Here is a 57,671-nt window from a genome sequence, read left to right as displayed (position 1 = left end):
TATTATTATGTTGAGAATAGTTAAAACTTATTGCATGAATTTCATAATTCATTTTTTCTATCATTGCTAGTACTGTGGCTGAATCTGCACCGCCACTAACTAAAGCTACTGCCTTCTGCATAAAAATCTCCCATGATTAATCTCAATTTGTTATAAAGAAAAATGCACTCTTGAAGCGATTCTACGAGTGCATTTTAACTTTTTTCATTATTCGATATGTGATTTTAATTATTAAAATCACATATCGAATGGAATGTTATATTTTAACAATCAGACACTGAACCACTTCAAACCTGATTGTTTCTATATCACGGAAGTTCGATGTAATACCATTTCCCATTATTAACTACGCTATTTAGCTCTACAGTGTAGTACTAATGTCAAAACGATGTCATCCCAGCGAAAGCTGGGATCTAATAATGTTTAATAGTCTTTTAGGCTATTTTTTTAGATTCCCGCCTACGCGGGAATGACAGCTTTGGGTAGTAACTACAACTGTAGTATTAGCGTAGTTAATAATGGGAAATGGTATAACTTGTTACATCGAATTCAGGTTATTTTACGCCCCAATTTTCTTGTTATACCCACAGGTAAGATTAATTTTTAGCACATCCTGCCACACCTTATCCCAATTTTTGGTATGAGTAATATTAGGGAAAATCTTTTGCTGTATACAATCTGAAGAACTAGCTTTTATATAGCCCTGCATAATTTTACTCGGTACTATTGCATCCTTAGCTCCCGAAAGATGTAATTGCGGAATATTGCTAATTTTTATGGCATAATCTATGGGGTTTAATGACTCCTTTAACGCATATATCCCATGATGTTTACTGAAATTCTCAATATCAAGATTACCTGCTATAGTTATTATATCTTTAATATGCTTATTTCTTGCTGCAACCAAAACAGCAACTCCACCACCTCCGGAAAAACCAACCAAACTAGCTGGTTTACCATTACTTATACTATTTATTACTATGTTTGTTGATTCTATAACCTCCTTGGCAAGTCTTTTATCTGTCCAATAGATTTGACTGCAATTGGGGTTAAGTTCTACTGGCGTATATTGGCACGGACGAGCTATATAAACTATATTAGGTCTAGTATCAAGAGCTGCAAGCTTAAGCAACATAATCTTGGAAGGGGTTGGATTGCTAGAAACTGCGTAACGTCCTATACTAATGCTACCATCACCCTCAATATAAAATACGTAAGGGCTATCTTTATCTGAAACACGTTGGTAAGTTGTAATAACAAAATCGCCAGCCTTAACTAGTTTTTTCTCAAAGTTGTTTATTGAGGCTACTTTATCTGCCTCCTCAATCCTACTATCTATAGATGAAACACATGCAGAAAACAACAGGGATATAGAAAGTAGAACAATTTTAAAAAGGTATTTCATCATCTAGATCACTATGGTCAAAGTTACTATTACCAACTGTGCTTTTTGGTACAATAGAATCTAGGGAGTTAGTCCCACTACCTTTAGAGTCTAACAATATAAATTGTGAATTAAAATTTTGTAATACTATTTCTGTTGTATATTTTTCTTGTCCAAGGTTATCCACCCATTTTCTAGTTTGTAAATTACCTTCTAAATAAACTTTAGTGCCTTTCTTGGCATAATTCTTTACAACAGACACCAAACCTTCATTAAATACTACTATTCTATGCCATTCGGTTTTTTCTTTCTTCTCTCCAGTAGCACGGTCTTTCCAAGTCTCAGAAGTAGCAATACTGAAACTTGCTATCTCTTTACCATCAGCCGTGTGCCTAATTTCTGGATCACGCCCTAAATTACCTATTAATACTGCCTTATTTAAACTACCAGCCACAGATCATTACCTATTTAAAAATTACTATTGCAATAGTAATTCAAAACAACCTATAATGCTACAAGTTTTTTGAAAGTTCCTTAAAAAATTATAACAAATTATGATACAAGAATATATTAAAGTTCGTGGTGCTAAGGAGCATAATTTAAAAAATGTAAATGTTGATATTCCAAGAAATAAGTTTGTAGTAATTACAGGGCTTAGTGGTTCTGGAAAATCTTCACTAGCTTTTGATACTATTTATGCAGAAGGACAACGTAGATATGTTGAAAGTTTATCTTCATATGCTAGGCAATTCTTACACCTTCAGGATAAACCTGATGTTGAATCGGTCTCTGGTTTGTCACCTGCAATAGCTATTGATCAAAAAACCACATCTAAAAATCCTCGTTCTACAGTGGGTACTATAACTGAAATTTATGATTATTTAAGATTATTATATGCAAGGGTAGGAGTACCCTACTCTCCAGCAACAGGTCTACCAATCAAGAATCAGACCATCTCAGAGATGATAGATGCCATTCATAATTTTCCTAAGGGTACTAAATTATACATATTAGCTCCAATTATCAGAGGACAAAAAGGTGAATTCAGACGTGAAATGCTTGATCTTAAAAAACAGGGTTTTGGGCGATTATTCATTAACAATGAAATTTATGAAATCGATAATCTTCCAAAATTTGATAAGAATAAAAAACATAATATTGAAGTAATTGTTGATAGGATTTCTCTAGAAGAGGATTTAGGTAACAGGCTTGCAGATAGTTTGGAAATCTCTCTTAAGTTGGCAGATGGTATAGTATATGTTGAAATTGTTGACCTACCAAACGGATTAGAAACCAACCTTACTAAAGGTCAGAGAGTCATTTTCTCAGAAAAATATTCTTGTCCAGTTTCTGGTTTCCAAATTACTGAAATAGAACCAAGAATTTTTTCCTTTAATAGCCCATTTGGTGCTTGTCCTAAATGTGAGGGTATCGGCACAGAATTGTGTCTTGATAAAGAATTAATTATTCCAGATAGCAGAGTTAGCATTAAAGATGGAGCTATAGCACCTTGGGGAAAAATATCCTCAAAATTTTTTTTAGAAACATTAAAAGCTTTAGCAAGTCATTACGAGTTTTCATTAGACACTCCTTTTGCAGAACTACCAAATACTGTACAGCAAGTATTATTCCATGGATCAGGTGACGATGTTATAAAATTTCAGTATCATGATGGTTCTAAATCTCAGGTGGTACAGCAACCTTTTGCTGGAATAATACCTAGCTTACAAGAAAAGGAGCGTAAGGCTGATTCTTCTGTAGTAAAAGAAGAATTATTAAAATACAAAGCAGAGTACAAATGCACATCTTGTGAAGGTTATAGACTAAAAATGGAGTCTCTTTGTATTAAAATCGCTGATATGCATATTGGACAAGTATCTACCATGAGTATTTTGCAACTACAGAAATGGTTTAATCAATTAGATAAACAGCTCAATAAAAAACAAATGACTATTGCCGAACGCATATTAAAGGAAATCAAGGAAAGATTACAATTTCTTATGAATGTTGGTCTTGATTATCTTGCTTTGTCTAGAGAATCAGGAACTCTGTCTGGTGGAGAAAGTCAGCGTATTCGCTTGGCATCGCAAATTGGTTCAGGGCTTAGTGGTGTGTTGTATGTACTTGATGAACCCTCAATTGGTTTACATCAACGTGATAATGCTAGATTAATAGAAACTCTAAAGAATCTTCGAGACCTTGGTAATACAGTGCTTGTTGTTGAGCATGATGAAGAGACAATGTACGAATCGGATCACATTATAGATGTCGGACCAGGTGCCGGTATTCACGGTGGACATATAATAGCACAAGGAACAATTGAGGAAATTAAACAATGTCCCAATAGTATAACGGGTAGCTATTTAAGCGGAAAACAATCTATTGAAGTGCCAACAAATACTAGAGTATCACCTGCGGGTAAGGTAATAGCATTAACTGGGGCTATTTCTAATAATTTACAGGATGTTAATATTACAATTCCTCTGAGCAGTTTTACAGCAATAACGGGGGTATCAGGTAGCGGTAAATCAAGTTTAATCATTCACACTTTATATAAAGCAGCTTTAAAATTTTTAGAACCCTCTTCAAAAAACTTTCCAGGAGAATATAAGTCAATTAAAGGTCTTGAATATATTGATAAGGTTATTGATATAAACCAATCACCAATAGGTCGCACACCAAGGTCAAATCCAGCAACTTATACTGGTGCGTTTACCCATATTAGAGACTGGTTTGCTGAACTACCCACTGCAAAAGCACGGGGTTATAAAGTTGGCAGGTTTTCATTCAATGTTAAAGGTGGAAGGTGTGAATTATGTCAAGGTGATGGTCTGATTAAAATAGAAATGCATTTTTTACCTGATATTTATGTAAAATGTGATGTTTGTAATGGAGACAGATATAATAGAGAAACCCTTGAAGTTAAATATAAGGATAAATCTATAGCTGACGTTCTTAGGATGACAGTTGAGGATGCAATGAGTTTCTTTGCTAAAGTACCACTAATTTACGAAAAGCTTGTTACTTTAAATGAGGTAGGACTTGGTTATATAAAAATTGGACAATCTGCTACCACTTTGTCTGGAGGTGAAGCTCAAAGGGTAAAGTTAGCTAAAGAGTTATCAAAACGCTCAACCGGTAAAACTTTATATATACTTGATGAACCAACAACAGGGCTGCACATAGATGATATTAATAAATTGCTTAAAGTGCTGCATAAGCTAGTTGATATGGGTAATACTGTTATAGTTATTGAGCATAATCTAGATGTTATCAAAACAGCGGATTATGTTATAGATGTTGGACCTGAAGGTGGAGATAAAGGCGGTAGAATAGTAGCTACCGGCACTTCAAAGGATATCGCTGCTTGTAGTGAGAGCTATACTGGACAATATTTAAAGCATTATCTGAACCAGTGTTAAGGTAGCTGCGATGAGCCGCCACATTTAATATAAAGTTCCTAAAAGAATATTATTGACACTTTTTGACATTTATTATTAAAATATACAGCTCATAATATTCGAGTATATTGTTCGTAAATAACCTCAGTTCGATATAAGAATTCTCAGTACATGACATAAAGGTTAACAAAAAATTAATAACCAAGAAAAAGTATATAATAGTACAAAATATATCATTAATTGAGCTATCACCAACTTAATAGTTAAATATTACTTAGTAATTTTCTATTTTTATATTATAATTATTACGTTTTGCAAGACATTAATTTTTTGTTAACCTTTATGTCGTGTACTGATATAAGAATTATTAATTCTTATATCGAACTGGCTTTGTTATAAGGAAAAATGCACTCTTGAAGCGGTTCTGTGAGTGCATTTTAACTTTTTTCATCATTCAATATGTGATTTTAATAATTAAAATCACATATTGAATGGAGTGTTATATTTTAACAATCAGGTGGGCAGCCGCTTCAAACCTGATTGTTTCTATATATAACACGAAAGTTCGATGTAACAAGTTAATACTAGACCCAGTATCATCTCTATTGTGGGTGATGTCACCCCTGCGTAGGCAGGGGTCTAAAGAAGTAACAAGGATTAAGTGCTTAAACATTTTTAGATCCCTGCCTTCGCAGGGACATCGAGCGTGCAGAGAATAATAATTATTCTTACATCGAACTGAGGTTAATTTATTGTCTCGTATTAACTGTCCAGAAAAATATAACCACATCACTACTATTGAGAAAAAACGTAAATTGATAAATTTAGTGTTTGGTAACCTAGAATTAAAAGACGGAAAGCTAGACTTTATGCTACGTTCACCGTTTGACGCATTCGTAAAATGCACTAAAATCGAAGAATGGTGGGCCCGGCAGGACTTGAACCTGCGACAACACCGTTATGAGCGGTGGGTTCTAACCAACTGAACTACAGGCCCTTTTATTGATAGTTAAGGTTTATATAATTATTAGCTTTCTAAGTCTAGTAAAATTTTTATAACACTTGAAAAAGTTTTAATTAATTTAGGACTTTTTGGGTCAATTTTTCTGATTATTTATTTTGTTTGCATAACTATAACAATATATTGCTTTAAAAAACATGACCCCCAACACCCAACTTGATATTATTAATTCCATTATTTTATATTTTTGGGCTAGTTCTAGATTTACAGCTCTCATATATCCAAAAAAATATTTTATTGAAAAGATGATGATTATCAATATAAGAGGTTGCCATGAGCCTGGAATAATTATTAAATTATTATTAACCTGTATAAGAGGTTTGTCAAAAAATCGCCAATTAATAATAGTTGAGATAATTAGTAATATACAAAATAATGTTAAGTTTTGTACATTATTAGAAAATCCTTTTATATAGAGTAACAAGAAAACAACAGGAGCAATAAATAACCTTGATGGTAATATAACTGTTTGCTTACTTGCTTTAATCCCTCTAAAAATTAAGTAACCAAATAATAAGTATACCCAAAATGGTGTAGCCTTCAAAAAATATATGATTTGCATTTTTGTCCCTTATAAATTCAAAAGGTTAACATATAGCTAACCCGATTAACCCCAATTCGGGATAAGAATTAACTAATTCTTATCCCGAATTCATACAATAAAAGAGGAGTCAATAATTTTTTTTGTGTAAGTTCATTTTTTATTTTCCAATAAATCATATTTAAAATCTCCACAAAGTATTTCAAATTGATTTAAAGCTAATGACCAATCTTTTATAGGCATAGTCCATTTTTTAGCCGCATTTTGTAAGGCTAAAAATATTATCTTTTGAATTGATTTATCATCTGGAAATACACCTTTATTTTTAATAATTTTCCTAATTTGACGATTTATAGACTCTATAGTATTCGTGGTATAAATCACCTTTCTAATCTCCTCAGGAAAGGCAAAAAATGGTATTATTCCTGACCAACTACGCTGCCAAATATCAGAAATTACTGGATATTTTTTATCCCATTTTACACTAAATTGTTGCAGTTTTAAACGAGCCATTTCTTCGTTATTTGCCGTGTAAATTTGTTTTAAATCTGATGTTACCTCTTTTAAATCCTTATATGACACGTACTTTACTGAATTGCGTACCATATGCACTATACATAGTTGTACTATAGTAGCAGGAAATATGCTACTGATAGCCTCAGGAAAGCCTTTTAAACCATCAACGCAAGCAACATAAATTTGTTCTACACCTCGATTCTTTAATTCAGTTACTACTTGCATCCAAAATTTAGAGCCTTCATTTTTTCCTATCCAAATGCCCAATAACTCCTTCTTGCCTTCTATATTAACCGCAATTGCCAAATATACAGCTTTATTTATTACTATATGATTGTCCCTAGATTTAACATATATGCAATCCAAATACAATATTGGGTATATCCTATCTAAACAGCGATTTTGCCACCTAGTTACCTCCTCTAGTACTCCATCTGTTATGGTTGATATTAAATCACTAGATACTTCAGTTTGATATATTTCTTCTAAGTGACCACGAATCTCACTGACTGTCATACCTCTACCATAAAGTGAAATTACCTTCTCATCAAATCCATTAAATCTCCTCAGCCCTTTTGGTATTAATTGTGGATTATACTCACCTTCCCGGTCTCTTGGTACTTCTAATGTCAACTTACGACCATCATCATCAATTACTGTCTTCTCATAGCTACCATTACGACGATTATTATCTACTTTTTCTACTTTACTATGTTTTGAGTGTAAGTTCATTTTTTATTTTCCAATAAATCATATTTCGCTATTGTTTTGTAGCATTGAAGCCCTAATACTCATAAGCTTTTCTCCTATAATTTTAATTAACATTTTAGCAATTATTTCGACTTAATATATTAGTCAATTTTTCGTGAAAATTGAGGAAAATCCCCAAAAAAACACTATGAAAATATTGTTTTTAAAATCATACTTTTAGTTGTACTATTATTATAATAGTCAACAAAAATAGGTTAATTTAAGTACTTAATTAATGTTAATGTTTCTATATAATTAATTATGTATATTAAATAACAATTTAGTTTATCTAGCCCCTGTGAACAAAATTTAAATTGTCTATATTTTGAGTATTTTTAAGCGAAAATTAATAAGATTTTTGCCATAATAGTTAATCCTATTTCAAAAAAATCTTATAATTTGCAGCTAAAAAGTTAAAATAGAGTAATTTAAATTTTGTTCAGAGCCTAGATATATGATACCAGTTCATTTCATCTTCCTAAAAATACAATAACCAAAACTACTCCACTGAAAGTTCAGAACAACAAAAATGTTAACCATCAAAAACTATAATAACAATTTTACTGCCTGTTATTAGATTAACATTATTCTGAAGAGCCTAAAAAATCCCCTTTACTCTGCGGAAAAATAATTGTATTTATGCAAGACGATACTACGTGGTGTAGTGTCAGCACCGAGGTTAGAAGACAATCGAACAAATTTCAATCTAACCTCAGTGTCTATTTTTCACAAAACAAAAAACAGGATTTTACTCTATGCCCTCCTATATTAAAAATCAATGAAAAATTACTTAATTTAAATAAAAAATACCAATAACATCATCAGTGCAAACGCTATTGAAACTAATAATATAATTAAGGTAGATATATGACAACTTTTGACTTAGATTTTACTCAAAAAGCTGTAAGTAAAATGATTCTTTCTAAAACTAAACCAGTTTTTTATAATGATACCAAAGAAAAGGGTCTGTTTCTTACTGTGAACAAAAGCAAGACTTTTTACTTACGTAAAACAGTAGAGAAGAAAGGTCGTTGTCTTGCAATTAGATTAGGTAAATTTCCTTATATGTCGGTAGCAGAGGCAAGAAATAAAGCTGCTGAACTAAAAAGCCAAATAGAAAAAGGTATTAACCCTCTTGAAAAATTAGCTATTACAAATAATCAAATAGATAATCAACCAATCGAACTAACAAATAATCAAATAGATGAGAAACTAACCAAATTAACCGTTAAAGAGTTCTTTTACAATAAATATATTGAAGAACACTGTAAACGTAAAAATCGAGGCTGGGAAAAGGATATTGCTAAAATGAAACTATATGGTGAAGATTATTATGACATGAAAATAACTACTGTAACAAGGGCTGATATTCAGAAAACGTTTAATGATATTAGCAATAATAAAGGTATATATAGTGCTAACGACTTTGTTAAGTTATTTAGTGCGATGTTCAATAGGGGTATTAAATGGGAAATGTTAGAGAAGAATCCAGCAAAGGGTATTGAAAAGAATCCGGAAAAGGTCAGAACACGATATATTGAAACCATAGAGGAATTGACAAAGCTCATTAGGACAGTTATTATAGAATGTACTAGTATACGTCAGTTTGGGATAAGATATAGATGAAATAGTAATAGATAAAAGGATTGTCAAAAAGGAGTGCCTGCAGTATTTATATTTTTAAACAAAAAAACAAACTACAGGCATGAAAAAAGATATCACAGAATTATATAGTTTTATAGATGATTTTTGTAAAATTTATTTGGAGTATGAACAGAGAAAGTTATTACCATCAAATAAGCAGAGAAATCGCTGTTGTAGCATGAGTTTAAGTGAAATGTTAACAATAATAATTATGTTTCATACATCCTATGCTAAGAATTTTAAATTTTTCTATAAAAGTTATATAGAGTGCATGCATAAGGATGATTTCCCTAAAGCCTTGAGTTATAATAGATTTGTTGAATTAATGGCACGATTATTCATACCGCTAAATATGTTGATTCATTTGTTGTTTGGTGAGGAAACAGGTATTTATTTTATTGACTCTACAACGATTAAAGCTTGTCACAATAAAAGGCGTTATAGCAATAAAGTTTTTAAAGGATTAGCCAAACATAGTAAATCCTCTATGGGGTATTTTTATGGTTTTAAATTACATGTAATAATCAATAATAAAGGGGAGTTTATGGCATTAAAAGTGACCAAAGGCAATGTAGATGATAGGATTCCAGTACCGGAGTTAACAAAAAGATTAACTGGAATTATAGCAGCTGATAAAGGTTATATTAAGCAAAATTTGTTCTTAAATTTATATGAAAGAGGCTTAAAAATGATTCATGGAATTAAGAAGAATATGGAAAATAAATTAATGGATTTGAAAGAAAAAATCTTACTTCGAAAGCGTAACTTAATTGAAACAGTTTTTGATTATCTAAAAAATAAAATGAACCTTGAACATACTAGACATAGATCACCAATAAATGCCTTTGTCCATATATTATCTACTCTTGTTGCTTATTCATTAAAGAAAAATAAACCTTCAACAAAATTTGATTTTAATCTACATGTTCTCAATATCCTTATCCCGAATTGACGTAGTATAGTTGCGGATTTTATCTTACTGCTACTATTTACTGGAGCTAGGAGAAGTAATGTTTTGTCTATGAAATGGCAGGATATTAATTTTGAAAACATGACATGGACTATACCAGCTAGGATTGCTAAAAACAATAAAACACAAAGAGTTCATTTAGTGGACTCTGCCCTAAACATATTGACAAAAAGAGAAAAAGAAAATAATAATAAATCAGTATGGGTATTTCCAAGTAGCTATAAAAATAGGAAGAGTGGTCACATAGCAGTCCCGCAGGAGGCTTGGCAGAAAATGTGTAAAGTGGCTGGTATTGAAGATTTAAGGTTTCATGACTTAAGAAGAACACACGGTAGTTGGATGCGTAAGGTTGGAGCAGATAGAGAGATAATAGGTGAGGCTTTAGGTCATAAGGATCAAAGATCAACAGAAGTATATGATATTATAGCGAAGGATCAAGTTAGAGAGTTTCAGAACAAAGCTACGATTCCATTCGAAAAAGTTCTGAAAGACCTAGAATTTTTTACAGAAAATGAAGTAACTCTGCCAAAGGAAACAAAAGAAATTACTAATAATATTGAACCTAATAATACTATTGAAGCACTACAAAGACAGATTGAAGCACAGCAAAGAATAATTGAAGAATTGGTGCAACAGATTAAGAAACTAAACATATCTTAAACACAGGCTTCAAATTTGTGTATGGTTAGCAATGTAGAACATCTTTTGGTAAGTTACCATCAATGGTTAGAAGAGAAAACAACATGGAAACAATTAAAAGATTGGGTGGAGATAACTACCCCTTATCTTGACTGCCATAATGACTACATCCAAATTTATTTAAAGCAACAAGGAGATAGTTATATTCTCACTGATGATGGTTGGACTATCGATGATTTAAGCCAATTTGGTAGATTGCCTGATTCTGCTAAATGGCAAAGATTTCTAGAAACGACTCTTAATGGTTTTGGTGTACATAAAAATAATAATGAAATGTTTGTTAAAACCAATAAGCAAAATTTTGCCTTAAATAAACATAATCTGATTCAAGCAATTCTAGCAGTTAATAATTTTTTAATAATAAATGATTAATTACTTTAAAAAAAATTTTTGCAAACGCCCCTATGCCTAAACACAAGAGTAATGCTGAGTATATGTTGAGTAATCAGCATAGCTATTTCAGCTTATTCATAGTTAGTAATGATAAGCTCTTTGGCGATTTCTTTCTGTACGTTTACTTTTTGTCCAGTTATGGTGTATTTAATGTCAACAGTATTGATGGTAAAATCTTGGTATATTTCTCTGATAAAATTGGTGTCACTATTGGAAATCATTAGTTTTACCCCTTTGCTAGTGAGTTCCTTGGCAAAATCTCTTAGCCTGACTTGTTCCTGTTCATTAAAGGGCAATCGAGTATAAAATTTCTCTCCAGCCTTATGATAAGGCGGGTCAAAATAGACAAAATCATTTTCCTGAGGTTCGATAAATGAGAAATCAGTGACGTAAATTACGGTATCACTTAGAAAGCTACTGCATTGTTTTAGTCTTTTCTTAAAATGAGAGATACCATAGTTGTGAGTAGAAAAGTGCAAGCCAAGCTTGCCCTTTTTGTTGATACAATAAATACCATTGAAACAATATTTATTTAAATAAAGAAACCGAGCAGTGATGTTAGTAGGGTCGTTGCTGTTATCATTGTTTAGTACACGGTAATAATATTCTTTTGAGTGCTGTGCTTTGTGTTGGGACAATAAATCATTTACTGCTATTGGATTCTTTTTTACCATATTATAGCTGGTAATTAATTCTAAATTAATATCAGATAGAAAACATTGTTTGAATCTATCTTTGATTTTAAAGAACAATGCCCCACCGCCAAGAAAAGGCTCGTAATAATTATTGAACGAGAGAGAAGTAGGAAGGCGGTCTATTAACTGATCGACAATTTTCCTCTTGCCGCCAACCCAATAGATGAATGGTTTGGGCTTAGTCGTGGTATTAGGCATAATTATAAATTGGTATTGCTTAGCTATGAAATAATCTTAACAATTGAACTAAATAGACAGTCTAAAAAATAAGTTGTCCATTGTATCATAAATACCACAAAACTACCACAAAAATTTGTCAGTATAATTAAATAAATTGAATAATTGGAAAGTAAAACAACATGTTGAGACTAAGCAAATAGTCTGCAATTTTGCCAAGTCAATTCTTGAAAAAAGAAGAGTATATATCAGCAACTAACTAAATTATGGCTTACTTATCAGCTCTTTAGCCAGCAACCATAATGACAATTTTAGCTAACTAGACTATACAGTTTTCTGAGCGGATGATTTTAGCTATTTTCGTCAGGTTTTCAAAATGCAATAATCCGTAAGTAAAACCAATGATTATAGGAATCATAATAAACCATATTCCCCAATTGCCAAAACATTCAACAAGGTAGACAAAACCAAAAGCACTGATAACATATATCATAGCACGAGATACAGAAAATGTCATGCTAGCATAGGTAAAACGTTTAAATATAGGAAAGCTTTTTAAACAAATAGGAGTAGTGGGGTTTAAGCATTGTTTCCATAAGACTATAAAAAATTGAATAAAAAATAACTGATAAGGAGAATTAACATTATTCAATAAATACGGACAAAATATCATAAAAATAGAAAATATTAACAGTACAATTTTCATGATTAATAATGGATATACTTTCAAACTTAAATAACATAATATTAATATGGTTAACAACTCTATTATACAAACAATAAAATTATGCTTAATAATTTCGGGTACTGTGTAACCAAAGCTAGTTTTTAAAATATTACCACAATGTATATAAATGAAATAAACACATACCGGTAAGGCACATTGTAGTAAAAAGAAAGCTATTACAGTTTTTTTATTAACTTTTTCTTGCCAAATAGGATCGTTTTTTAAAATATTTATATCGGTATTAGTTGTTTTAAAAACTCTTTTTATTCGACGTTTGGCATCGGCAAAGTCTGGGGCTTCTCTAAGTTTTTTTCTTGCAACAGAACCAACAAATGCAATTATTGCACCAATCCAAAATGCTATACGCCAATTAATACCATAACAAACAACAACTGAGGAAATTGCCAAAGCTCCTACTGTTCCTAGGACAGCACAAGCCCCTATCAATCCAACACTTGCATATTGTATAGGTGGGTGAAGCATCTCCGTTAAATAAAGTTCTGCCCCTACTATTTCGCCCATAGAAGACATACCTTGAACAGCCCGGCAGATAATCGCTATCCAAACCGCTACGATTCCTATTTGTTCGTAAGTAGGCAGATTAGCCATAACAACGCAAGCAGACGACATCATGAAAGTTGTGATGATAACTGTTGATTTACGCCCTATATTATCACCTATCCATCCAAATATTAAAGCTCCTAATGGTCTAAGTAGGTAAGTTGCACAAAAAGCACCTGCAGAATACAAAGCAGTAGTGTGTGGATCAGTTTTGGGAAAAAATAATTCATTAAGAAGCCCTGCCATATGAACATAAATCATCAAATCAAAATATTCAAGGAAAGTTCCTACTGACAGTAACCCCACAGCTTCTTTTTGTTCTTTGTTTAAACTTCTTTGTTCTTGAGGGTATCCTATCATTTTTCTTACCATCAATAGCTTGGGCATTAATGATAGCAAGAAAAAATAATATTAAAAGTGAAAAGAAATTTTTAGTTAACAATAACCTCAACTATTGATATAAGACATCGGTTTACCTATTGTGTCATCCTTGACCCTTTGGATGTCACCCCTGCGTAGGCAGGGGTCTAAAAATAGCATAGAAGGTATGTTATATAGTTTTAGACCCCTGCCTACGCAGGGGTTGTCCGCAATTGATGCTTAACAATATCACCGAATATTTAATAAAGATTAATAAAGCCTAAATAGTCTAGGGGATATCTCTTTGACATATTCACCATATATTTCAGGATAATCACCTTTGAACTTTGGTAGATCAAAGGTTTTGCGGGTAGCGTGTTTCCACGATACAAGAATATGATCACCTTTTTTTAGGTAAACATGGAATTGCATATAATTCATCACTTCTAACTTTAAGCTATCTTCCTTGCAGAGTAGCTGTTGATGTATCTCTTCCAACTGATTCAGCTCTTTTACTTTTTCAGCTATTGCGTCATTTGCTTCAATAATATTTTGGCTATCAACATTATTGCTAGAAATAGCGTAGTGTTTTCTTGCCTGCTCAACAGTTTGGGGCATAGTTTGGGACACAGTTTGCGGTATTACCTCAGGGGTAGTGGAAGTCTGTTTTATAGTATCATTTATTACGACTTCTTGAGGTCTATTTTTCTTTTTGCTTAAACTAACAACATTTTGATCTTGATATTGTTGTTGATTTCTTTCTATTTTGATCCTTGCGGCTTTCATTTTTTTATCCTTGTTATATGATTTAAACCGTCATTGCGAGCGAACGTACGTGAGCGTGGCAATCCATGAAGCTTGTCATATAGATTGCTTCGTTGACCTACGGTCTCCTCGCTAATAGACGGAGTAACACGACAAAATTACCTGTCATATCTAGTTTTGTAAAAATATTTCTCTCTCTAATAATCGTCTTCTAACTAAACCTTTAAGCTTGATACCTCTAGCATAAACCCATTTAGGAAATTCATCAGCGGCTGATAAATATTCACCTCGTAGCAGCTTCTGTCGTAAACTGGAAGCTTGAAATGCACCAGCTCCGCAGTTGAAGACAAATGATATCAAAGCCCCTTCTTGTGAGCAGTTTAATGGTACGCGACAATGTCGATAAATGGCATATTTAGCTTGTTCTATATCCTGCTCTAGCAAGTAATCAGCGTGTTCTCGCGATATACCATCAGACATTTGTTGTTGTTCGTACTTTTTTATGACATGCCCCCAGCCAATAGTTTTTAAACCAGCTGGGCAGTAATATGGTTGTAGTCTCAACCCTTCAAAGATTTTAATGATATATTCTGCTTTACTATTACTATCATTTGCAGCAAGTTTAATATTTGTATCCATTAACTTTACCATTACTACTGCCGTTGACATAGGTGTGGCTACTACCATTGCTATAGATGTAACCGTTATTGTTACCATAACCATTCACTCGGTATCTGCCAAAAGCCCGATGACCAAACCAAAAACCAATCACTGCACAAAATATACCTTGATCCTCACTGCTCCATATAGTGTCAACTGATGCACTAAATTTTATGAAGATAGCTAATTTTAATGCTACATAGAGCAGAAAGAATATATAAGTAATCATTGGTCTAACAGTGCTAGATAAAAAATCCACCCAATTATACTGCTCGTAAATGAAGAGTTGAAGGAAGAGAAGAAAGAAGCTAGAATATGATTATGGGAAATATTTTAATATCTGAACAAAGAATGGCACTGAAGTCACGTCATGGTAATGAACGAGATAGGAGAGTATGTGACCGAATTAAGGCAGTTTTGCTGTATGATAAAGGTTGGAGCTATGGAGAAATAGCAGAAGCATTGCTGTTAAGTGAAGAAGCTATAAGAAAGCATGTCAGAGATTATCAAAAATTTAATAAATTAGAGACAGCTAACGGTGGTAGTGCAAGTAAGCTAAGTGAGCTAGAAGAGAAAGAGTTAATAGAGCATTTAGAAATATGTAATTATGTTTATGCCAAAGATATCAGCAATTACATAGAAGAAAAATACGGTGTTAGCTATACAATAGCAGGAGTAACAAAGCTATTAAGGAGATTAGGCTTTGTATATAAAAAGCCAAAATCGTACCCGGCAAGCTTGATGTAGATAAGCAAGAACTATTTAAGCTAGAATATAGTTTGTTAAAAGGTAATCTCAAGGCTAAAGAAGCTATATATTTTATGGATAGCGTTCATCCTCAGTATCAAACAAAAGCCCGTTATGGTTGGATCAGAAAGAATCAAAATAAAACTTTACCAACATTTAGTGGCTGGAAAAGGAAGCATTTAATAGGAGCAATTAATTTATCTGATTTGCAATTAGTTAGCACAGATAATCCTAAAGTAAACGGTGATTATATAATCAATTTTCTACAAAAATTAGAAGCAGAAAATCCTAATAAAGAGAAGATATATGATAATGCCGGGTATCATAAGTCAAAGAAAGTAAAGGAGTATCTAGTAAATAGCAAAATAGAATTAGTATTTTTACCCTATAGCCCTAATCTTAATCCGATTGAACGATTATGGAAATTTATGCATAGAATTGTAACAAATAATAAATTTTACCATAATTTTGCTCAATTCTCAGAAGCTATAGATAGATTTTTTGGTAATATTGATAAATACAAAGGTAATTTGCTTACTCTTATAACTGACCAATTTCAGACTATAACTTTTAATCATTTTGCCAACTCTTCAGGTTAATTGAGTATATTACTGATGTTATTGGCTATTTGCATGCCAGCATATTGGTACAGATATTTACTCTCATCATTATCAGCCTTAATTTGGATTTCCTCAAGTCTAGCACTATGACCAGTCTTTAAAGCTTTTAATTGTAAATCAATTAATTTAAGTTCATGTTCTTTGTCCTTCTTATCCTTAAGGAAATGCAAAATCTTCGGTATAAAACTACTGAAAAATCCTATAAAGGCACTTAATATCGCTATCATATAAATCTCTAAAAGTTATTAAATATTAGACCTATTGGGCAGTAATAGTACCATAACTATTACCACCAATAGTCAGTTTCTTATTAACAAGATCAATAATAACCTCACCAGCAACATTGCTAATGTTAGCATAAGATTTCCAGCCTGATAGATTTGCTTTAACACCATCAAAAGACAAACTAGAGGTTGGTGCATTGACATTATATCTTACGGGATTTGATAAAACTATACTCCAAGTCTGAGAGGTCGCAACAGATTGTGCTTGAGTTTGTAAATTAGCGACTTGCGTAGTTAAACTACTAATCTGAGCTTGTTTTTGATTAACAACATTATCTCTTTCTCTTAGGCGTTGTTCTAAATCAGCTATTTCATTAAGCAAACTTTCTGTTTCATCTTCTGCCGCAATATCTGATAGGTGTAAACTAGTTAGCGAGGTTAGGCTTTGGCTTAAATCTTTACTGCTCTCAAGACTACTTAGTTTGTTAGAATGTAAATTGTAACGAACTATTGACCCATTTAGAGCAAGAATTGTAAAGAGAATTGACCCACCTAAAAAGAAATAGTAGCTGCTACATAAATTAATAATTTGTTAATAATGTGTAGGAGTGTTTAGGGAGTGTTTATCGTGGAATCAATTTCAAAGATACGTAAAATGTATCATGTTGATGGCAAGGCAATTAGAGCAATTGCCAAAGAGCTTAATATATCAAAAAATACTGTTAAAAAGGTTATACGCAGTAATGCGACCAAGTTTGAATTAGCTAAATATAGTAAAGCTAAGCCAGTTTTAGGTGAATATCTTGCGATGTTAAATCAGCTATTAGCAGAGAATATCAAAGAACCAGTTAGGCGTAGAATGACTGCCAAGAAATTACATCAGCAGCTGAAGATATCAGGTTATCAAGGTAGTTATGAATCTGTGAATCTAATAGTTAGAAGATTCCGAAGAGATCATGAAGCAAAAGGTAAGCAAGTTTTTATACCACTAAATTTTGAGCTAGGAGGAGCATTCCAGTTTGATTGGGGAGAGGAAGAAATATGTTTAAATGGGGAGGTTACTAGAGTTAAAGCAGCGAGAATAAAGCTATGCTATAGTCGTTATTCTTTGGTAGTGGTTTATCCTAATGAGCAGCTGGAAATGGTTATGGATGCCCATGATCAAGCTTTCAAGTTTTTTGCTGGTTGTTGTAAGAATGGTATTTATGACAATATGAAGACGGCTGTCAAAAAAATATTGATTGGCAAGGATCGTATCTTTAACGAGAAGTTTATCCAAATGGCCTTTCACCATTTATTTGAGCCACTTGCCTGTACTCCAGCATCGGGATGGGAGAAAGGACAGGTTGAGAAACAAGTAGGAGACACTAGACGTAACTTTTTTATTCCAATATTGAAAGGAGATAGTTATGAAGCTATTAACATTCAGCTAAGAGAGATGTCTATAGAGTGGGCTAAAACTAAAAGACATCCTGAATTTACAGAAAGAACGATTCTAGAAATATATGAGGAAGAGAAGGCATATTTAATAGGATATAGAGGGCAGTTTACGGGTTATAGATTACATCCAACGACCGTATCACCTTTGAGTTTAATACAATACGACACCAATATGTATAGTGTCCCATGTGAATATGTAGGACTTAGTGTACAGATTAAATCCTATGCTTGGCAGATAGTAATTTTACATGAAAGCAAGATTATTGCAGAGCATGTACGTAGTTTTAAACGCTATCAGAAGATTTATAATCCATGGCACTATATAGCAGCTCTAGAACGTAAACCCGGTGCTTTACGTAATGGTGGACCGTTCAAAGAGTTAATGAGTTTGTTGCCTGAGATATTTGGCAAATTACGAAATAAGTTAGAGACTTACAAGGATGGTGATAAACAATTTATAGATATCCTACTACTTGTTAATAAGTATGGATTAGAAAAGGTAACCAATGCTTGTAACCTAACAATTGTTGCTGGCGGCTGTAGCTCTAAATTAGTTGAGCAATATTTGTTACAACCAGCAATGAAACTAGATATCCAAGAGACTGAGTTTATTCAGCTAAAAAATCCTCCTGATGCTGATTGCAGTATCTATAGCAAGTTGCATTTAACAACGGAGGTAAATTAAATGAAAGATTTAATATCGTTATTAGACAAATTAGGTTTAGCAGGTATGAAGATGCTGTTATCTGAGTCAAGTAATTTAACAAATGATGCCCCTACTACTAGTGTGTATGATGTGTTAAAGAAACTGCTTGAAGCAGAGTGTGAATATAAAAAGTCACGTTCTCTGCATTATAGGTTGCAGTTAGCTAAGTTTCCAACCATAAAGTTACTATCAGATACATGCCAAGCTAAATTGGTTGAGAATATTGATATACAAAAAGTGATTGATAATCATCAGAATATCATGATCATAGGTGGTTCTGGTTCTGCAAAAACTCATCTAGCAATTGGTTTAGCTTTTACTGCGGTTGAAAAGGGTTACAGGGTGAGGTTCTACACTTTAAATGAATTAGCTAGCCAATTACTCAATGCTAGAACGCATAATTATGAAAGCAAATTCATCGATTCAGTTAAGAGATTCAATGTTATTGTGATAGATGAACTGGGCTATGTACCAATAAAAGCCGAGGCTAGATTCTTATTATTTGAGCTGTTTGCTAAATTATATGAACAGTCTTCGCTTATCATCACTACCCATTTGAGATTTGAAGAATGGGGTGATATGTTTGGTAATGCTAAGGCAACAAAAGTAATTATCGATAGATTAACACATCATTGTCAAATCATAGAAACTGGTAATAAAAGTTTTAGAGGAGGGAAAGATGTAAATTAGTAAAGAGCAATATTGTAATAAAAAAATCATCAACTGAGTATAGTTAAATATTATCTGAATCTGAATTTTAATAATGGTTAAAATCTGATCAAAAAACTATAATTCATTTTATTTTTTAGTATGGTTTGGTGGGTCAATAGTTCATTACAATAGTGGGTCAATAGTTCGTTACAATTTACATTAGAACTATTAACAGAGATGATGTATTTTAGCTTTCTAACATTATAAGTAATTCTGCTTATTAGGTTCTTCAGATTATCTCTACCAACACGGCTACCTAAGTTCCCTTACTATTACCCACAAAATAACAATGGTGAAAAAGAAGTAAAAATAATATACTGATTTGCAATTAAAATATTACATTGTAGAGGTATAGTATGAGTCAAGAAATAATAAATAATTATTTGACCGAGGAATTTAGTGGAGCTATTTTGGGTGATAAAAGGCTGACAAATAGGTTAATAAAGATAGCTGATAATTTTGCAAATATACCTGAAAGCTCAATTAATCAAGCATGTGGAAATTGGGCAGAAACAAAAGCAGCATATCGTTTTTTTAAAAACGATAATGTTAAGGAATCAAAAATATTAGAAGCCCATATTGCTAAAGCAGTAGAAAGAATCAAAGAGCATGATAAAGTTCTTGTTATACAAGATACTAGTTATATCACATATACTAGTCATAAAAAAACTACTGGATTGGGTGTGTTATCAAGAAAAGAGGGAAAGAATGTTAAAAATATTGAATGTAAAGGTCTGATAATGCATACTGCCTTTGCGGTTGCTACCAATGGATTAGCACTTGGGTTGTTGGATCAAAAGATTCACAATAGACCAGCAGTGCCTGAAGAAATACAACAGTTAAAAAAAACTAGTCATGGTAATGCGGTACATATTAAAGATAAAGAAAGTATGAAGTGGCTTAATGCATTACAGAACACTATTAATGCAACGAATAATAGTAATACCCAAATTATAACTGTTTGTGATAGAGAAGCTGATATATATGATTTTTTTGAATTGGCACAAGCTCAGAAATCTAAAGTTTTAGTTAGAGCTGCACAGGATAGAGAAATAAATAAAAAGTCAAAATATTCCAAAAAAGATAGACAATATTTGTGGAAGGTAGTATCGGGTTTCCAGTGTGCTGGAGAAATAGCAGTTAAAGATACTAGTCAAGAAAATAAAGCTAATAGGATTAGACATTTGGAAGTTAGATTTGGAAAATTTATAATGAATCCTCCTGTAAACAATGTAAGACATAAAACAGAAACATTGCCAAATTTACCAGTATATGCCATCAATGTTATTGAGCGTCGTCCCCCTAGTGGAACAACACCATTAGAATGGATGTTACTAACCAATATAGTTATCAATAATTTTGAAGAAGCTATAGAGAAAGTAAGATGGTATTGTTTAAGATGGAGAATTGAAATTTTTCATAAAATTTTAAAATCTGGATTTAGGGTTGAACAATGTAGACTTGCAACAGGAGAAAGATTAATAAAATACTTGACAATCATGAGCATAATTGCTTGGAGAATTTTTTTTATTACTTTAATTGGCAGAACTAATCCTAATCTACCATGTAGTGTAATATTAGCTGAAGAAGAATGGCGAGTTTTGTATGTAAAGATACACAAAGCAGCTCCCCCTAATAATACAATTCCTACAATAAAAAATGCTATAATATGGGTTGCTAAATTGGGTGGGTATTTAGCAAGAAAAAATGATCTAGAGCCTGGTCCTATTGTATTGTGGAGAGGATGGCAACGGTTATTTGATCTAGTTCAAGGTTATCAATTAGCTAACTCTAATATTTGTGGGTAATAGTAAGCCTAAGTTCCAAGGCAGGACGATATACTCGATGAAAATCAACAATTGCGTTGTTGTTGTCCAAGACCTACGGTGCTCACGTACTAATGTACGCTGTGCTCCTCGGCTTGGACACTCCTAGCACTTGTTGATTTTGATCTTCGTCTACCAACTCTTCATTTACGAGCAGTATATAATTACCCTTGTCCTCAGAACTCATGGCTACTTTAGTGAAAGGATGTTGCGTACCAAGATAAAAGCTTAGTGCTGCTTTAGAAAATTCTATAATTTCAGTGCCGCTCGCAGTTGTTATGTGCAGATCTGCTTTTTCTACCTGATTCGGTATGAAAATCTTATCGCCTAAGTAAAATTTAGCGATATCCGGTAAATGATCACTATTACTTCTGTAAACATTTTTCATGATTGTTCTAAGATTATCGATATCTTTTGACGTTTCAAATTTTACAACAATTTCTCTCATATAATCCCCTGTAGTATCTGTATTGTAGGGGAGTTATTATATAGTAAAATACATTGGATTAGGTGACAAAGAACATAGAAATAGCTTCAAATAATTTACTAGGGTGTGTCATCAATTAAGTTGACAGGAGCGTTTATTTGTTGTGTAATAGAGAAAAAATTAAGGATAAATTTTCTCTATGCGTCGATATGCTCTACGTGACGATCAATGGGATCGGATTAAAGATAAGCTACCTGGAAGGGAAGAGTCTGTTGGTGTAACAGCCAAGGATAATCGCCTATTTATAGAAGCAGTCTTGTATCGATATAGGGCTGGTATACTTTGGAGAGACCTACCTGAACGTTTTGGAGATTTTCGAGTGATTCACCTACGTCATTCAAGGTGGAGCAAGACAGGTGTGTGGAAAAAGGTTTTTGAGATGCTGGCTGAAGATGCTGATAACGAGTATGCCATGATTGATTCAACCATTGTTAGGGCTCATCAACATAGTGCCGGTGCTAAAAAAAAGAGTTAGATGATGACCAAGCAATTGGACGAGGTAAAGGGGGGCTGAGTACTAAAATCCATGCCACATGTGACGCTCTAGGGAATCCAACGGGATTCCATCTTACCCCGGGTCAAGCTCATGATTTGCAAGGATCTGATGTTTTGATGAATGAATTGACGAAAGCGGATGCTGTACTTGCTGATAAGGCTTATGATGCCGATGTACGTATGCGAGATAAGCTGAAAGATAAGGGATGTATAGCTGTGATTCCCCCAAAGAAGAATCGTGTGAATCCAGCTAAGTATGATAAGGACCTATATAAAGCTAGGCATTTGATTGAGAACTTTTTTGCAAAATTGAAGCAATATAGAGCTATTGCAACACGATATGACAAAACATCTCAGAACTTTTTGGGTGCTGTTTATATGGCTTCCATGGTAATTTGGCTCAATTGATGACACACCCTAGAGTCATCTTATATAATAACTCTTTTCCACATTGGGTAATTTCTTTTAATACTATCTCTAAATGTCCCCTTATTTTATTATCATACTTTTCCATATATTTTATATATTCCTCAATTGTCATATGACTATTATTTTGTAGGAAAATTGCACTATGACCGATCATGTAAGCAGGATATCCTTTTAAGTTGTCCACTAACTCTGATACAAATTTAGGTGATTGATTCTTCATAATCTTGTTGATTATTACAGTAGCATGCTCTTCCTTTAAATAAGGCACTGGGATTTTTGAAATTAAATATTTATCATCTTGTGAACAAATAATAACATGTCCACCATGATGCCAATCTATAATATCTTTAATTTTATCGTTCTCGTTAATATGGAGATTATCAAATATCAATAACCACTTACTTTGGTGTTTTAAATATTCCATTAAACTATTCTTAACATTTTTTGGATCTTCTGATATATAACACTCCTCTTTAAGACATATTTGTTTATTAATTTCTCTAGCAATTGTTATGAACTGCGGGATTAAATCCACAGCTACATCAAGAAACCCTATAATATTATATTTATGTTGATATTCTTTAACATATTTACGTACTAACTCACTCTTACCCATGCCGGTAATACCAGTAACACCTACTTTCTTATCATTTACTAATTTCTCTCTTAATTTGCTAATTTGCTCTTCATGATTAGTAAAATAATATACAGGTTTTTCTTTATTTATAATTATGGCATATACTGAATTACTAAGAGTAATTACTGTAACAAATAGTGTAACGATAAGCCTATTGATCATTTTGTTTCCTATTATTTCGCAATTTATCTAACTGTATTACTTTAGCTTGTTGAGCATTAATATCATTTTGCTTTGATATCACACTATCAATTTTTATTTCTATAATTGTTTGATCATCTTTTCTAATCACTGAATGATTTATTTGAAAATCTTTCAATAAAAGAAATATTTGACCTAAATTTAATATATATAGGTTTGCTGTATTATTAAATATTTTCTCAGAATATCTTATTGCTAAATTTTTATCTAACCGAAAACCGTTGCTAGAATACACTAGCATGTTTTCTTGAAAAATTATTTTTACATATCTTATATTCTCTGCATCCTTATTAAAATATAAGATATTAGATAATATACTAATGACTATCTGATTAAATATTTCCTGTTCAAAGGGAACTACAAGATGATCTACTGTATTTTCTATATTTAATATAATATTGGAATTATAACAAGCAGTATAACCCTTGAAGTAGTTCCTTATATCTAAAATTAGTGAATTTAGCTCTACCTTAAAACTATTTTCTTTTTTCTCTTTTAGAGATTCTATTGCTAAAGGAAAATATTCATTATTATGTTTTTGTTCTATATTATGGTTTAAATCTACTTTACCAAGGAAGTTTTTATACATAGAGTTTTTAGAATACTGATAACATTTTAATATAAATTCCTCATTTACTTTGTGAAATAATAAAATATCATTACTTCTCTGAACGTTTTCATGTAAATTTGACCGTAATCGTTCTAATAGTTCCTTAATTTTTTTGTCTCTATTAAATAAATTATCCCTCTAATAACTAAAATAAAGATGATACCACTACCTAACATAAACCATAACATTTGTCGGTTTATTTTTGTTATAGCTTGTTCTTCATAAAGTGAGTTGGGATTAATATTTAGTTCTATAGTGCATACTAAATTTTTGGTTACTAAGTATTTTCTTGTTATACTACTACTAGTTTCTATATTCCCATTATTGATAATGTGGTATTCATTAAACTTGATATTGTAAATAAAGTTTTGTTCTGAAATAACGTTTAGCATTTCTTGTAATGTTATATAGGTTAAATAACACGAGCTATAACGATTTGTAGATAAAGAAGCCTTAGGGAAAAGTATATTATCTTTTACATAGTCTTTAAGTTTTAATATCTTATTATCCGTGTTTTCTTGCTGATCATCATCAAAAACATATAAATGACTTATAATAAGCGATTTAATTAAATCATGTTGAGATTCCACACGTATTAAGTTTTGATATTTATGTTCATACCAAAGATATTTATAAAACCTTACATTTGCAGCTAATACAATGATTACAATAGAAAATATGTAAAGTATACTTACTTTTATAACCTCTTTTTGTTCTTGTTGTTTCTTTAGGATTAACATTAATAACAACTATATAAAAAATAAACACTATCGTAGTGTAGCAAAAATCTAATCATTATTGCTACTAAAAATCTTTGACTATTAAGTTAAGTTTTTGAGTTTTTATCTAGACCTTCAATAGTTACTATGTCTTCTAACTGTAGTTTTCTACCCTGAGTTTGGTTTACAAGAATATTAAAGTAGAAATGGTTTTTTTCAAGATGTTTCTCTATTACTGCCCTATTTTTATTGGTTTTCCTTTCTTGCTTTTGGTATTTTTTTATCTTTAGTTGGAAACTATACTATAGTTAGACAATAAGCTAAATGCTGCTAGGCTACTGAGTACACTCATGTAAGAAATGGGAAGTAAATCGACCAATAGATACCTCGTGGCACACCAAAAGCCTATTACATCTACATGGTTAATATAGTTATTACACTATACAAATGTTACAATACAGGTGCTGGTTTATAACAATTCTTACCTCGATTTGGGTTCGGAAATCATCCTCTAGGGTGTGCCATTCTCCGATTTTAGTGCATTTTACGAATGCGTCAAACGGTGGACGTAGCATAAAGTCTAGCCTTCCGTCTTTTAATTCTAGGTTCGCAAATACTAAATTCATCAATTTACGTTTTCCTTCCGTAGTCGAACCTTTGAAGGTTTCTAACGCTCCGGAAGCCAGTTCTACTAGGTTAACCAAGCATTCTGAAAATTTATCATCAGCATAATCATGGTTTTCTATTTCTTTCACGATATCTTCACGTTTTTGTATTAATTTCTGACGTTTTTCTTCATGATCTTCCTTGCTAATATCACCGTCTAAAAATAAATCAGTTAGCTTTACATAAGCGTCAAGGGCAGGCTATAACAAATTTTAAAAATAAGCTACCATCTCCACAGTCAGATAGGATTAATTTATCAAAATAAATTTAAAACTAGGGAGAAAGCAAAACATGCCATATTTGAATATATAGCAGTATTTTATAATCGTATAAGGATGCATTCAACTAATGACTATCTATCACCTGTGCAATACGAGGAAATGCAAAAATGTGCCTAAAAAAACTGTCCGGAAAACTTATATCTAACACATCAAGACAGAATCAAGAAACAATTCACAGCTATTTAAGTCATGAGTACAAAATTGATTTTCCAACAGTTTTATTGAGGTTACTTTATCATGCAGCTCAGTACAGGACAAAGAGATTAAGGAGAGAAGAAAATAAGTAGATAACGCGTAGCCAAAGCTCTATTACTTAGGTTATTGAAGACTTAAGAGGCAAGAGAATGATTACAGCGTTATCACAATTAATAGGAGACTACTTTTTTAATAGTTTTGCAAGCATAAAATTAATAGAACAAATAATATTAGGATTATTGCAAGTGAGAGATGTAAATCTTACACAGCTTGCCTTAACGATAAAAGGAGATAAGCAAGAATCACGCTATAAGAAATTACAGAGATTTTTTGCCAAATGTGAATTATCATATACGTCCTTAGCCAAGTTACTGGTTAGGTTGGCTGGAATTGATGCTGAACAATGGTTACTAGTGCTGGATCGGACAAATTGGAAATTTGGTAAGCTTGACATCAATATTTTAGTATTATCTATTTGCCATAAAGGCATTGCTATACCAATTATGTGGGATATGTTGCCAAAAGCAGGAACTTCTAATAACGTTGAACGTCAGCAATTAATGGAAAGGTTTATTACTATATTTGGCATAGAGAAGATGTCAGCATTGCTTGGGGATCGGGAGTTTATAGGTGATTTATGGCTAAAGTTTTTAGCCGATAAAATGATACCATTTTATATTAGAATCAAAGCCAATCTTACCATTGGTAGAGCAGAAGATGAGTTAGTTACTGCTAATCATTTAATTAAGAAGTTACAGAATGGTGAATATATATAAAAAAAGATGGGAAATAGAAAGCCTTTTTGCTTGCCTTAAGACGCGGGGCTTCAATTTTGAAAATACCCATATAATACATTTAGATAGAATTAGTAAATTGCTTGGTTTACTTGCTATAGCATTTACTTTTGCTTATGTTGTGGGTCAATGGCAAAATTCTATCAAACCTATAAAGCTTAAAAAACATGGTAGAAAGTCTATATCCTTATTCAGGTATGGCTTAGATTACTTGCAGAGAATATTTTTGAATATTGCAGAAATGATGGAAAAATGGATGGAAGTTATAACAAAATTTATTAAGCCAATAATACCATCTTTACTCCGATTATCACCTTGTTAATCTCTTTGTCCTGTACTGAGCTTAAGCACCTTGCTATTAACATATTTAAGTTATAAAATATATCCGTTAAAAATTGTAAAAACCTTATTATGGATATTTTGTCTATTTGCTTTAGCTTGCCCTTATTTATTAAATAATGTTAATAGTTCATTTGATGTATTTTTAATTCAATTATTCACTATGTTATTTGTACCTACCGGTCCTAGCCTAGGACAGCCAATATATTATAAACATTTTCCTGTCTTTAAACGTTTTAGCTGTGCTAGTCTTATCTTTGCCATATCTCGTGCCTTAATGTATGTAGTTACCCCTTTTTCAATTGTTTACTTAACTGAGTATTGGCATCATTGGGGGATAATGATTATATTCGTTCCAGTTTGCATAGGTTTTGCATTTGGGATATTTCATTTTGAAAAGTTGGAGAAAGAGACTGGAAATTATCCACAAAAGCCTCGCGTAGAGGTATAGATAAATGTTGACAACATAATGTAATAATTTGTTTTGTTACTGTTGGTATTCTTAAATGCATAGCTAAAGTTAAAAAATGTATTACGGTTTCTTCTACTATCTTTTTAGCTTTTTCCAGTGATTTAGCTCCTAGAGTTTCTAAATTGTGAATTCTATCAAAAAGTTTAATCAGTGCTACATCATATTTTTTTTGTTGAAATAATAAATCTAGTGTTTCTGCCGAGCTAATCTTGCCACTAGGTTTAACCCTAGTCAAATCTTCTACTTGACTAGCCACTTGACTGCCAAAAATATAGGCAATCATGGGTTCGGTCAGTTTTGTATCTTCAATGGTATCGTGCAGTAATGCGGTAACAATCATGTCAGTCCTAAACAATCTTGGAATTTCTAGGGCTGTGTACTGGGCAACCATACAAGCCACTTCAATCGGATGGGAATAATACGGCTCGCCGGATTGTCTCATTTGACTGCCATGATATTTTTTAGCATAGTAGATGCCTTTTTTGACTTCATAAATGTTTATTGGTTGCTGTACTTTTGTATTTAGCAAAATTAATTCATTAAGTAACCTCTCAGCATATGTACAAAACTGGTATCTTGAATTATCCCAATAGTTATTAATATCTTCCATAAGAAATCATAATATTTTAATTATAAAGTTATTATAAACTAAAATTTTGACTATTTAAAGCATTTACTACTTTTTATTTTTAAAAGATGCAATATTTTCTAACCTATGTTGTATAAATTACAGCTTCTTCTCCATAAAATAATATCCAATATTCTACTCGCATGTGATGATACAGAGCCTAGTATTAACTTAGTTAACCTCAGTTCGATATAAGAATTATTAATTCTTATATCGAACTGGCTTTGTTATAAGGAAAAATGCACTCTTGAAGCAGCTGACGCGAGTGCATTTTAACTTTTTTCATCATTCAATATGTGATTTTAATAATTAAAATCACATATTGAATGGAGTGTTATATTTTAACAATCAGGTGGGCAGCCGCTTCAAACCTGATTGTTTCTATATATAACACGAAAGTTCGATGTAACAAGTTACATCGAATTCAGGTTAGTTACTATTTGAATTGAGGTTATTTAATAATATTCTTATTATTTCTTCTTCTAGATTTTTATATTTCAGTTTTGACCCTAAATAATTATTGCTAACTATAACAAAACTATAGGGTACATTATTTTTATCAAATACATAACCTATTAATGAAGATACTCCAAACATACTACCCGTTTTGGCAAAAATATTTATCCCTTGAAAACGCTTTTCCAAAGTGCCTGGTTCATTAGGTCTAGCTAGCATCAACTTAATAGTTTCAAAGTTTTTATCTTTATAAATGCTAGTTAAAAACTCATCAAAATGTGTTGGAGTAAGCAGATTATATCGAGATAAACCAGAGCCATCAACTATTACTGTATTATCTAAATTTACTGCAAAATTTTCATCTACATATTTTTTTAATAAAAGCCCTGCCTCTGCCCAATCAGTTACTTTGCATATAGTAGCAAATTTAGCAAGTAAGTAATCTGTAATATAATTATCAGACATTTTTAAAGCGTAGCTACCAATCTGATTGAATTTTTTTTCAATTTGGACAATTTCTTTAGCTAGTTTTGGTTTAGAACTATATAAAATTTTGCCTGTTATTTTAATATTATGTTTATTTAATAATTGTTGTAATGTTAATTTTATATGATTTAGATTATCATTAACTACTACGTCTGCAATAAAATTCTTGAGACCTTCATTTAATGTGCCATTTATTAGTAAATTATTATCTTTAATCACTATATTTAGTTTATTTTTATCACCATTTGGAATAGTTATAGCCTTGTTAACAATTTTGTAAGGTATTAACTCTTGATTATCTACATGTAGTTTATTCTTTACCAATTCACTTGTATGTAACTGTAACTTTATATAATTCTTATTAATATGTACTTGTGTAATTGGAGCGCCATAACTACGTTTAGAGTCTTCAAGCATTCCACTTTCTATAACCGCAGGAAGAGAAAACTGAGAATTTATAATATAAAAATTAGCAATAGTCTTATGGGATTTTTTTTAAGCATGCCTATCATACTATCAAGATCACTGGTGGAAAAATTAGGATCATTAATGTCTAAATAATAATCATCTTTATTTTGTAAAATCTTATTAATAAAAAGATAATCATTGCCAAAATATTGACTTAAAGTACCTATAGTAATGAATTTTAAAGCACTCGCGAAAGTATAATACCTATCAGCATTTTGCTCATAAATTACATCGCCTGTTAATAAATTTCTAATTTTTATTCCTATATTAATGTTAGAATCTATTTTTTGTATTTCTTGATTAATTGTCTCTTTATAATTATAGTCACAAGCATATGAAAAGTTATAAAATATTGAAAGCAAGAATAGTGAAATAATTTTTTGCATAATCTTAATTTATTTTTACTACTTTTCTAGCTAATCTGATTTAATTAGCTGCAAAAGTAAAGGTTTTTTATTAATAGACTATACTAACTCAGGTTATACTAAATCTAAAATGAGAATGTAATATATTGTCTGAATTAAAATTTGACGAAAAGCAGTTGCTTTTGCTCAGCAGAATTAAAGAGTTTGCTAAACAAATTGAAGATAAGTCGTTTTTTAGATTCTTTAATAGCAGTTTATTAGCAAAAAAAGCTATATATTTATATGGTAATGTAGGTAATGGCAAAACTGTATTAATGCAACATTTTTTCCAAATATTGCAAATTAGGAAATTAATGATACATTACCAAAACTTTATGCAATCGGTACATAAAGATATTTATCAGTTGCAAGATAAATCACAATCTAAAAATAATATTATCAAAAGAATTGCTGCAAATTATGCAAAGCAGGCGGAAGTAATATGCATAGATGAGTTTGAAATTAAAGACATAACTGATGCTATGATAATAGGGCCGCTGCTCCTTGAACTCATAAGACATAAGGTGTTTATCTTCATTACTAGTAATATTGAGCCAAAAAATTTGTATAAAGATGGTTTACAAAGAAATTCCTTTTTGCCAATAATTAAAGAGATTTATCAAAAGTTTGAAGTTATGCATTTGGATAGTGATCATGATTATCGATTAGATAAAATTATACACATGACTAATAGACGCATAATATACCCTATTAATGAAGATAATAAGCTTGAGATACAGAACCTTATTAGCAAGTTAAATAGTAATAACCGATTAGTTTCTAAGGATATCCTAGTTTTTGGACGTAAAATATCTTTTAAAATGGCTAGTGAAAAAATATTAGTGACAGATTTTGAGGAGCTATTTGTAAGAGAATTAGGTTATGTTGATTATGTAAATATTTGCCAAAAATTTTCTATCATAATAGTAGAAAATATTCGTATAATAGATTCTGATAACACAGACTTAGCAGTTAGGTTTATTAATTTTGTTGATAATGCTTATTTTTATAAGGTTGTATTATTCATGACATTGCAAGATGAACCTATAAAAATATATCAGAATGGTTTTCGCAAAGATGAATTTAACAGAACTATTTCAAGATTGTATGAGATGAATAGTGATAGCTACGTCAATTAAAAAGGGTAAATTTATTACGTTTGAGGGTGGGGAAGGGTGCGGAAAATCCACCCAAAGTAATATGTTATATCAGTATTTACTATCACAAAATATTCCCGTAGATTTAACACGTGAAGTAGGGGGAACTATTTCTGCTGAAAAAATGCGTGACATTTTAGTTAATCAAGATTTACTACCTATGTCAGAATTGCTGCAAATCATGGCAGCACGTTACGAACATGTCCATAAAAGGATTATTCCTAAACTAGATTGTGGGATCTCAGTTATTTGTGATAGGTTTGTAGACTCTACTGCTTGTTATCAGGGGCAAGATATAGGGATTGATTTAGTTTATGATCTTCATAAGTCTTTAATATCTGATGTGATGCCTGATATTACATTTTTTATTGATATAGATCCAAATATTGCCTTACCAAGGGCATTAGTGCGAGGGAATAATAACAAATTTGAAAGCAAGAATATTGAATTCCATCAAAAAGTCCATAACGGATTTCAATATATATCAGCTAAATTTCTAAATAGAATAGTAAAAATAAATGCTTCAACTCTTAGTGTACAAGAAATTCATGATATAATAGTTGCGATGCTCGTTACAAAGGTTTGGTGAATAAGATGGAAAATAAAATAGAAAAAATATGTGTTATTGGTTCTGGAGTAATGGGGCTAGCAATAGCTGCCTTGATAGCTAACTCCTCTCACCAAGTTGTTTTACTAGATGTAGTAAGCAACGACCCTAATGATAGGAATGCAATCCTTACGAAGGCTCTAGAAAATATAGAGAAACAACGACCACCTCCTTTATCGCATCCAAGTAAATTAGCGTTTATCACCATTGGTAATTTAGAAGATGATCTAAAGCGGATTACAGAATGTGATTTGATCATTGAAGTTATTATTGAAAAAATTGCAATAAAACATCAGCTATATGAGAAGATTCTACCCTACCTAAAAGAAGATGATATTTTAGCTTCTAATACTTCAACCCTACCTTTAAGGAAATTAAAAGAGCAAATGCCTGATTCTATAAAATCTACCATTAGGTCTAGATTTGTCATTAGTCATTTTTTTAATCCTCCAAGATACATGGAATTACTTGAACTTGTTGTAGATTCAGAGGTTAGCTCAGGGGTTATAGAGAGGATATCAGATTTTCTAACACGAGATTTAGGGAAAACTATTATTAAATGTCACGATACTCCAGGTTTTATAGCAAATCGAGTTGGTTGTTATCTACTTGAGCTGGTTGTTCGCAGCAGCATAGATGAAAATTTAAGTCCAGTAATTATCGATAAAATTTTTACTGATTTATGTAAATTACCAAGTACAGGAATCTTTGGCTTATATGATTTAATAGGTCACGACGTAATGAGATTAATTTCTACATCACTAGTTAATTCCCTACCGAATCATGATGATTATCACCAAGTTTACTCAGCATCTTCTATCCTTGATAAGATGATAGAGAATAACTTGATTGGTCGTAAAGCTTTAGGAGGTTTTTACCGCATATCAAAGATAAATGGCATAAAAACTAAAGAAGTCATAGATTTTACAACTTTAACTTATACAGCATTTGAAGATCCCAAGATTGAATATAGTTCTATTGATCAGTTGTTAAATAGCAACTCTCGCTATGGTAAATTTTTTCATAACATCCTAGTGAAGTTTTACTTATATATAATATCTTTAATTCCATCGATTACTGACAATATTTACGATATAGATACAGCTATGAGGCTTGGTTATAGTTGGAAGATTGGTCCTTTTGAGTTGTTAATTAATCACATAGGAGGAGGATTTGAGTGGCTTAAAAAACAAGCAATGCTCATGAATTTAACATTACCGGAATATATCGCTAATAATTCCTATGAAACTATTGAACTGAGTCAGTTTCATTTGACTAGAGTCAGATTAGAAGAAAGTAAGATTTTATTGAAGAATGACTCGGTCCAACTAATTCTGTATAAAAATAGGTTAGTTTTTACTATTAATACTAAAATGAATTGCCTCAATGAAAATGTTTTTAAACTTTTGTTAGAATCTGTTGATATTGCAGAAAATGAGAAGCAAACACTATATATTATGCCATTAACCAATAATTTTTCAGCTGGTGCTGACTTAAAATTCATTGCTTCCTGTATAAAAAATCAAGATTTTGCTAAATTAGAATATTTCTTAAAACTTGGTCAAAAAACCATGATAAGGTTAAAATACTCGCATATTAATATTGTTAGCTGTGCTTTAGGTGCTGCGTTAGGTGGGGGCTGTGAAATATTGTTACATTCTGATTTTATTGTAGCTAATCAGGAATTAAATGCTGGCCTTGTTGAGGCATCGGTTGGCTTAGTTCCAAGTTGGGGAGGCATTAAGGAAATGTTTTATCGTGCAAGTAGCGATAAAAGTAAGCTGGTAAAAAATTTAAGAAATATCCTATTGCACAATAAATCAAGTTCTGCTGATTATTTTATAGCTGATTATGATATTACTAACGTGCAAGTAAATATGAATAAACATTTAATACTGCAAGAGGCTTTTGCCTTGGATTTGCCAGAAAAAATACAGAAAGTAAGCAAGCAAGTTATTTTATCTAAAGTTACTTTAGCTGAAGAATTAGATATACTCGATGAAAATCAACAATTGCGTTGTTGTTGTCCAAGACCTGCGGTGCTCACGTACTAATGTACGCTGTGCTCCTCGGCTTGGACACTCCTAGCACTTGTTGATTTTGATCTTCGTCTACCAACTCTTCATTTACGAGCAGTATATATACTCAAATGATTTGGAGAATGGGAGCAACAAACAAGGGGTAAGCGAATGCAAGCAGTACAATAAGATACGTGAGTACGCGAATTTCCCGATAGTATTTGCAGAAAGCAATTCTTCAAAGCAGAAGAGTATCTCTGAGTATGATAATCTTCAAGGATGGCTATTGTCAAAGTTTCAAGATATCATTTCCATGCAACAAATTGATGAGCAAAAATTATTGCAATTTGAACGAGAGATATTTTTAGAACTTGCCAAAAACCCCAGAAAGATTTTTGGTTTTTAGAACAAAGTTTACTATAACACACTAACCTATCCAATGAATTTCAAGAATTATCTCTGCTAGCAGGTGGCGAGCTAGCAAAATTCTCAATAAACTTAACATCCTCACAAATTTTTTTATTAAAAACACTTTACACATCACAACATCTATTATACTATATAAAATATACAGCTCTAAAATTAAAGGGGATTCCTATACAAGGTAGTTAACCTCAAGTATTGATGTAAGACATCGGTTTAATAGCCTAGGGTGTCACCTACAACTGTTGAAAGTTAGAAGAGGAAGGGGTTTTAAATAGGGTAACGTCATTGCGAGGAAGACCGTAGGTCGACGAAGCAATCCAAAAAAGTAACCATAAGTGGATTGCTTCGTCGGCTTACGCCTTCTCGCAATGACAGCGGTTATAAGCCGACAACTTTTAAACTGTCATTATGACTTCTAAAACCGCTTCCTCTTCTAACTTTCGACAGCTGTGGGGTGTCACCCCTGCGTAGGTAGGGGTCTAAAAAAATATCATAGAAGGTATGTTAACCTCAGTTCGATATAAGAATTAATAATTCTTATATCGAACTGGCTTTGTTATAAGGAAAAATGCACTCTTGAAGCGGCTGACGCGAGTGCATTTTAACTTTTTTCATCATTCAATATGTGATTTTAATAATTAAAATCACATATTGAATGGAGTGTTATATAGTTTTTATATCCCAGCTTTCGCTGGGATGACATAATGGCGGTGACATCACCCCTAATGGCGATGATTATTACATCAAACTGAGGTTAGTTATAATGTACCCATAAATTAGACCAAGAAAATGTTATATCCAAGAATAGTAGGATAAAATAACAATAATAAAAAAGATAAAATTTTATTACAGCAAAGAGAAAGTATAAAGACATTAGAGCTAAAAGTGGCATACTCGATGAAAATCAACAATTGCGTTGTTGTTGTCCAAGACCTGCGGTGCTCACGTACTAATGTACGCTGTGCTCCTCGGCTTGGACACTCCTAGCACTTGTTGATTTTGATCTTCGTCTACCAACTCTTCATTTACGAGCAGTACATTACAAGTAATAAACAATCAAAAAAGTATACTTGAATACCTCACAATCTTACGAAGCCAATTCGTAGGAGCATTCGAATATAGAGCTTATCTCGTGGAAGGCAACAAAAGGAGGAATGAAATGATTCAACTATTAGTAATTTCTTCAATTATTTTAATCATTATTGAAATGCTATTGATAGTAACTTGTATTAAGTGGTTATATAGTATTAGGCTGGCATGTACCAATATTTGGCTTATGAGTCAGGATTTCTCTAATAGTTTCATTACAGCCAAAGAAGAAGTAATTTTGTTACATAAAGAATTAAAAGAGTTAACCACTCTAACTACCAAGAAAGAACATCATATTTTGCACCTCAGTACAGGACAAAGAGATTAACAAGGTGATAATCGGAGTAAAGATGGTATTATTGGCTTAATAAATTTTGTTATAACTTCCATCCATTTTTCCATCATTTCTGCAATATTCAAAAATATTCTCTGCAAGTAATCTAAGCCATACCTGAATAAGGATATAGACTTTCTACCATGTTTTTTAAGCTTTATAGGTTTGATAGAATTTTGCCATTGACCCACAACATAAGCAAAAGTAAATGCTATAGCAAGTAAACCAAGCAATTTACTAATTCTATCTAAATGTATTATATGGGTATTTTCAAAATTGAAGCCCCGCGTCTTAAGGCAAGCAAAAAGGCTTTCTATTTCCCATCTTTTTTTATATATATTCACCATTCTGTAACTTCTTAATTAAATGATTAGCAGTAACTAACTCATCTTCTGCTCTACCAATGGTAAGATTGGCTTTGATTCTAATATAAAATGGTATCATTTTATCGGCTAAAAACTTTAGCCATAAATCACCTATAAACTCCCGATCCCCAAGCAATGCTGACATCTTCTCTATGCCAAATATAGTAATAAACCTTTCCATTAATTGCTGACGTTCAACGTTATTAGAAGTTCCTGCTTTTGGCAACATATCCCACATAATTGGTATAGCAATGCCTTTATGGCAAATAGATAATACTAAAATATTGATGTCAAGCTTACCAAATTTCCAATTTGTCCGATCCAGCACTAGTAACCATTGTTCAGCATCAATTCCAGCCAACCTAACCAGTAACTTGGCTAAGGACGTATATGATAATTCACATTTGGCAAAAAATCTCTGTAATTTCTTATAGCGTGATTCTTGCTTATCTCCTTTTATCGTTAAGGCAAGCTGTGTAAGATTTACATCTCTCACTTGCAATAATCCTAATATTATTTGTTCTATTAATTTTATGCTTGCAAAACTATTAAAAAAGTAGTCTCCTATTAATTGTGATAACGCTGTAATCATTCTCTTGCCTCTTAAGTCTTCAATAACCTAAGTAATAGAGCTTTGGCTACGCGTTATCTACTTATTTTCTTCTCTCCTTAATCTCTTTGTCCTGTACTGAGATTTTGCACATGACTGTTCATTTAAATGAAGTAGAAATGTGCGTAAAAATGTTACTTGATGAGTTTAGGGGAATTGTTCAGTTTAGCAAACCCAAAGAAAAGGCCAAATTACAGAAGATACTGGAAAAAATAGCCTTGTACAAATAAGATGAAGGGAATTATATTAAGATGCAGCTTACAGCAAATTATCTATGTCAAACTGAATCAGAGACTTTGAAGAGATATCAACAAAGGCGAGAAGATTTAGTACTAATACTTAACAATGAAAAGGAGAGATTACATCATAGCATTGATGGTATAGATAAAGATAGTATAGAAAAACACATTAAATTTTTACAAGATGAAATAGATGAGTTTGATGAAAAATTAGGTGAAGTAATAGGTGGGTTAGTAGAACTAGAAGAGAAAGTAAAGATATTAGAGACTGTACCTTTATTGGTAACTAACCTCAGTTCGATGTAAGAATAATTATTATTCTCTGCACGCTCGATGTCATCCCAGCGAAGGCAGGGATCTAAAAATGTTTAAGCACTTAATCCTTGCTACTTCTTTAGACCCCTGCCTACGCAGGGGTGACATCACCCACAATAGAGATGATACTGGGTCTAGTATTAACTTGTTATATCGAATTCAGGTTAACTAGTATACTCGAATGATTTGGAGAACGGGAACAACAACAAATACGGGGTGATCAAACGGAGTATAGCGAACTACCCAACCTGAAAATTGATTTTAATGATCCCATAAACAAGTCCAAATAACCTTGCCCTGATAAAAATTTATTCCTGATGTACATTAGCCATGTTATACCATTTCCCATTATTAACTACGATAATACTACAGTTGTAGTTACTACCCAAAGTTGTCATTCTTAGCAACGGCGGGAATCTAAAAAAATAGCCTAGAAGACTATTATACATTATTAGATCCCAGCTTTCGCTGGGATGACATCGTTTTGACATTAGTACTACACTGTAGTGCTAAATAGCGTAGTTAATAATGGGAAATGGTATGACAGGTGTTTCTGATCTACGCTGGACATATATTCAAATGATTTGAAGAATTGGATTTGAAAATGAATGGTGAGCATGCTAGGCGTACATATAGTATAGTTACGCATGCGAATCCATGATATTTTTAAAAAACAATTGTTCAAAGCAGAAGAGTATACTAAATTAGGACTCTACCTTTTCTATAGCGATGGTTGAATCTGGCATCTTAGTAATTTTTTCAATCTTTAAGCGGGCGGCTTGTAGTTTCTTTTCACAGTGATCTTTTAGTAAGACCCCTCTTTCAAAACTATTAATTGATGAATCTAAACTTTCTTCTCCCGTATCAATTTTTTTTACAATTTCTTTTAGTTCAGCTAAGGCGGCTTCAAAGCTCATATTTTCAATAGATTTTAAGTCTAGCATAATAATTTACCTCCTTACACGAATTTGGGATAAGAATTTGCCAATCCTGACCTTTAACTGGTCAGTTAGCGTATACAATTCGCCTTTCAAGTGTTGGCGTTGTGGTACGATGGAACTTCGCGTAGGAACAACGGTTTGACTACGCTCCGCTTACTCGCCTTACTATTACCCACAAATATTAGAGTTAGCTAATTGATAACCTTGAACTAGATCAAATAACCGTTGCCATCCTCTCCACAATACAATAGGACCAGGCTCTAGATCATTTTTTCTTGCTAAATACCCACCCAATTTAGCAACCCATATTATAGCATTTTTTATTGTAGGAATTGTATTATTAGGGGGAGCTGCTTTGTGTATCTTTACATACAAAACTCGCCATTCTTCTTCAGCTAATATTACACTACATGGTAGATTAGGATTAGTTCTGCCAATTAAAGTAATAAAAAAAATTCTCCAAGCAATTATGCTCATGATTGTCAAGTATTTTATTAATCTTTCTCCTGTTGCAAGTCTACATTGTTCAACCCTAAATCCAGATTTTAAAATTTTATGAAAAATTTCAATTCTCCATCTTAAACAATACCATCTTACTTTCTCTATAGCTTCTTCAAAATTATTGATAACTATATTGGTTAGTAACATCCATTCTAATGGTGTTGTTCCACTAGGGGGACGACGCTCAATAACATTGATGGCATATACTGGTAAATTTGGCAATGTTTCTGTTTTATGTCTTACATTGTTTACAGGAGGATTCATTATAAATTTTCCAAATCTAACTTCCAAATGTCTAATCCTATTAGCTTTATTTTCTTGACTAGTATCTTTAACTGCTATTTCTCCAGCACACTGGAAACCCCATACTACCTTCCACAAATATTGTCTATCTTTTTTGGAATATTTTGACTTTTTATTTATTTCTCTATCCTGTGCAGCTCTAACTAAAACTTTAGATTTCTGAGCTTGTGCCAATTCAAAAAAATCATATATATCAGCTTCTCTATCACAAACAGTTATAATTTGGGTATTACTATTATTCGTTGCATTAATAGTGTTCTGTAATGCATTAAGCCACTTCATACTTTCTTTATCTTTAATATGTACCGCATTACCATGACTAGTTTTTTTTAACTGTTGTATTTCTTCAGGCACTGCTGGTCTATTGTGAATCTTTTGATCCAACAACCCAAGTGCTAATCCATTGGTAGCAACCGCAAAGGCAGTATGCATTATCAGACCTTTACATTCAATATTTTTAACATTCTTTCCCTCTTTTCTTGATAACACACCCAATCCAGTAGTTTTTTTATGACTAGTATATGTGATATAACTAGTATCTTGTATAACAAGAACTTTATCATGCTCTTTGATTCTTTCTACTGCTTTAGCAATATGGGCTTCTAATATTTTTGATTCCTTAACATTATCGTTTTTAAAAAAACGATATGCTGCTTTTGTTTCTGCCCAATTTCCACATGCTTGATTAATTGAGCTTTCAGGTATATTTGCAAAATTATCAGCTATCTTTATTAACCTATTTGTCAGCCTTTTATCACCCAAAATAGCTCCACTAAATTCCTCGGTCAAATAATTATTTATTATTTCTTGACTCATACTATACCTCTACAATGTAATATTTTAATTGCAAATCAGTATATTATTTTTACTTCTTTTTCACCATTGTTATTTTGTGGGTAATAGTAAGGCTTACTCGCCACTCGTACGCCTAGCTAACTCTATTAGTTCCTAATATACTTTCTATCTAGCTCGTTATATAATCTATAAATTGCCATTTCTCGATCTTTAATCTTTTTACTAGCAATTTTTAGTAATCTTTCTGATGACTTTTCAGTTAACTGAATTGATGAATGTAGTTGTTCAGCAAGCTTCTTCAGTGATTCCTGAATTTCCATAAAAGATTTTTCTAATTGAGCTTTAATAGATATAGAAGAATTTTCAAGCTCATTAAGCTTTACGTACACTCGTTCTACCAGTTGATTGATTTTATCTTGCAGTAAACTTAATTGCTGTTTGCGTCCCTCTATTAGGTATTTACTAGTCTCATTTATTTTGGCTTGTATTCTGATTTTAGGAGTAATTTCTAAGTTCCAAGCTAGTCCAAGTTTGCTCATCACGTATATTATCCATTTATGGACATCAAAATGATACCATTTAGCACCATTACGATAATCTGATGGGAATGCATGGTGGAAATTATGCCAGTTTTCACCTAATAAGAATAAAGCCATCCACCAAATATCTCCAGCAGTACCTTTATAATATTGTTTACTACCAACGAAATGGCATAGAGAATTGACGCAAAAAGTTGCCTGTTGTTGCAATGCTCTTCCCATACCAATAAACAGGAAACCAGCATAGGCAGAATTGATAGTACCACCTATTAAGTAACCTATTAATGCTGGAAATACAATATTCATAAATGTAGCAATTTGCCAATAATATTTTAATTGCCATCTTAGCAATTTACTTTTACCAAGTTTAACCATAGTAATCCGGTCAATTGACTTGTAGCTTCCATCAATTATCATCCATCCAATATGTGACCATAGTAATCCCAAGATTTTATTGTCAAACTTTAGTGGGGTATGAGGATCTTGGTCTTTGTCAGTATGAGTATGGTGTTTGTGATGATTTGAAGCCCAAGACAAGGCTGGTCCTTGTAAAGTGGCGGCTGACATTATAACAAGAATAAACTCCACCGCTGTATTTGTTTTAAAGGCATGATGTGACCAAAGCCTATGCAAACCAACACCAACAGTAATATTAGAACCATAATAACCGGCTAACAGTAAACCTATTTCGAATATACCTATCTTGTGGCTAATGTGATATTTTATAACCAAAAATGCAAGTAAAATTGGGTATATGATAAGCACAAAAAAAGTAAGCCACGAAATTCTTTTTAGCATATATCTAATCTTTAAATAAATTAAATGTCCTTAACTCCATAGTTACAATATAACATATTGCAACATATTGCAATATTACATTTTACGTTTCCATAATTTGTTAAACATCCGTTGTCCGAAATAGAAACTAATAATACCGGCAAAAATAGCCTGATCGTCTATATTCCATAAAACATCAAGATATTCTACAAGGATCGCCGTACTCTGTATGGTTCTATATTGCATATATTTGACGTAGGCATACATAATAAAAAAACTATAGGCAAGGACAGGGCGAACTGAGCCATTCAATGCGTCAACCCAATTAACGCCTGATTTATATGTTGAATATAAAGTATTATTTTCAGCAATGTCTTTTGAAGCATCAAGCTCTGTCAGTAGCTTTGTATGTCCTAGTTTATTGATTTCAATTTGTCGATCTAAAAGATTAAGTTCATGTTTTTTATCATTTTGATCCTTTAGAATTTTTAAAATCTCCGGAATAATTGAGCTAATAAAGCCCGTTATTGAAGCAAGTAGTGTAATCATAAAATGCTCATTAAGTTTTACTATAATATAATTATAATAAAGTTTTTCTCTGCACTAATACTCGTCATCCACTTTTTTAAAGATTTTATTATTAATTCTTTGAATCACATATATACGTCAAATAAGTCACAATGGATAAAAATTTATAATTTGTTTGTCAACTGTTTAAAACCTTCTTGACTCTATAATTATAGTACAATATCCTAAAAATTCCATATAATCCCAAATTATCCCAATTATAACCAAAAATTAGTTATAACTTAATTATGGGATAATATTTAAGTAATTTTGCTGTCATCCCAGCTTCGGTGCGGGATCTAAAAGTAGCCTAAAAGGCTGTTAAGTATTATAACCCCTGCTTTTGCAGGGGTGACATTGAAGCTGCAGGGGTTGCTAAAGTTGATACCCCATGTGGTAATTATTGAAAGGTAAAGGGTAAATGAATATTTTTTTATCAAAATATATAAACAATCTTGATAAGAAAGGTCGGGTTTCGATACCTGCCAGCTATAGATTAGCTTTGTCTAGTCAGTCGTTTAATGGGATTATTGCCTATCCGTCTTTTAGAAATAAGTGCATTGAAGGCTGTAGTTTGAAGAGGCTTGAGGAGCTAAGTCAAATAATCCAAACCTTAGATCCCTATTCTGAGGAACGAGATGCTTTCGAAACGATCATTCTTGGTGAAGCTATCCAGCTTAGCTTTGATAGTGAGGGGAGGGTGATTCTACCTAAATCTTTAATAGATCACGCTGGTATATCAGATCAAGCTTGCTTTGTAGGGAAGGGATTGGTCTTTGAAATTTGGCAGCCACAAAATTTTGAAACGTATCTTTCTTCAGCTCGGCAAATTGCTCAAAGTAACCGTTTAACACTGAAAAACATTAAGGATGTAGTTGTATGATACAAGAGTTCGCATCGTCTCATACGCCGGTTATGTTGAATGAAGTTAAAGAAGTCTTATGTCCTAAAGAAGGAGGAAGTTATTTAGATTGCACTTTTGGTTTTGGTGGTTATAGCAGGATGATATTAGATTCTTGTAATTGTCAGTTAGTAGCAATTGATTGTGATCCAAATGTTAGAACTTACGCTAATCAATTGGTAAACGATTATCCTAGCAGAGTGAGCTTTATTCAGACAGGCTTTGCTGAAAGTTTTTCAAAATTAGGTTCGTTGAAATTTGATGGGATAGTTATGGATTTAGGGGTTTCTTCTATGCAACTTGATTCTGGAGATAGGGGGTTTTCATTTACCCATGATGGTCCACTTGATATGAGGATGAGCAGTACGGGATATAGTGCTGCCGATTTTATAAATGAGGCTGATGAACAAGAAATAGCAGATGTGATTTATAAATATGGAGATGAAACTTATTCTCGAAAAATCGCTAAAAAGATTATAGAACATAGGTTATTAGAGCCTATTACTAATACAGCAAAATTTGCCCATATTGTTCGTAGTAATATAGGTTTTAGAAAAGGTAAAATTGATTCCGCTACTAAGACTTTTCAAGCAATTCGTATTCATATCAATGATGAACTAGGTCAATTAGCAAGATTTTTAGATAATTGCAAGAATATTTTAGCACCAAATGGTCGGCTAGTAATTGTTTCATTTCATTCATTAGAAGACCGAATTGTTAAGAATTTTTTAAAAGCAAATTCTGCTAAGGTAGTCGCTAGGTCTAAATACAGTGTAAAGATTTCGCCTGAAGACAGTTCTAAAGAATGGCTTAAAATTCTTACAAAAAAACCATTATGTCCATCGCCTAAAGAAGTTGCACTTAATCCAAGAGCAAGGTCTGCAAAGTTGAGGGCTGGGCAGAAAATAGGTAATATATATGGTAGTTAGAGTATTTAGTTATATAGTTGTAAGTACTATAATTCTTTCTATTTATGGCTTATTTAGAGTCAAAGATAAGGTCATTAGTTTGCATTATCAGCTTGGGGAAGTTTCAAAACAACTAACTGATGAGCGAGACATGATTCACGTGTTAAAAGTCGAACAATCATACCTTACTTCCCCAGCTAGACTAAGAAAATTATCATCACTTTATTTACAATTAGATACTATTAAGGTTAAGCAAATGATTAGTGACCCTTTAGCACCTGATGAGAGTAAAAAATATGCAAAGGCTAATGAAGTAAGTGGTTCGTATTTTAGTAAAACCAACACTAAATGGCGTTATAAAACAATTGCTAATAATAAATATATACAAACTGTTTCAACTAAAAAAACAGAGTGTATTCGATGAAAATCAATATTAGTATGGTACTTACATGGCAAGAAAGATGTTATCCTGCTTCGGTGCGGTATCTAAAAAAATACCTTGAAAGACTATTCAGTATTATATATCCGCTACTTCCGCAGAATGACATACTAGTGAGCCATTAGCAGCAGTATGTAGATGGGTAACGATATATTTTTATTGGTATTTCTAAAAAATACTCTAACTAAGATGAAGAAAAATTTTGGTAGTATTATTTTATGGGATGTAGGTGCTAACAATACCAAAATCAGATTATTAATAGTCAGCTGTTGTTTTGCTATGTTTTTTTGTGGTTTATCATATCGCTTAATAATTGTTGCGACCAATGGCTATGTTAAGTCAGAATATCAAGTAAAAAATAGTGACTTTAGGAAAGAGATAGTAGATCGTAATGGTAACTTATTAGCAGTAAATTTGCCTTCCTCCTCATTGTTTGCCAATCCACAGAAAATAATTAATCCTTTGCAATGTTTAGAAAGATTATCCAAAATTTTGCCTGATATTGACAAAATGAAGTTACTTGCAGAGCTACAAAGTAACAAAAGTTTCGTATGGATCAAAAGGGATTTATTGCCAAAAGAGCAAGAGGCGATATCAAATTTGGGGATGCCAGGTTTTAGTTTTGAACAAGAACAAAAAAGAATCTATACTTTTTCCAATTTATTGTCACATATTATAGGATATGTGGGTAGGGATTTGGTTGGTCTTGCTGGATTAGAAAGAACCTATGATAAGTTTCTAACTAATTCTGACTTTATACAGCCGGATCAACTTAAAAAACCTCTTGAACTATCTATAGACGTAAGATTACAAAATATCCTAAATGAAGAAATAGATAGGACATTAAAGGAGTTTAGTGCAATAGGAGCGGTGGGAATAATTGTTAACCCTAATAATGGTGAGATTTTAGCTATTGTTAGTAAGCCGGATTTTAATCCACATTATCCAAGTAGAGCAAAACCAGAAGAACTGTTTAATATGGCAAGTCTTGGTATCTATGAGATGGGGTCTGTATTTAAAACTTTGACTATGGCCGTAGCTTTTGATACTGGTGCTATAGCAATAAACGATGCTTATGATATTAGCTATATGAAGGTAGGGGGATTTAATATAAAAGATTATCATCCAAGGCAAGGGTGGCACAGTGTTCCAGAAATTTTCTTGCATTCATCAAATATTGGTGTTAGCCAAATTATGCTTGAAGTTGGGAAGAATGATTTTAAAAACTATTTAAAGAAATTAGGTTTACTAGATCAGCTTAAAATTGAGTTACCAGAGAGAGGTACTCCTTTGTTTCCATCTGACAAGAGGTGGAGTGATCTTACTACTGCTGTCATGGCCTATGGTTATGGCATTTCAATTAGCCCTTTACACTTTATTCAAGCAGTATTACCAATAGTAAATGGAGGGATATTATATGATCTGACTCTAATCAAAAGGCACGATGAGCCTCTTGTTGGCACGCGTGTTTTTAGTGAGAAAACCTCTAAACAAATGAGTGAGTTATTTCGTTTGGTGGTAAAAGAAGGGACAGGACGTAGAGCCGATGTTAAAGGATATCTTGTCGGTGGTAAAACTGGTACTGCTGAAAAATTAACTTCAGATGGGCATGGCAAGAAAAAATATCTTAAGAATAGCAGAATGTCATCATTTTTAGGTTTATTACCAGCCATTGATCCCCAATATATTATTTTTATAATGTTTGATGAACCAAAAGGAACAAAAGAATCCTTTGGCTTTGCTACTGCTGGCTGGACTGCAGCTCCTACTGTTGGAAGAGTCCTTGAGCGAATGGTATCACTATATGGAATAGAACCAGTTGAAAAAGGGGAGGGGTTGTGATCTTTCTCCTACAGTATAGTGAAACCTATTGAATTAGGTGATACAAATTTTGTGTCATACCTGCGAAAGCAGGTATCTAGATTGCCGCCGTTGCTAAGAATGACAACTTACAATCGTTATGTTCTTTGTCACCATCCTATGGACTTAACTATAGTATCAGCTATCCAAACCATATTCCAACTGATAATATTTTTTCTTTGCTAAATATCTCTTGTCAGTGTGTACTTTATATATTAAGTTATTATACTTTATATATCAAATTACATTGAGGAATTATGAAAAATATTATCTTTTTAATTTTAACAATAATGCTATCATCTTGTGGTAGTACATCAAGTATACGTAACGCACAACCATCAGAGAGTCGGGTGGATTTTAGTAGTTATGATTACATAATTATTAATGATTTTGAGGATGGTACTAGCAAATCTTCTGATGATCCACATGTTATATCAGAAGGTAAGAGATTTGCCGATATGATAGCAAGTTCAATTAAATCTAAAAAATTATTCGACAAAGTTCAACGGAATGTTGACTCTACAGATAGGGCTATACTTATTGATGGGAAAATAACTAAGTATTCTGAGGGTAATGCTGTTATGCGTACACTAATTGGTTTTGGTGCTGGTAGCTCTCGCTTTGACGCAAAAATTAATATAAAAGATAATGAGACAAAAAAATTGTTAGGTATACTGCTCGTAAATGAAGAGTTGGTAGACGAAGATCAAAATCAACAAGTGCTAGGAGTGTCCAAGCCGAGGAGCACAGCGTACATTAGTACGTGAGCACCGCAGGTCTTGGACAACAACAACGCAATTGTTGATTTTCATCGAGTATAGCATAGATGCTAATAAAATGAGTTGGGCACTAGGAGGGGTAATCGCTGGTTCTCAAGATGTTAAATCACATATGAATTCTGTTGCTTCTCAAATCGCCTGTGAGTGTGAGACTGCTAAGAAAAAGAAGAAATAGGACAAAAAAGGGTAGTCTAGGATTCATCCTAGGCTACTTGACCTTTTGTACTTCTTGTGTTTCCTTAGTTTCCTTCAAATTCAAAAGTTATTTTAACAATTTGTGTAGTTAGTTGAAGATATGCGTATTTAGCCAATTATCTCCCACCTTGGTTTCAACAATAAGTGGAATGGCTAATTTAGGTACGTTCTCCATAGTGGTTTTGATTAGGTGAGTGGCTACTTCTATTTCATCAATAGGAGACTCAAAAAGTAACTCATCATGGATTTGTAGAATTAGTTTGGTTCTTAATTGCAATTTCCGTATCTTACGGTCAAGATCAATCATTGCCACTTTTATGATGTCTGCACTAGTTCCTTGAATTGGAGCGTTGATTGCTGCCCTTTCGGCAAATTGCTGTAGGGAGTGTTTCTTATCATGGATTAAGGGAATAAAACATTTCCGTCCGAATAGGTTTAGGACATAGCCATGTTCCTTGGCATAGTTTTTTATATATTCCATATATTTTTGAATTTCTGGGTATTCTTCAAAATATTTTTTTATGTATTCTGCTGCTTGTGAAGAGCTAATATTTAACTGTTTTGCCAGTCCAAAGCTACTGATACCATAAATAATACCAAAATTTATGGCTTTTGCTTTACGCCTATGTTCTGGTGTTAAATCTTTTTCGGTAATTTTAAATATATTACAAGCCGTTTTACTATGTATATCCTCACCATTAACAAAAGCTTGCTTTAAGGATGGTATATCTGCCATGCTACTTAAGATTCGGAGTTCAATTTGTGAATAGTCAGCTGAAATTAATTTATGCCCATATTCTGCAATAAAAGCTGTTCTGATTTTGTTGCCTTCTTTCGAGCGAATTGGCACATTCTGTAAGTTCGGATCTTGAGAACTAAGCCTACCAGTGCTAGTTGAAGTTTGTAAAAATGTGGTATGTACCCTATGAGTTATTGGATTTACTTGCAGAGGTAAGCTATCCGTATAAGTATTTTTTAATTTAGTTAAATGACGCCATTTTAATAATAAATCGGCAATAGCAAAACCACTCTCGCTAATTTTTTCAAGTATTTCTGCACTAGTAGAATAAGACTTAGCTTTTGATGACAATTTACCAAAGGGTAGTTGCATTTTCTCAAACAAAATTTCTCCCAGTTGCTTTGGCGAGGCAATGTTAAACTTTGTACCAGTAATGGTAAAAATTTCCTGCTCTAATTTAGTAATTTCATTACCAAATTCACTTGATAGCTGTTTAAGATACTGTGAATCGATTTTAATTCCAGCTTTCTCCATTTTATCTATTATATAACATAAAGGTAAATCAATTTCTTTGTATAGTGCTAAGGCATGATTATCCTTTAACTCTAACAATAGTTTTTGATAATCAGTACTAAAGCCAGTAATTATTTCCGCTATGGCTTCTAAATTATCCTTTTCCACCGAATCAAACAGGTCTTTTTGAGGTTTACCAGCAGATATTAGATATTGCATTAGTTCTAGATCTTCAATCGATGCTATTTCACTATCTACAAAGAATTTTAATAATGATTTTAGTTTATAAGTGATTTTCTTAATAGACTTATTTTTTAGTAATTTGAGAATATCAGGCATAAACCATTGATGCAGATAGTTTTGACGAAAATCATCAGAAAGTAAATCAGACATATTACTAGGGGTTCTAGCTACAAACTTAATGTTGTAGCACTTATCATCAATCGATAAAATTATAGAAGGATTTTGTCCTAGATGATCTGATAGATAAATACTGACGACCCCATGCTCTTCAGCTTTAATCATCACAGAATCAAGCTGTTGTTTAGAAGATATCTCCTGAACTATGATTTGCTTAATAGGCAAAGATTCATTGGTAATTTGTATTTGGAATAAATTTTCCACTCGTTTGTTTAGAGATTTAAAACCATATTCTGCTAGGAAGTCAGAGATTTGCCCAATATCAGGTGGTCTATATTGCAATAAACTAAAATCCAAGTCTATATCAACATTATAATCTAAACCAACTAGTTGCCAGGAAATTAATGCTATATCCTTTGAGGAGGTAATGATTTCCCTTTGACGATCGTTACTGATTTGATCGAGAGAATTTAAAAGTTCTGCTAACGAACCAAACTGTTTTATAAGTGTTGCAGCAGTTTTAGGACCAATGCTTGAAACACCTGGTATATTATCTGACTTATCACCGATCAAAGCCATTACTTCCCTGACCTTACTTGGTCCTACACCAAATTTCTCTATCACGTTATCTTCAGATATGTATTTTGCTTTTATTGGGTCATACATTTTAGTATGCGAATTAATTAATTGCATTAAATCTTTATCAGAAGAGATAATAATAGTATTTTCTTGTAATGCAGTTGCTTTATTGGCTAGAGTGGCAATTATATCATCTGCCTCACAACCAGCTTTCTCAATTATTGGGAAATTTAGGCTACTTGCTGCTAGACGAATAAGTGGTAATTGATCATTCAAATCCTTTGGTGTAGGCGGTCTATTTGCTTTATATTGCTCATAAATGTGGTGACGAAAATTCTTACCACCAGAGTCAAAAATAATGACAGCATGTTCTGGCTTAAAATCGTTCAATAGCTTTAACAACATGGAGGTAAAACCATACAATGCTCCAACAGCTAAGCCATTAGGAGAAGTTAATGGTGGCTGAACATGATATGCTCTGAAGACAAATCCATAACCATCAATTATTAATAAAGTATTTTTGTTAATTGTTTCGTTGGTCATTTTGTTATTAGGACAAATGGTTATGTTATGTAGTATACAACAATTATAATTTGCACTAAGCATTATTAGTAATATTTTAAAAATATTATTATTTAACTCACCTTACGCATAACCCCCATGGCAATTTAAAAATTGCAGAAAAGTACAAGAGTCATTGCGAGACCACGTAGTGGTCGTGGCAATCCACATTTATTAGATTGCTTCGTCGCTACTAAAGTAGCTCCTCGCAATGACGCCGGGCTGTTTTCTTCCTTATGACTTTTAAATGCCACGCGTAAGGTGAATTATTTAAGCTGAAACAGTCTTTTCCACAAGGTTATTGATTAATATTTGAGTTTTTGATCTTTTAGATAAATACCAAAAGCCGGTGATTCCGATAAGGCAACAAATTGGAATTATAGAAATTGCCATAATAAAATCAAAGCGACTATAAATAGGTACAGCTGATTCACTTAGTAGGTCATCCCAGTTGTAAGATATTAAATTACTCATAATTTTATGGAAAAAATGTCCAAATGACATATTAATGCAATTGACTATCGCAATAGCAAGTCCAGCAGATTTATCTGTAACAAGGTTACCTACAACAGTAAAAATTAGAACTTGATAACAACAAAAAATTCCTAATAAAAACATTAAAGAACTACTAGTAAAGAAACTTAATGAAGGACAATATAATAGAATACTAAAAATTGCTAGATGATTTTGATAAATTAGCAATAAGTGCAAGTATTGGACCACCAAAACACATACCTATATAAACGAATGAGGTAACCAAGTTACTTTCCATATCATTCATTTGATAAACTTGTTTGAAGAATGGAATAGCCCATACGTCAGCAAAACCTTCTAATGCTCCTACCATTAGACCACCACAAACTCCAATAAATAAAATAGTAGGGTTTAATAAGAGTTTCAATATTGAAGGCTCGGAATCGCTAGTATTAGAATTACTTCTTGTATCATCGGTTTTTACTAATAAAATCATTAGTCCAATGATAAATCCAACTAGAGCTAAACTATTAAAAGTTACGTCATAACCAAAATGTGTAAATAATAGCTTCATTGGAGTAATGCCAAATACTGCTCCAAGTAAGCCAAAGGTAAAAGAGAGTCCGAGCATTAAGGAATGATATTTAGCTGGGAAAGAGCTTCTAGTAATCTTAGCTACTGATAAAAAACCTACAGCAGAACCAGCTCCAATCATAAATCTACCAATGAGTAAGTAATTAAAATCAATGCTAGCAACAAAAGTTAGAGTACCAAGAGAGGTAACTAAGATAGATAAGAATGTGACAATCCTAAAATTAAATTTATCTAGCATTATGCCGATTGGTAATTGCATTCCTGCATAACCTAGATAATAATATCCAGCAAACGTGCCAAATGCTATGGTATCAATGGCAAATTTTTGTATAATTTCTTCTCTAAGAATTCCAGTTGAGAGTCTTAATATAAATTGAAAAGCAAAAAACAGGGTGGCAAGAGACCATAGCAAAAGTGGTTTTTTTAAGGATAAAGCTTTGTTCACAGGAAAATTTAGATTATAATTATGTTGTATTTTAAGGTAGCAAATTATAGTATTGGGTATATTTTGTCAAACCTATTATTTTTATAAACCAGTTTGAATTATGGACCAGTTTGAGGCATATTCGTTATTATTTATTGATAGTTTAGTAGGTAATTTAGTTGTAAGTTTAGATAGTGAATTAATCGTTCATTCTATGAGGATATTTGGTGTTTATAATAATTTAATAATACTTACTGTCGCCACCATTGCTTCATTATTTGCTACTAGTATAAATTATTTCTTTGGTTTGATCTTATTGAAAATTTTTTATTATTCTAAAAATGAACAGGTTCATACTAACCACCAATTATTTTCCCAATTCTTTTTAAAATATAACATATTTATACTTTGGTTTATGATAATACCGTTATGGGGCAAATTTATTCCTTTAATTGCCGGTTTTACTAAAACAAAATTTTTAAGAGTTTTAGCTATTAGTGGTGTTGTCAAGTTATGTTATTATATATATAATATTTGTATGATATAGCTAACCCGAGAAGGTTTTAGGTATATGTTAATCTTAGCTTAGCTAGAAGCGATGTCCCTGCACCTTCGGATGTCACCCCTGCGTAGGCAGGGGGCTAAGAAAATAGCATAGAAGACTATTAAATATTATTAGATCCCAGCTTTCGCTGGGATGACATCGTTTTTGGTTTTGTAAGTACATTACTTACGTTGGTTTTTTGATCCACGCGGGCAATGCCGTTGCTGAGAATGATATCAATTCTATCACCATTACTATGCCTTAAACCTTTTCGGGTTAGCTATATAATTAGAGAATTTAATGAACCTTTATAGAGTCAACCCGTCTTCATCGTTTTTGGATATAGTAGCTGATTTTATTCTAGATAATTTTGGTAAAGAATCTATTAGCAATCTTAAAATTATATTGCCAAGTGGCTTTGCTTGTTTAAATTTACAAAATATTTTGATTAAGAAGCAAAATATTGCGATTTTACCGAATATTATCCCTTTTTCCAATATTATGGCTGAAGGTGAGGAAATATTTAGTATTACATCAGAAAATCTAGAACCTATAACGTTAGAGCCTATAACGTTTTTGCAAGAGAGAATTATATTAGCAGAAATCATCCATAATTACCCTAAGCTACAATTCGGTATAACACAATCTTTACAGTTTTGTTCAACAATAGCTGAGTTATTTTATCAGCTAGCTTGTAATAATTTATCGATAGATTCTGTAAATGAAATAGAAAAAATGAATCCATCAAAACATTGGAATGTTATTTATGAATTTCTTAAATATACCCATCACCAATGGAAAAAGCAGATAGAATTGTTAGGATTGCTAGATCGTGTAAATTATCAAATAACTATGATGGAAGCAGAGATAGCAAGGTTGAAAAGAGCTGATACCAATTTAATAGTAGCGGGCATCATAGGTCACAATCTTATATCATGGAATTTCTTAAAGAATGTTGCTAATTCACCGTGTGGTTTTATAATTTTACCGCCTATTAGTAATAGATCTCTATTAGAATATGATAAGCCTGAAGAGGGTTATTTATATAGCCTAAAAAAATTACTGGCAATTCTAAATAAAGATTTATCAGATTTTCAGCCTTTAGGTAATGAGCAACAACATCATTCTATTCTAGATCAGATAATTTTTGAGGATAAAGATTTAACACTTGCTAAGCAGGGGCATTTAAACTGCGGCGTTATAACAACAAAGATGTCATTCGAGCTGCGGCGGGAATCTAAACAGATGTCATCCCTGTCTCCTTCAATGTCATCCCTGCGAAGGCAGGAATCTAAAGAAATAGACAAGAAGGGTGCTTTAGACATTTTAGATCCCCGCCTACGCGGGAATGACATTGAGGAAAGCAGGAATGACATTGAAGGAAGCAGGGATGACATTGAAGTAGACAGGGATGACATTGGTCTACTAAAATATTTTGAGCTTGAGGATATTTTTCAAGAAGCAGAACAAATAAGCCTGATCTGCAAACAGTATAGTGATAAGAAGATAGCTATTATTGTTAATAATCAAACAACCAAGAGTTGTTACTGTAATTTTTTGACCAAATATTCCTTAGAATTTCAAGATTTACTAGGTGATAATTTAACAAAAACGCTAGTTAGTTCTCTAATAATTTCTGTTAGTGAAATATTATGTAATGATTTTGATATAAAAAAGTTATTTTTACTATTAAAGAATCCTTTTATTAATTGTAAATTAGTACCAAAATTAGAGCTATTAATGAGCGGTAAGAACCGTTTTATACGGCAGCCTAGTCAGATGCTGTCTTTAGTAGAAAAAACCAATGATGATGCATTAATAAAGTGGTGTAAGAAACTAATAAACTTACTTTATACAAATAGTGGTAGTAGTTTTATTAAAATATTAAAATCCTCGATTAAGATTGCTGAAAAACTTTATCCAAATATTTGGTATGAACAGCCTGCTGCTGAACTATCAATTTTTCTATCTAGCTTAATAAAAAATAATTGTAATCTAACATTAAATAATAAAAAATGGTTTCCAGAGCTACTTAAATCTTTAATGTTTAGTTGTAAGTATTTTGCCCATAATAATTATTCTAAAAATATAATTATTGGTAAAGCTGAAGATTTAATGTTACTTAAATTTGACCTAGTAATTTTAGCCGACTTTAATCAAGGGAACTTAGCTTCGTCATCAGCTGTGAATCAGTGGATTAATGAGCAGACGCTTAAAAAATTACATATTGCTACTGGATCTACCATACATCAATATTATTTCTATTTATTTCTGCATAATGCTCAAGTGATAATTACTAGAGCAAAAAGACAAGGTAGTAAAGCTGGTTTGTTACCATCAAATTTATTATTAAAATTGCAATTTATTTTACAGAAAAGTTTGATTTCAGAAAATTATTTAACATATTTATCAGAAAGTGACTTAGTGGATGTACCAAATAATGTTAATATGGTTGAGTCAATTATAGCTAATCCGACTAGCATTAGTTCCAATTTACAGGATGATTTAAAAATCGTAGGGGAAGTAAACTCTAATCGTCATTGCGAGGAGATCGTAGAATCGACGAAGCAATCCAAGAAAACTTATACTAATCTAGATTGCTTCGTTGCTGCTAAAGCAGCTCCTCGCAATGACGCCAATTTACTTAGTTACGTCAGTAGTCCAATTTTTCCTGAAGTGATCTCAGTTACTGATATAGAAATGTTAATACGGAATCCTTATAGTTTCTATGCTAAGAAGATTTTGAATTTGAGAAGCAAGGATATGATAGGGCAGGAGCCTAAAATATCTGAATTTGGTAGTTTTGTTCATAAGGTCTTAGAACAATATTCTAAAAATTATGATAAGTTAGAAAATAACAAAGTTGGATTAATATTGGAGATTAGTAATAATATTTTACAGAATACTATTCTGCCAGCCTATACACAAAAAATTTGGCAAATAAAATTTATTCCTATTGCTGAGTCTTTTATTGAGTTTGATGAAAAACGCAGAAGTGATTCCCAATATATTTACTCAGAATGCAGAGGAGAAATTTCGTTAAATATTGGAGGGCAAGAATTAACAATAATTGGAGTTGCTGATAGAATTGAGGTAGATGAGCTTGGGGCAGCTGTCATTATCGATTATAAAACTGGTAGCTTACCGAGTAAAAAAGATGTAGAAGCCGGATTATCTCCGCAGCTAATCATTGAAGGCTTAATGTTACAGGAAGGTGGTTTTGCTATAAAAGTTCATAGCGTTAAACAGGTTACTTATGTAAAAATTGCTAGCTCGAAACCAATAATCCAAACTTTGGAAATAGACTTAACGAAAGAAGATTTAGATCGTCATAAACAGGGGATGATGCGATTACTAGAATATTATGTAACGAATAAAAACTTTCCATATGATATTGATTTACTAAAGTATGACGATTATGCACATTTGGCAAGGAGAGATTTATGAAGAAAATAGCCCGGCGTCATTGCGAGGAGCTACTTTAGTAGCGACGAAGCAATCTAATTAATGTGGATTGCCACGACCACTATGTGGTCTCGCAATGACGGGTTTTTAACTTTCAACAGTTGTGGCATAACACCCTAGGCTATTAAACCGATGTCTTACATCAATATTTGAGGTTATAATACTACTAATTGTCTATTTGTTCTTGAATTTATTAGTTTAAAGTGCTTATATAAAATTATTTTCAAAATTCACTATCCAAATCAGTGTATCATTATGTTAGAAGAAGATAGTTTTATTACTAATCTAGTAGAACAGGAATTTTCAGTTACTGAAATTTCTAGTAAGATCAAGGAGTTGCTAGAGAATAATTTTGGTTATATTAGAGTAAAGGGAGAAATCTCTGGTCTTAAAATAGCAACTTCTGGTCATGGTTACTTTAATCTTAAAGAAAATACAGCTATTCTAGCCTGTACTTGTTGGCGTCCTGTACTTACAAAAATTAAGTTTGTACCAATTGATGGTATGGAAGTGGTAGCTAGAGGTAAGCTCTCTGGGTATGCAGGAAATTCACGATATCAGCTATCGGTAGAAGTCCTCGAACCCGCAGGTCTTGGTGCTATCATGCAAATTCTCAAGGAGCGGCAAGAGAGATTAGCACAAGAAGGTATATTCAATAAACCAAAAAAGCCACTACCTTTTCTGCCTAATAAGATTGGGGTGGTTACATCAATGACTGGGGCGGTAATTAAGGACATTATACACCGTATTAATGACCGCTGTCCATCTCATATACTAATATGGCCAGTTACTGTTCAAGGCGAAAATGCTGCAAGTGAAATTGCTAGTGCTATTTCAGGATTTAATGAATTAGATAAAGATATAAAACCCGATGTTATAATTGTTGCAAGAGGAGGGGGGTCTATAGAAGATCTGTGGGCTTTCAATGAAGAGGTAGTAGTACGGAGCGTATTTAATTCAGCTATTCCTATTATTTCTGCAGTTGGACATGAAGTAGATAATACTTTAATCGATTTAGTAGCTGATAGGCGAGCTCCTACACCAACTGCCGCAGCTGAATTTGCTGTACCTGTGCTTTCTAATCTACATTATACAATCAGTTCGTATTATGATGCATTACGCAGTCGTATTAATCAGCTAGTTAAATACGAACAGCAAGCCGTTAACTCTAATACTGACATTTTTAGGAGTATAACTACTTATATAGACTATAATCAACAACTTCTTGATGAACTCAGTTTTAGATTAACAGATTCTTTGCCTAACTTACTCAGGTTTAAAGTGGCAAAACTTGACTCACTTAATATAGAAATATTAAATCCTCTAAAAATAGTTAATTATCAGTCGTTAGAATTAGTGCATCAATCTAATTATATGCTAAAATCTATTAGCACTAAGTTAAAAAATTATGAGCATCAATTAAATTTAAATAATTTGCTACTTACAAGTCTAGATTATAAAACTGTACTAAAACGTGGCTTTGCGGTAATTAAATCAGAAGATGGAGAATTTATAACATCAAAAGTTGTTGCAAGCAAAAAACAAGAATTTAATATTAAGTTCTTTGACGGTGATATTAATGTATGCTGCAAAAACTTGGAATAGACCTTAATTAGGAGAACTAATGCAAAATGCAAGTACTTAAAAGTATCATCCCGATTATTATTATTGTGCAGAACTTTTTTACTTTTGCTAATCCTGAGGGCAGTAGTAATCAACTATCTAATATTCAGGACAAATATTTTACTCAATGTACTGAAGAAGTGTCTGATAAAGATAATCTGCTTGTTGATTGGTATCCACTAGAACCCTACCAATTTAGTCATATAGCTAAAAATGGTCACTATTGTGTTACTGGCTTAGATATTGAATTAATCAATAGTATTAGTAGCAAAATTAGCATTGGCGTACAATATGCTGATTCTGTGTGGGAGCGAGCAATATCAAATATAGGGCAGGGTGAAAGTGATATGGTGGCAGGAGCTGCTTATACTGCTGAGCGAGCAGTCTTTGCCAATTTTTCTCTTCCATATCGATTTGAAGAAATTTCCTTATTTACTTTACGTTCAGCAAAAAAATATTTGAGTTTTAGTAACATAAATGAATTTTTAGCTCAGATACGTTTACTAAATTTCCGTCTTGGTATAACTAAAAAAGCTCTTTATGGTGATGTAAGAACGACTGACTACCTAAATCAAGTGAGTAATAACGATATTATCATTAAATATGGAAGTAACCTAGAGTTATTTAATGGGCTGCTACGTAATGAAATTGATGGGTTTCTTGCTGACAGAATTTCAGGGGTAGCTCTTTCATTAAACTATATTAAAAAAGATCAAATAGAGGAAATCCCTACTGGTATTAAAACCCCTGTACATTTAATGTTCAGTAAGAAAACTGTATCTCCTAACGTAGTCGCACGGTTTAACGATTCAATTGAAGAATTTG

Annotated in this window: 57 protein-coding genes, 1 tRNA gene and 2 pseudogenes (2 of these 60 cut by a window edge); 30 read left to right on the top strand and 30 right to left on the bottom strand. The window is 32.4% G+C overall.

Annotated elements, in window-relative coordinates:
- The 3 genes and pseudogenes from queC to ssb form a co-directional block, all read right to left on the bottom strand.
- Positions 1-121 (bottom strand): annotated as a pseudogene (gene queC, locus AAGD29_RS02885) (7-cyano-7-deazaguanine synthase QueC); its annotated part reaches 449 nt to the left of the window's first position; the annotation flags it as partial.
- Between the two features lie 438 nt (positions 122-559).
- On the bottom strand, positions 560-1,408 hold the full coding sequence (locus tag AAGD29_RS02880; protein WP_341758447.1) for an alpha/beta hydrolase: 849 nt from the start codon (positions 1,406-1,408) through the stop codon (positions 560-562).
- Positions 1,389-1,838, bottom strand: coding sequence for a single-stranded DNA-binding protein (gene ssb, locus AAGD29_RS02875; RefSeq protein WP_341753485.1), 450 nt, complete (start codon positions 1,836-1,838; stop codon positions 1,389-1,391). The genes AAGD29_RS02880 and ssb overlap by 20 nt, the downstream gene beginning before the upstream one ends.
- Before the next feature lie 100 nt (positions 1,839-1,938).
- Here ssb and uvrA point away from each other — a divergent pair, with 100 nt between their 5' ends.
- Positions 1,939-4,806 (top strand): excinuclease ABC subunit UvrA, encoded by a 2,868-nt coding sequence (gene uvrA / locus AAGD29_RS02870; protein ID WP_341758446.1) that lies wholly within the window; start codon positions 1,939-1,941, stop codon positions 4,804-4,806.
- An 899-nt stretch (positions 4,807-5,705) separates the two neighbouring features.
- On the opposite strand, the gene AAGD29_RS02865 is transcribed toward uvrA, so the two are convergent.
- The 3 genes from AAGD29_RS02865 to AAGD29_RS02855 all read right to left on the bottom strand — a co-directional run bounded on the left by AAGD29_RS02865 (position 5,706) and on the right by AAGD29_RS02855 (position 7,595).
- Positions 5,706-5,782: transfer RNA gene (locus AAGD29_RS02865), tRNA-Ile, on the bottom strand.
- 100 nt (positions 5,783-5,882) lie between these two features.
- Positions 5,883-6,368: a hypothetical protein gene (locus tag AAGD29_RS02860; RefSeq protein ID WP_341758445.1), complete on the bottom strand. Its 486-nt coding sequence runs from the start codon at positions 6,366-6,368 to the stop codon at positions 5,883-5,885.
- Between the two features lie 132 nt (positions 6,369-6,500).
- On the bottom strand, positions 6,501-7,595 hold the full coding sequence (locus AAGD29_RS02855) for an IS256 family transposase (protein WP_341758444.1): 1,095 nt from the start codon (positions 7,593-7,595) through the stop codon (positions 6,501-6,503).
- 885 nt (positions 7,596-8,480) lie between these two features.
- Between AAGD29_RS02855 and AAGD29_RS02850 the strand changes: the two genes are divergently transcribed.
- The 4 genes from AAGD29_RS02850 (at position 8,481) to AAGD29_RS02835 (ending at position 11,298) form a co-directional block, all read left to right on the top strand.
- Complete coding sequence (locus AAGD29_RS02850) at positions 8,481-9,239, top strand: Arm DNA-binding domain-containing protein (protein WP_341758443.1); 759 nt, start codon at positions 8,481-8,483, stop codon at positions 9,237-9,239.
- Positions 9,240-9,318: 79 nt separating this feature from the next.
- The gene (locus tag AAGD29_RS02845) at positions 9,319-10,209 is read left to right on the top strand and encodes an IS982 family transposase (protein WP_341757373.1); all 891 of its coding nucleotides are present in this window, start codon (positions 9,319-9,321) and stop codon (positions 10,207-10,209) included.
- 6 nt (positions 10,210-10,215) lie between these two features.
- Positions 10,216-10,887, top strand: a complete 672-nt coding sequence (locus AAGD29_RS02840; protein ID WP_410521185.1) for a site-specific integrase — start codon at positions 10,216-10,218, stop codon at positions 10,885-10,887.
- Between the two features lie 21 nt (positions 10,888-10,908).
- On the top strand, positions 10,909-11,298 hold the full coding sequence (locus AAGD29_RS02835) for a DUF1828 domain-containing protein (RefSeq protein WP_341758441.1): 390 nt from the start codon (positions 10,909-10,911) through the stop codon (positions 11,296-11,298).
- A gap of 92 nt (positions 11,299-11,390) precedes the next feature.
- On the opposite strand, the gene AAGD29_RS02830 is transcribed toward AAGD29_RS02835, so the two are convergent.
- The 5 genes from AAGD29_RS02830 to AAGD29_RS02810 form a co-directional block, all read right to left on the bottom strand.
- Positions 11,391-12,215: a Dam family site-specific DNA-(adenine-N6)-methyltransferase gene (locus AAGD29_RS02830; protein WP_341758739.1), complete on the bottom strand. Its 825-nt coding sequence runs from the start codon at positions 12,213-12,215 to the stop codon at positions 11,391-11,393.
- A 295-nt stretch (positions 12,216-12,510) separates the two neighbouring features.
- Positions 12,511-13,839: an MFS transporter gene (locus tag AAGD29_RS02825; protein ID WP_341758440.1), complete on the bottom strand. Its 1,329-nt coding sequence runs from the start codon at positions 13,837-13,839 to the stop codon at positions 12,511-12,513.
- Between the two features lie 270 nt (positions 13,840-14,109).
- On the bottom strand, positions 14,110-14,625 hold the full coding sequence (locus AAGD29_RS02820; RefSeq protein ID WP_341758439.1) for a hypothetical protein: 516 nt from the start codon (positions 14,623-14,625) through the stop codon (positions 14,110-14,112).
- Between the two features lie 150 nt (positions 14,626-14,775).
- Positions 14,776-15,273, bottom strand: coding sequence for a lysozyme (locus tag AAGD29_RS02815; RefSeq protein ID WP_341758438.1), 498 nt, complete (start codon positions 15,271-15,273; stop codon positions 14,776-14,778).
- Entirely contained in the window at positions 15,227-15,493 is a 267-nt protein-coding gene (locus tag AAGD29_RS02810; protein WP_341758437.1) for a hypothetical protein, read from the bottom strand. Before AAGD29_RS02810 ends, AAGD29_RS02815 begins: the two co-directional genes overlap by 47 nt.
- 92 nt (positions 15,494-15,585) lie before the next feature.
- Here AAGD29_RS02810 and AAGD29_RS02805 point away from each other — a divergent pair, with 92 nt between their 5' ends.
- Both AAGD29_RS02805 and AAGD29_RS02800 read left to right on the top strand, forming a co-directional pair.
- On the top strand, positions 15,586-16,011 hold the full coding sequence (locus tag AAGD29_RS02805) for a helix-turn-helix domain-containing protein (RefSeq protein WP_341758147.1): 426 nt from the start codon (positions 15,586-15,588) through the stop codon (positions 16,009-16,011).
- Positions 16,012-16,043: 32 nt separating this feature from the next.
- Complete coding sequence (locus tag AAGD29_RS02800) at positions 16,044-16,610, top strand: IS630 family transposase (protein WP_341758436.1); 567 nt, start codon at positions 16,044-16,046, stop codon at positions 16,608-16,610.
- On the opposite strand, the gene AAGD29_RS02795 is transcribed toward AAGD29_RS02800, so the two are convergent.
- Both AAGD29_RS02795 and AAGD29_RS02790 read right to left on the bottom strand, forming a co-directional pair.
- On the bottom strand, positions 16,607-16,858 hold the full coding sequence (locus tag AAGD29_RS02795; protein WP_341758435.1) for a hypothetical protein: 252 nt from the start codon (positions 16,856-16,858) through the stop codon (positions 16,607-16,609). The genes AAGD29_RS02800 and AAGD29_RS02795 overlap by 4 nt on opposite strands.
- A 31-nt stretch (positions 16,859-16,889) precedes the next feature.
- Positions 16,890-17,237 carry a hypothetical protein gene (locus AAGD29_RS02790; protein ID WP_341758434.1) on the bottom strand — a complete coding sequence of 116 codons (348 nt, stop codon included), beginning with the start codon at positions 17,235-17,237 and terminating at the stop codon, positions 16,890-16,892.
- Between the two features lie 246 nt (positions 17,238-17,483).
- Between AAGD29_RS02790 and istA the strand changes: the two genes are divergently transcribed.
- From istA to AAGD29_RS02775, 3 genes are all read left to right on the top strand, one after another.
- Positions 17,484-18,980 carry an IS21 family transposase gene (istA, locus tag AAGD29_RS02785; RefSeq protein WP_341758433.1) on the top strand — a complete coding sequence of 499 codons (1,497 nt, stop codon included), beginning with the start codon at positions 17,484-17,486 and terminating at the stop codon, positions 18,978-18,980.
- A complete protein-coding gene (gene istB, locus AAGD29_RS02780; RefSeq protein ID WP_341758432.1) occupies positions 18,981-19,691 on the top strand; it encodes an IS21-like element helper ATPase IstB in 711 nt (236 codons plus the stop codon). It abuts the gene before it with no gap.
- Positions 19,692-20,068: 377 nt separating this feature from the next.
- Positions 20,069-21,520, top strand: coding sequence for an IS4 family transposase (locus AAGD29_RS02775; RefSeq protein WP_341757292.1), 1,452 nt, complete (start codon positions 20,069-20,071; stop codon positions 21,518-21,520).
- A gap of 82 nt (positions 21,521-21,602) precedes the next feature.
- Here the strand turns inward: AAGD29_RS02775 and AAGD29_RS02770 are convergent, their stop codons facing one another.
- Complete coding sequence (locus tag AAGD29_RS02770) at positions 21,603-21,986, bottom strand: hypothetical protein (protein ID WP_341758431.1); 384 nt, start codon at positions 21,984-21,986, stop codon at positions 21,603-21,605.
- Positions 21,987-22,164: 178 nt separating this feature from the next.
- Between AAGD29_RS02770 and AAGD29_RS02765 the strand changes: the two genes are divergently transcribed.
- A protein-coding gene (locus tag AAGD29_RS02765) for an IS5 family transposase (protein WP_341758430.1) occupies positions 22,165-22,928 on the top strand; the annotation gives its coding sequence in 2 pieces (ribosomal slippage) (positions 22,165-22,497 and positions 22,500-22,928; 762 coding nt in all).
- Here the strand turns inward: AAGD29_RS02765 and AAGD29_RS02760 are convergent.
- From AAGD29_RS02760 to AAGD29_RS02745, 4 genes are all read right to left on the bottom strand, one after another.
- Positions 22,921-23,748: an NB-ARC domain-containing protein gene (locus AAGD29_RS02760; protein ID WP_341758429.1), complete on the bottom strand. Its 828-nt coding sequence runs from the start codon at positions 23,746-23,748 to the stop codon at positions 22,921-22,923. The genes AAGD29_RS02765 and AAGD29_RS02760 overlap by 8 nt on opposite strands.
- Complete coding sequence (locus AAGD29_RS02755) at positions 23,738-24,376, bottom strand: hypothetical protein (RefSeq protein ID WP_341758428.1); 639 nt, start codon at positions 24,374-24,376, stop codon at positions 23,738-23,740. The genes AAGD29_RS02760 and AAGD29_RS02755 overlap by 11 nt, the downstream gene beginning before the upstream one ends.
- 113 nt (positions 24,377-24,489) lie before the next feature.
- Positions 24,490-25,137 (bottom strand): hypothetical protein, encoded by a 648-nt coding sequence (locus tag AAGD29_RS02750; RefSeq protein WP_341758427.1) that lies wholly within the window; start codon positions 25,135-25,137, stop codon positions 24,490-24,492.
- Between the two features lie 413 nt (positions 25,138-25,550).
- Positions 25,551-25,871 (bottom strand): recombinase RecB, encoded by a 321-nt coding sequence (locus tag AAGD29_RS02745; RefSeq protein ID WP_341758426.1) that lies wholly within the window; start codon positions 25,869-25,871, stop codon positions 25,551-25,553.
- 159 nt (positions 25,872-26,030) lie between these two features.
- Here AAGD29_RS02745 and AAGD29_RS02740 point away from each other — a divergent pair.
- The 3 genes and pseudogenes from AAGD29_RS02740 to AAGD29_RS02730 form a co-directional block, all read left to right on the top strand.
- Positions 26,031-26,180, top strand: a pseudogene (locus AAGD29_RS02740) (IS3 family transposase); the annotation flags it as partial.
- Positions 26,181-26,407: 227 nt separating this feature from the next.
- Positions 26,408-27,034, top strand: coding sequence for a hypothetical protein (locus tag AAGD29_RS02735; RefSeq protein WP_341758417.1), 627 nt, complete (start codon positions 26,408-26,410; stop codon positions 27,032-27,034).
- A complete protein-coding gene (locus AAGD29_RS02730) occupies positions 27,018-27,374 on the top strand; it encodes a transposase (RefSeq protein ID WP_341758418.1) in 357 nt (118 codons plus the stop codon). The genes AAGD29_RS02735 and AAGD29_RS02730 overlap by 17 nt, the downstream gene beginning before the upstream one ends.
- A 361-nt stretch (positions 27,375-27,735) precedes the next feature.
- Here the strand turns inward: AAGD29_RS02730 and AAGD29_RS02725 are convergent, their stop codons facing one another.
- The 3 genes from AAGD29_RS02725 to AAGD29_RS02715 form a co-directional block, all read right to left on the bottom strand.
- Positions 27,736-28,473, bottom strand: a complete 738-nt coding sequence (locus tag AAGD29_RS02725; RefSeq protein WP_341758425.1) for an HD domain-containing protein — start codon at positions 28,471-28,473, stop codon at positions 27,736-27,738.
- A 447-nt stretch (positions 28,474-28,920) separates the two neighbouring features.
- Entirely contained in the window at positions 28,921-29,892 is a 972-nt protein-coding gene (gene dacB, locus AAGD29_RS02720; protein WP_410521184.1) for a D-alanyl-D-alanine carboxypeptidase/D-alanyl-D-alanine-endopeptidase, read from the bottom strand.
- Entirely contained in the window at positions 29,889-30,287 is a 399-nt protein-coding gene (locus AAGD29_RS02715) for a D-alanyl-D-alanine carboxypeptidase (RefSeq protein WP_341758423.1), read from the bottom strand. The genes dacB and AAGD29_RS02715 overlap by 4 nt, the downstream gene beginning before the upstream one ends.
- 125 nt (positions 30,288-30,412) lie before the next feature.
- Here AAGD29_RS02715 and zapE point away from each other — a divergent pair, with 125 nt between their 5' ends.
- The 5 genes from zapE to AAGD29_RS02690 all read left to right on the top strand — a co-directional run bounded on the left by zapE (position 30,413) and on the right by AAGD29_RS02690 (position 35,930).
- Positions 30,413-31,444, top strand: coding sequence for a cell division protein ZapE (zapE, locus tag AAGD29_RS02710; RefSeq protein WP_341758422.1), 1,032 nt, complete (start codon positions 30,413-30,415; stop codon positions 31,442-31,444).
- Positions 31,428-32,051, top strand: coding sequence for a dTMP kinase (gene tmk, locus AAGD29_RS02705; protein WP_341758738.1), 624 nt, complete (start codon positions 31,428-31,430; stop codon positions 32,049-32,051). Before zapE ends, tmk begins: the two co-directional genes overlap by 17 nt.
- Positions 32,052-32,056: 5 nt before the next feature.
- Positions 32,057-34,123 (top strand): 3-hydroxyacyl-CoA dehydrogenase/enoyl-CoA hydratase family protein, encoded by a 2,067-nt coding sequence (locus AAGD29_RS02700; RefSeq protein ID WP_341758421.1) that lies wholly within the window; start codon positions 32,057-32,059, stop codon positions 34,121-34,123.
- 37 nt (positions 34,124-34,160) lie between these two features.
- Positions 34,161-34,493 carry a hypothetical protein gene (locus AAGD29_RS02695; RefSeq protein ID WP_341758420.1) on the top strand — a complete coding sequence of 111 codons (333 nt, stop codon included), beginning with the start codon at positions 34,161-34,163 and terminating at the stop codon, positions 34,491-34,493.
- A 1,179-nt stretch (positions 34,494-35,672) separates the two neighbouring features.
- Positions 35,673-35,930: a hypothetical protein gene (locus AAGD29_RS02690; RefSeq protein ID WP_341758419.1), complete on the top strand. Its 258-nt coding sequence runs from the start codon at positions 35,673-35,675 to the stop codon at positions 35,928-35,930.
- Here the strand turns inward: AAGD29_RS02690 and AAGD29_RS02685 are convergent.
- Both AAGD29_RS02685 and AAGD29_RS02680 read right to left on the bottom strand, forming a co-directional pair.
- Positions 35,927-36,283, bottom strand: a complete 357-nt coding sequence (locus tag AAGD29_RS02685; protein WP_341758418.1) for a transposase — start codon at positions 36,281-36,283, stop codon at positions 35,927-35,929. The two genes, AAGD29_RS02690 and AAGD29_RS02685, sit on opposite strands and share 4 nt — an antisense overlap.
- On the bottom strand, positions 36,267-36,893 hold the full coding sequence (locus AAGD29_RS02680; RefSeq protein ID WP_341758417.1) for a hypothetical protein: 627 nt from the start codon (positions 36,891-36,893) through the stop codon (positions 36,267-36,269). The genes AAGD29_RS02685 and AAGD29_RS02680 overlap by 17 nt, the downstream gene beginning before the upstream one ends.
- Before the next feature lie 269 nt (positions 36,894-37,162).
- On the opposite strand from AAGD29_RS02680, the gene AAGD29_RS02675 reads away from it, so the two are divergent.
- Positions 37,163-37,456 (top strand): hypothetical protein, encoded by a 294-nt coding sequence (locus tag AAGD29_RS02675; RefSeq protein WP_341758416.1) that lies wholly within the window; start codon positions 37,163-37,165, stop codon positions 37,454-37,456.
- A 713-nt stretch (positions 37,457-38,169) separates the two neighbouring features.
- On the opposite strand, the gene AAGD29_RS02670 is transcribed toward AAGD29_RS02675, so the two are convergent.
- From AAGD29_RS02670 to AAGD29_RS02655, 4 genes are all read right to left on the bottom strand, one after another.
- Positions 38,170-38,409: an exodeoxyribonuclease VII small subunit gene (locus tag AAGD29_RS02670; RefSeq protein ID WP_341753808.1), complete on the bottom strand. Its 240-nt coding sequence runs from the start codon at positions 38,407-38,409 to the stop codon at positions 38,170-38,172.
- 165 nt (positions 38,410-38,574) lie between these two features.
- Entirely contained in the window at positions 38,575-40,026 is a 1,452-nt protein-coding gene (locus AAGD29_RS02665) for an IS4 family transposase (RefSeq protein WP_341758415.1), read from the bottom strand.
- A 125-nt stretch (positions 40,027-40,151) separates the two neighbouring features.
- Entirely contained in the window at positions 40,152-41,342 is a 1,191-nt protein-coding gene (locus tag AAGD29_RS02660) for a fatty acid desaturase (protein ID WP_341758414.1), read from the bottom strand.
- 75 nt (positions 41,343-41,417) lie between these two features.
- Positions 41,418-41,870, bottom strand: coding sequence for a hypothetical protein (locus AAGD29_RS02655; RefSeq protein WP_341758413.1), 453 nt, complete (start codon positions 41,868-41,870; stop codon positions 41,418-41,420).
- A 439-nt stretch (positions 41,871-42,309) separates the two neighbouring features.
- Here AAGD29_RS02655 and AAGD29_RS02650 point away from each other — a divergent pair, with 439 nt between their 5' ends.
- The 6 genes from AAGD29_RS02650 (at position 42,310) to AAGD29_RS02625 (ending at position 46,950) form a co-directional block, all read left to right on the top strand.
- Positions 42,310-42,771, top strand: coding sequence for a cell division/cell wall cluster transcriptional repressor MraZ (locus tag AAGD29_RS02650; protein WP_341754196.1), 462 nt, complete (start codon positions 42,310-42,312; stop codon positions 42,769-42,771).
- Positions 42,768-43,718 (top strand): 16S rRNA (cytosine(1402)-N(4))-methyltransferase RsmH, encoded by a 951-nt coding sequence (gene rsmH, locus AAGD29_RS02645; RefSeq protein ID WP_341758412.1) that lies wholly within the window; start codon positions 42,768-42,770, stop codon positions 43,716-43,718. Before AAGD29_RS02650 ends, rsmH begins: the two co-directional genes overlap by 4 nt.
- The gene (locus tag AAGD29_RS02640) at positions 43,708-44,121 is read left to right on the top strand and encodes a hypothetical protein (RefSeq protein ID WP_341758411.1); all 414 of its coding nucleotides are present in this window, start codon (positions 43,708-43,710) and stop codon (positions 44,119-44,121) included. The genes rsmH and AAGD29_RS02640 overlap by 11 nt, the downstream gene beginning before the upstream one ends.
- Before the next feature lie 153 nt (positions 44,122-44,274).
- Complete coding sequence (locus AAGD29_RS02635; protein ID WP_410521169.1) at positions 44,275-45,978, top strand: peptidoglycan D,D-transpeptidase FtsI family protein; 1,704 nt, start codon at positions 44,275-44,277, stop codon at positions 45,976-45,978.
- A gap of 275 nt (positions 45,979-46,253) precedes the next feature.
- Positions 46,254-46,763, top strand: a complete 510-nt coding sequence (locus tag AAGD29_RS02630; protein ID WP_341758410.1) for a DUF4410 domain-containing protein — start codon at positions 46,254-46,256, stop codon at positions 46,761-46,763.
- A 31-nt stretch (positions 46,764-46,794) separates the two neighbouring features.
- Positions 46,795-46,950, top strand: a complete 156-nt coding sequence (locus tag AAGD29_RS02625) for a hypothetical protein (protein ID WP_341758409.1) — start codon at positions 46,795-46,797, stop codon at positions 46,948-46,950.
- A 108-nt stretch (positions 46,951-47,058) separates the two neighbouring features.
- Here the strand turns inward: AAGD29_RS02625 and polA are convergent, their stop codons facing one another.
- The 3 genes from polA to AAGD29_RS02610 all read right to left on the bottom strand — a co-directional run bounded on the left by polA (position 47,059) and on the right by AAGD29_RS02610 (position 51,235).
- Entirely contained in the window at positions 47,059-49,704 is a 2,646-nt protein-coding gene (polA, locus tag AAGD29_RS02620) for a DNA polymerase I (protein ID WP_341758408.1), read from the bottom strand.
- A 288-nt stretch (positions 49,705-49,992) separates the two neighbouring features.
- Positions 49,993-50,340 carry a hypothetical protein gene (locus AAGD29_RS02615; protein WP_341758407.1) on the bottom strand — a complete coding sequence of 116 codons (348 nt, stop codon included), beginning with the start codon at positions 50,338-50,340 and terminating at the stop codon, positions 49,993-49,995.
- Positions 50,341-50,389: 49 nt separating this feature from the next.
- Positions 50,390-51,235 carry an MFS transporter gene (locus AAGD29_RS02610; protein WP_341758406.1) on the bottom strand — a complete coding sequence of 282 codons (846 nt, stop codon included), beginning with the start codon at positions 51,233-51,235 and terminating at the stop codon, positions 50,390-50,392.
- Positions 51,236-51,335: 100 nt separating this feature from the next.
- On the opposite strand from AAGD29_RS02610, the gene AAGD29_RS02605 reads away from it, so the two are divergent.
- The 4 genes from AAGD29_RS02605 to AAGD29_RS02590 all read left to right on the top strand — a co-directional run.
- Positions 51,336-51,761: a DedA family protein gene (locus AAGD29_RS02605; RefSeq protein WP_341758405.1), complete on the top strand. Its 426-nt coding sequence runs from the start codon at positions 51,336-51,338 to the stop codon at positions 51,759-51,761.
- A 297-nt stretch (positions 51,762-52,058) separates the two neighbouring features.
- A complete protein-coding gene (locus tag AAGD29_RS02600; RefSeq protein ID WP_341758404.1) occupies positions 52,059-55,205 on the top strand; it encodes a PD-(D/E)XK nuclease family protein in 3,147 nt (1,048 codons plus the stop codon).
- A 273-nt stretch (positions 55,206-55,478) separates the two neighbouring features.
- Complete coding sequence (gene xseA, locus AAGD29_RS02595; RefSeq protein WP_341758403.1) at positions 55,479-56,828, top strand: exodeoxyribonuclease VII large subunit; 1,350 nt, start codon at positions 55,479-55,481, stop codon at positions 56,826-56,828.
- Between the two features lie 26 nt (positions 56,829-56,854).
- Positions 56,855-57,671, top strand: partial view of a transporter substrate-binding domain-containing protein gene (locus AAGD29_RS02590; RefSeq protein ID WP_341758402.1) — the 5' portion only. Its footprint extends 779 nt past the window's final position; only the first 817 of its 1,596 coding nucleotides appear in the window; its start codon is at positions 56,855-56,857; the stop codon falls past the right edge of the window.

The organism is Candidatus Tisiphia endosymbiont of Ditula angustiorana, from assembly GCF_964026425.1.
GTDB lineage: Bacteria > Pseudomonadota > Alphaproteobacteria > Rickettsiales > Rickettsiaceae > Tisiphia.
The sequence above is the reverse complement of the archived record's forward strand: the minus strand, read 5'-3'. Positions and strand labels throughout refer to the sequence as shown.

Excerpts from the sequence above, each read along its gene's own strand:
- AAGD29_RS02615 (WP_341758407.1), bottom strand. The coding sequence starts at position 50,340 with ATGTTTTTATTAGGAATTTTTTGTTGTTATCAAGTTCTAATTTTTACT.
- AAGD29_RS02735 (WP_341758417.1), top strand. The coding sequence starts at position 26,408 with ATGATTACAGCGTTATCACAATTAATAGGAGACTACTTTTTTAATAGT.
- AAGD29_RS02775 (WP_341757292.1), top strand. The coding sequence starts at position 20,069 with ATGAGTCAAGAAATAATAAATAATTATTTGACCGAGGAATTTAGTGGA.
- AAGD29_RS02825 (WP_341758440.1), bottom strand. The coding sequence starts at position 13,839 with ATGATAGGATACCCTCAAGAACAAAGAAGTTTAAACAAAGAACAAAAA.
- AAGD29_RS02725 (WP_341758425.1), bottom strand. The coding sequence starts at position 28,473 with ATGGAAGATATTAATAACTATTGGGATAATTCAAGATACCAGTTTTGT.
- xseA (WP_341758403.1), top strand. The coding sequence starts at position 55,479 with ATGTTAGAAGAAGATAGTTTTATTACTAATCTAGTAGAACAGGAATTT.
- istB (WP_341758432.1), top strand. The coding sequence starts at position 18,981 with ATGAAAGATTTAATATCGTTATTAGACAAATTAGGTTTAGCAGGTATG.
- AAGD29_RS02810 (WP_341758437.1), bottom strand. The coding sequence starts at position 15,493 with ATGATTACTTATATATTCTTTCTGCTCTATGTAGCATTAAAATTAGCT.
- AAGD29_RS02630 (WP_341758410.1), top strand. The coding sequence starts at position 46,254 with ATGAAAAATATTATCTTTTTAATTTTAACAATAATGCTATCATCTTGT.
- rsmH (WP_341758412.1), top strand. The coding sequence starts at position 42,768 with ATGATACAAGAGTTCGCATCGTCTCATACGCCGGTTATGTTGAATGAA.
- AAGD29_RS02730 (WP_341758418.1), top strand. The coding sequence starts at position 27,018 with ATGGTGAATATATATAAAAAAAGATGGGAAATAGAAAGCCTTTTTGCT.
- AAGD29_RS02760 (WP_341758429.1), bottom strand. The coding sequence starts at position 23,748 with ATGATCAATAGGCTTATCGTTACACTATTTGTTACAGTAATTACTCTT.
- AAGD29_RS02795 (WP_341758435.1), bottom strand. The coding sequence starts at position 16,858 with ATGATAGCGATATTAAGTGCCTTTATAGGATTTTTCAGTAGTTTTATA.
- AAGD29_RS02755 (WP_341758428.1), bottom strand. The coding sequence starts at position 24,376 with ATGTATAAAAACTTCCTTGGTAAAGTAGATTTAAACCATAATATAGAA.
- AAGD29_RS02650 (WP_341754196.1), top strand. The coding sequence starts at position 42,310 with ATGAATATTTTTTTATCAAAATATATAAACAATCTTGATAAGAAAGGT.
- AAGD29_RS02815 (WP_341758438.1), bottom strand. The coding sequence starts at position 15,273 with ATGTCAACGGCAGTAGTAATGGTAAAGTTAATGGATACAAATATTAAA.
- AAGD29_RS02715 (WP_341758423.1), bottom strand. The coding sequence starts at position 30,287 with ATGCAAAAAATTATTTCACTATTCTTGCTTTCAATATTTTATAACTTT.
- AAGD29_RS02605 (WP_341758405.1), top strand. The coding sequence starts at position 51,336 with ATGGACCAGTTTGAGGCATATTCGTTATTATTTATTGATAGTTTAGTA.
- AAGD29_RS02660 (WP_341758414.1), bottom strand. The coding sequence starts at position 41,342 with ATGCTAAAAAGAATTTCGTGGCTTACTTTTTTTGTGCTTATCATATAC.
- AAGD29_RS02805 (WP_341758147.1), top strand. The coding sequence starts at position 15,586 with ATGGGAAATATTTTAATATCTGAACAAAGAATGGCACTGAAGTCACGT.
- AAGD29_RS02860 (WP_341758445.1), bottom strand. The coding sequence starts at position 6,368 with ATGCAAATCATATATTTTTTGAAGGCTACACCATTTTGGGTATACTTA.
- AAGD29_RS02850 (WP_341758443.1), top strand. The coding sequence starts at position 8,481 with ATGACAACTTTTGACTTAGATTTTACTCAAAAAGCTGTAAGTAAAATG.
- AAGD29_RS02680 (WP_341758417.1), bottom strand. The coding sequence starts at position 36,893 with ATGATTACAGCGTTATCACAATTAATAGGAGACTACTTTTTTAATAGT.
- AAGD29_RS02845 (WP_341757373.1), top strand. The coding sequence starts at position 9,319 with ATGAAAAAAGATATCACAGAATTATATAGTTTTATAGATGATTTTTGT.
- AAGD29_RS02670 (WP_341753808.1), bottom strand. The coding sequence starts at position 38,409 with ATGCTAGACTTAAAATCTATTGAAAATATGAGCTTTGAAGCCGCCTTA.
- AAGD29_RS02685 (WP_341758418.1), bottom strand. The coding sequence starts at position 36,283 with ATGGTGAATATATATAAAAAAAGATGGGAAATAGAAAGCCTTTTTGCT.
- AAGD29_RS02750 (WP_341758427.1), bottom strand. The coding sequence starts at position 25,137 with ATGTTAATCCTAAAGAAACAACAAGAACAAAAAGAGGTTATAAAAGTA.
- AAGD29_RS02675 (WP_341758416.1), top strand. The coding sequence starts at position 37,163 with ATGCAGCTTACAGCAAATTATCTATGTCAAACTGAATCAGAGACTTTG.
- AAGD29_RS02640 (WP_341758411.1), top strand. The coding sequence starts at position 43,708 with ATGGTAGTTAGAGTATTTAGTTATATAGTTGTAAGTACTATAATTCTT.
- AAGD29_RS02855 (WP_341758444.1), bottom strand. The coding sequence starts at position 7,595 with ATGAACTTACACTCAAAACATAGTAAAGTAGAAAAAGTAGATAATAAT.
- AAGD29_RS02690 (WP_341758419.1), top strand. The coding sequence starts at position 35,673 with ATGATTCAACTATTAGTAATTTCTTCAATTATTTTAATCATTATTGAA.
- AAGD29_RS02655 (WP_341758413.1), bottom strand. The coding sequence starts at position 41,870 with ATGATTACACTACTTGCTTCAATAACGGGCTTTATTAGCTCAATTATT.
- AAGD29_RS02700 (WP_341758421.1), top strand. The coding sequence starts at position 32,057 with ATGGAAAATAAAATAGAAAAAATATGTGTTATTGGTTCTGGAGTAATG.
- AAGD29_RS02600 (WP_341758404.1), top strand. The coding sequence starts at position 52,059 with ATGAACCTTTATAGAGTCAACCCGTCTTCATCGTTTTTGGATATAGTA.
- AAGD29_RS02665 (WP_341758415.1), bottom strand. The coding sequence starts at position 40,026 with ATGAGTCAAGAAATAATAAATAATTATTTGACCGAGGAATTTAGTGGA.
- uvrA (WP_341758446.1), top strand. The coding sequence starts at position 1,939 with ATGATACAAGAATATATTAAAGTTCGTGGTGCTAAGGAGCATAATTTA.
- AAGD29_RS02770 (WP_341758431.1), bottom strand. The coding sequence starts at position 21,986 with ATGAGAGAAATTGTTGTAAAATTTGAAACGTCAAAAGATATCGATAAT.
- AAGD29_RS02880 (WP_341758447.1), bottom strand. The coding sequence starts at position 1,408 with ATGATGAAATACCTTTTTAAAATTGTTCTACTTTCTATATCCCTGTTG.
- AAGD29_RS02635 (WP_410521169.1), top strand. The coding sequence starts at position 44,275 with ATGGGTAACGATATATTTTTATTGGTATTTCTAAAAAATACTCTAACT.
- polA (WP_341758408.1), bottom strand. The coding sequence starts at position 49,704 with ATGACCAACGAAACAATTAACAAAAATACTTTATTAATAATTGATGGT.
- AAGD29_RS02835 (WP_341758441.1), top strand. The coding sequence starts at position 10,909 with ATGGTTAGCAATGTAGAACATCTTTTGGTAAGTTACCATCAATGGTTA.
- AAGD29_RS02820 (WP_341758439.1), bottom strand. The coding sequence starts at position 14,625 with ATGAAAGCCGCAAGGATCAAAATAGAAAGAAATCAACAACAATATCAA.